Annotated in this window: 48 protein-coding genes, 4 tRNA genes and 1 riboswitch (2 of these 53 only partly in view); of the genes, 22 read left to right on the forward strand and 30 right to left on the reverse strand. The window is 38.2% G+C overall.

All coding sequences use genetic code 11. The features are described 5' to 3' along the window. Together feoB and HQN83_RS11040 are read left to right on the forward strand one after the other, a co-directional pair. A protein-coding gene (gene feoB / locus HQN83_RS11035) for a ferrous iron transport protein B (RefSeq protein ID WP_173090396.1) crosses the window boundary here: on the forward strand, positions 1–545 show its end. The gene continues 1570 nt to the left of window position 1, outside the view; 545 of the gene's 2115 nt are visible here — the last part of the coding sequence; its start codon lies beyond the left edge, outside the window; it ends in the stop codon at positions 543–545. Between the two features lie 49 nt (positions 546–594). Further along, a complete protein-coding gene (locus HQN83_RS11040) occupies positions 595–1179 on the forward strand; it encodes a SprT-like domain-containing protein (protein WP_173090549.1) in 585 nt (194 codons plus the stop codon). On the opposite strand, the gene HQN83_RS11045 is transcribed toward HQN83_RS11040, so the two are convergent. The 13 genes from HQN83_RS11045 to pdxA form a co-directional block, all read right to left on the reverse strand. After that, complete coding sequence (locus HQN83_RS11045) at positions 1128–1934, reverse strand: hypothetical protein (RefSeq protein WP_173090397.1); 807 nt, start codon at positions 1932–1934, stop codon at positions 1128–1130. The two genes, HQN83_RS11040 and HQN83_RS11045, sit on opposite strands and share 52 nt — an antisense overlap. A 53-nt stretch (positions 1935–1987) precedes the next feature. Then, the gene (locus tag HQN83_RS11050) at positions 1988–3970 is read right to left on the reverse strand and encodes an alpha-ketoacid dehydrogenase subunit alpha/beta (protein WP_173090398.1); all 1983 of its coding nucleotides are present in this window, start codon (positions 3968–3970) and stop codon (positions 1988–1990) included. 8 nt (positions 3971–3978) lie between these two features. After that, complete coding sequence (locus tag HQN83_RS11055; protein ID WP_173090399.1) at positions 3979–5367, reverse strand: LutB/LldF family L-lactate oxidation iron-sulfur protein; 1389 nt, start codon at positions 5365–5367, stop codon at positions 3979–3981. Between the two features lie 146 nt (positions 5368–5513). Further along, positions 5514–7112 (reverse strand): M28 family peptidase, encoded by a 1599-nt coding sequence (locus HQN83_RS11060; protein WP_173090400.1) that lies wholly within the window; start codon positions 7110–7112, stop codon positions 5514–5516. A 44-nt stretch (positions 7113–7156) separates the two neighbouring features. Then, positions 7157–7597 carry a ribose 5-phosphate isomerase B gene (gene rpiB, locus HQN83_RS11065; RefSeq protein WP_173090401.1) on the reverse strand — a complete coding sequence of 147 codons (441 nt, stop codon included), beginning with the start codon at positions 7595–7597 and terminating at the stop codon, positions 7157–7159. A gap of 40 nt (positions 7598–7637) precedes the next feature. Further along, positions 7638–8522: a twin-arginine translocase subunit TatC gene (tatC, locus tag HQN83_RS11070; protein WP_173090402.1), complete on the reverse strand. Its 885-nt coding sequence runs from the start codon at positions 8520–8522 to the stop codon at positions 7638–7640. Positions 8523–8603: 81 nt separating this feature from the next. Then, positions 8604–9944, reverse strand: a complete 1341-nt coding sequence (gene accC, locus HQN83_RS11075) for an acetyl-CoA carboxylase biotin carboxylase subunit (RefSeq protein WP_173090403.1) — start codon at positions 9942–9944, stop codon at positions 8604–8606. A gap of 121 nt (positions 9945–10065) precedes the next feature. Then, positions 10066–10539 (reverse strand): acetyl-CoA carboxylase biotin carboxyl carrier protein, encoded by a 474-nt coding sequence (gene accB / locus HQN83_RS11080; RefSeq protein WP_173090404.1) that lies wholly within the window; start codon positions 10537–10539, stop codon positions 10066–10068. A 152-nt stretch (positions 10540–10691) separates the two neighbouring features. After that, on the reverse strand, positions 10692–11681 hold the full coding sequence (locus HQN83_RS11085) for a beta-ketoacyl-ACP synthase III (RefSeq protein WP_173090405.1): 990 nt from the start codon (positions 11679–11681) through the stop codon (positions 10692–10694). Positions 11682–11690: 9 nt separating this feature from the next. Beyond that, positions 11691–12632 (reverse strand): phosphate acyltransferase PlsX, encoded by a 942-nt coding sequence (gene plsX, locus HQN83_RS11090; RefSeq protein ID WP_173090406.1) that lies wholly within the window; start codon positions 12630–12632, stop codon positions 11691–11693. Between the two features lie 98 nt (positions 12633–12730). Next, on the reverse strand, positions 12731–12922 hold the full coding sequence (gene rpmF / locus HQN83_RS11095) for a 50S ribosomal protein L32 (RefSeq protein ID WP_048903635.1): 192 nt from the start codon (positions 12920–12922) through the stop codon (positions 12731–12733). Positions 12923–12940: 18 nt separating this feature from the next. Then, positions 12941–13477, reverse strand: a complete 537-nt coding sequence (locus tag HQN83_RS11100) for a YceD family protein (RefSeq protein WP_173090407.1) — start codon at positions 13475–13477, stop codon at positions 12941–12943. Positions 13478–13553: 76 nt separating this feature from the next. After that, the gene (gene pdxA, locus HQN83_RS11105; protein ID WP_173090408.1) at positions 13554–14633 is read right to left on the reverse strand and encodes a 4-hydroxythreonine-4-phosphate dehydrogenase PdxA; all 1080 of its coding nucleotides are present in this window, start codon (positions 14631–14633) and stop codon (positions 13554–13556) included. Between the two features lie 101 nt (positions 14634–14734). On the opposite strand from pdxA, the gene rsmA reads away from it, so the two are divergent. Beyond that, on the forward strand, positions 14735–15517 hold the full coding sequence (gene rsmA / locus HQN83_RS11110; RefSeq protein WP_108206248.1) for a 16S rRNA (adenine(1518)-N(6)/adenine(1519)-N(6))-dimethyltransferase RsmA: 783 nt from the start codon (positions 14735–14737) through the stop codon (positions 15515–15517). A gap of 29 nt (positions 15518–15546) precedes the next feature. Continuing rightward, positions 15547–16473, forward strand: coding sequence for a 2-hydroxyacid dehydrogenase (locus HQN83_RS11115; RefSeq protein WP_173090409.1), 927 nt, complete (start codon positions 15547–15549; stop codon positions 16471–16473). Here the strand turns inward: HQN83_RS11115 and HQN83_RS11120 are convergent. Then, complete coding sequence (locus HQN83_RS11120; RefSeq protein WP_173090410.1) at positions 16468–18345, reverse strand: M1 family metallopeptidase; 1878 nt, start codon at positions 18343–18345, stop codon at positions 16468–16470. The two genes, HQN83_RS11115 and HQN83_RS11120, sit on opposite strands and share 6 nt — an antisense overlap. A gap of 190 nt (positions 18346–18535) precedes the next feature. Here HQN83_RS11120 and greA point away from each other — a divergent pair, with 190 nt between their 5' ends. Both greA and HQN83_RS11130 read left to right on the forward strand, forming a co-directional pair. Further along, positions 18536–19009, forward strand: a complete 474-nt coding sequence (greA, locus tag HQN83_RS11125; protein WP_173090411.1) for a transcription elongation factor GreA — start codon at positions 18536–18538, stop codon at positions 19007–19009. An 11-nt stretch (positions 19010–19020) separates the two neighbouring features. Next, positions 19021–19422, forward strand: coding sequence for an HIT family protein (locus tag HQN83_RS11130; RefSeq protein ID WP_173090412.1), 402 nt, complete (start codon positions 19021–19023; stop codon positions 19420–19422). Positions 19423–19638: 216 nt separating this feature from the next. On the opposite strand, the gene HQN83_RS11135 is transcribed toward HQN83_RS11130, so the two are convergent. The 3 genes from HQN83_RS11135 to rsgA all read right to left on the reverse strand — a co-directional run bounded on the left by HQN83_RS11135 (position 19639) and on the right by rsgA (position 21656). Next, positions 19639–19965, reverse strand: coding sequence for a nucleotide pyrophosphohydrolase (locus HQN83_RS11135; RefSeq protein ID WP_173090413.1), 327 nt, complete (start codon positions 19963–19965; stop codon positions 19639–19641). 312 nt (positions 19966–20277) lie between these two features. Beyond that, a complete protein-coding gene (gene dtd / locus HQN83_RS11140) occupies positions 20278–20730 on the reverse strand; it encodes a D-aminoacyl-tRNA deacylase (protein WP_173090414.1) in 453 nt (150 codons plus the stop codon). 5 nt (positions 20731–20735) lie between these two features. Then, on the reverse strand, positions 20736–21656 hold the full coding sequence (gene rsgA, locus HQN83_RS11145) for a ribosome small subunit-dependent GTPase A (RefSeq protein WP_173090415.1): 921 nt from the start codon (positions 21654–21656) through the stop codon (positions 20736–20738). Positions 21657–21950: 294 nt separating this feature from the next. On the opposite strand from rsgA, the gene thrA reads away from it, so the two are divergent. The 3 genes from thrA to thrC all read left to right on the forward strand — a co-directional run bounded on the left by thrA (position 21951) and on the right by thrC (position 26745). Continuing rightward, the gene (thrA, locus tag HQN83_RS11150; protein ID WP_173090416.1) at positions 21951–24398 is read left to right on the forward strand and encodes a bifunctional aspartate kinase/homoserine dehydrogenase I; all 2448 of its coding nucleotides are present in this window, start codon (positions 21951–21953) and stop codon (positions 24396–24398) included. Next, the gene (locus HQN83_RS11155; protein ID WP_173090417.1) at positions 24395–25330 is read left to right on the forward strand and encodes a homoserine kinase; all 936 of its coding nucleotides are present in this window, start codon (positions 24395–24397) and stop codon (positions 25328–25330) included. The genes thrA and HQN83_RS11155 overlap by 4 nt, the downstream gene beginning before the upstream one ends. Before the next feature lie 107 nt (positions 25331–25437). After that, positions 25438–26745, forward strand: coding sequence for a threonine synthase (thrC, locus tag HQN83_RS11160; protein ID WP_173090418.1), 1308 nt, complete (start codon positions 25438–25440; stop codon positions 26743–26745). 25 nt (positions 26746–26770) lie between these two features. Here thrC and HQN83_RS11165 read toward each other — a convergent pair whose 3' ends face one another. The 6 genes from HQN83_RS11165 to murQ form a co-directional block, all read right to left on the reverse strand. Beyond that, entirely contained in the window at positions 26771–27205 is a 435-nt protein-coding gene (locus tag HQN83_RS11165; protein WP_173090419.1) for an META domain-containing protein, read from the reverse strand. A 179-nt stretch (positions 27206–27384) separates the two neighbouring features. Next, complete coding sequence (metF, locus tag HQN83_RS11170) at positions 27385–28338, reverse strand: methylenetetrahydrofolate reductase [NAD(P)H] (protein ID WP_173090420.1); 954 nt, start codon at positions 28336–28338, stop codon at positions 27385–27387. A gap of 35 nt (positions 28339–28373) precedes the next feature. Continuing rightward, a complete protein-coding gene (gene metH / locus HQN83_RS11175) occupies positions 28374–32033 on the reverse strand; it encodes a methionine synthase (RefSeq protein ID WP_173090421.1) in 3660 nt (1219 codons plus the stop codon). A gap of 117 nt (positions 32034–32150) precedes the next feature. Then, a riboswitch (SAM riboswitch) is annotated at positions 32151–32260 on the reverse strand. Between the two features lie 335 nt (positions 32261–32595). Further along, a complete protein-coding gene (locus HQN83_RS11180) occupies positions 32596–33348 on the reverse strand; it encodes a Bax inhibitor-1/YccA family protein (protein ID WP_173090422.1) in 753 nt (250 codons plus the stop codon). A 48-nt stretch (positions 33349–33396) separates the two neighbouring features. Further along, the gene (locus tag HQN83_RS11185) at positions 33397–33966 is read right to left on the reverse strand and encodes a hypothetical protein (protein ID WP_173090423.1); all 570 of its coding nucleotides are present in this window, start codon (positions 33964–33966) and stop codon (positions 33397–33399) included. Positions 33967–33972: 6 nt separating this feature from the next. Next, entirely contained in the window at positions 33973–34779 is an 807-nt protein-coding gene (gene murQ, locus HQN83_RS11190) for an N-acetylmuramic acid 6-phosphate etherase (protein ID WP_173090424.1), read from the reverse strand. Positions 34780–34939: 160 nt separating this feature from the next. Between murQ and HQN83_RS11195 the strand changes: the two genes are divergently transcribed. Continuing rightward, on the forward strand, positions 34940–36517 hold the full coding sequence (locus tag HQN83_RS11195) for a S41 family peptidase (protein WP_173090425.1): 1578 nt from the start codon (positions 34940–34942) through the stop codon (positions 36515–36517). A 2-nt stretch (positions 36518–36519) separates the two neighbouring features. On the opposite strand, the gene der is transcribed toward HQN83_RS11195, so the two are convergent. Together der and era are read right to left on the reverse strand one after the other, a co-directional pair. Next, the gene (gene der / locus HQN83_RS11200; protein WP_173090426.1) at positions 36520–37821 is read right to left on the reverse strand and encodes a ribosome biogenesis GTPase Der; all 1302 of its coding nucleotides are present in this window, start codon (positions 37819–37821) and stop codon (positions 36520–36522) included. A gap of 47 nt (positions 37822–37868) precedes the next feature. Further along, entirely contained in the window at positions 37869–38747 is an 879-nt protein-coding gene (era, locus tag HQN83_RS11205; protein ID WP_173090427.1) for a GTPase Era, read from the reverse strand. Positions 38748–38856: 109 nt separating this feature from the next. Here era and HQN83_RS11210 point away from each other — a divergent pair. From HQN83_RS11210 to HQN83_RS11230, 5 genes are all read left to right on the forward strand, one after another. Next, positions 38857–38932: transfer RNA gene (locus HQN83_RS11210), tRNA-Met, on the forward strand. 40 nt (positions 38933–38972) lie between these two features. Further along, a tRNA-Glu gene (locus HQN83_RS11215) sits at positions 38973–39044 on the forward strand. Between the two features lie 48 nt (positions 39045–39092). Beyond that, positions 39093–39168: transfer RNA gene (locus HQN83_RS11220), tRNA-Met, on the forward strand. A gap of 39 nt (positions 39169–39207) precedes the next feature. Continuing rightward, positions 39208–39279, forward strand: a tRNA-Glu gene (locus HQN83_RS11225). Positions 39280–39429: 150 nt separating this feature from the next. Continuing rightward, positions 39430–40323 carry a hypothetical protein gene (locus HQN83_RS11230; protein ID WP_173090428.1) on the forward strand — a complete coding sequence of 298 codons (894 nt, stop codon included), beginning with the start codon at positions 39430–39432 and terminating at the stop codon, positions 40321–40323. A 268-nt stretch (positions 40324–40591) separates the two neighbouring features. Here the strand turns inward: HQN83_RS11230 and HQN83_RS11235 are convergent, their stop codons facing one another. Further along, the gene (locus HQN83_RS11235; RefSeq protein ID WP_173090429.1) at positions 40592–41716 is read right to left on the reverse strand and encodes a Fic family protein; all 1125 of its coding nucleotides are present in this window, start codon (positions 41714–41716) and stop codon (positions 40592–40594) included. Positions 41717–42118: 402 nt separating this feature from the next. On the opposite strand from HQN83_RS11235, the gene HQN83_RS11240 reads away from it, so the two are divergent. Both HQN83_RS11240 and HQN83_RS11245 read left to right on the forward strand, forming a co-directional pair. Next, positions 42119–43324, forward strand: coding sequence for an ATP-binding protein (locus tag HQN83_RS11240; protein WP_173090430.1), 1206 nt, complete (start codon positions 42119–42121; stop codon positions 43322–43324). Positions 43325–43351: 27 nt separating this feature from the next. Beyond that, on the forward strand, positions 43352–45274 hold the full coding sequence (locus HQN83_RS11245; RefSeq protein WP_173090431.1) for a peptide-N-glycosidase F-related protein: 1923 nt from the start codon (positions 43352–43354) through the stop codon (positions 45272–45274). A gap of 94 nt (positions 45275–45368) precedes the next feature. Here HQN83_RS11245 and HQN83_RS11250 read toward each other — a convergent pair whose 3' ends face one another. After that, positions 45369–46067, reverse strand: coding sequence for an energy transducer TonB (locus HQN83_RS11250; protein WP_173090432.1), 699 nt, complete (start codon positions 46065–46067; stop codon positions 45369–45371). A 216-nt stretch (positions 46068–46283) separates the two neighbouring features. Here HQN83_RS11250 and HQN83_RS11255 point away from each other — a divergent pair, with 216 nt between their 5' ends. Further along, positions 46284–47510, forward strand: coding sequence for a GDSL-type esterase/lipase family protein (locus HQN83_RS11255; protein WP_217277376.1), 1227 nt, complete (start codon positions 46284–46286; stop codon positions 47508–47510). A 1-nt stretch (position 47511) separates the two neighbouring features. Next, complete coding sequence (locus HQN83_RS11260; protein ID WP_173090433.1) at positions 47512–50991, forward strand: PVC-type heme-binding CxxCH protein; 3480 nt, start codon at positions 47512–47514, stop codon at positions 50989–50991. A gap of 81 nt (positions 50992–51072) precedes the next feature. Here HQN83_RS11260 and HQN83_RS11265 read toward each other — a convergent pair whose 3' ends face one another. After that, positions 51073–51993, reverse strand: coding sequence for a hypothetical protein (locus HQN83_RS11265; RefSeq protein ID WP_173090434.1), 921 nt, complete (start codon positions 51991–51993; stop codon positions 51073–51075). 112 nt (positions 51994–52105) lie between these two features. Here HQN83_RS11265 and HQN83_RS11270 point away from each other — a divergent pair, with 112 nt between their 5' ends. Together HQN83_RS11270 and HQN83_RS11275 are read left to right on the forward strand one after the other, a co-directional pair. After that, entirely contained in the window at positions 52106–52270 is a 165-nt protein-coding gene (locus tag HQN83_RS11270; protein ID WP_173090435.1) for a hypothetical protein, read from the forward strand. A 40-nt stretch (positions 52271–52310) separates the two neighbouring features. After that, positions 52311–53669, forward strand: coding sequence for an FAD-dependent oxidoreductase (locus tag HQN83_RS11275; RefSeq protein ID WP_173090436.1), 1359 nt, complete (start codon positions 52311–52313; stop codon positions 53667–53669). Positions 53670–53676: 7 nt separating this feature from the next. Here the strand turns inward: HQN83_RS11275 and HQN83_RS11280 are convergent, their stop codons facing one another. Beyond that, entirely contained in the window at positions 53677–55968 is a 2292-nt protein-coding gene (locus HQN83_RS11280; RefSeq protein WP_173090437.1) for an alpha-L-rhamnosidase-related protein, read from the reverse strand. 117 nt (positions 55969–56085) lie between these two features. On the opposite strand from HQN83_RS11280, the gene HQN83_RS11285 reads away from it, so the two are divergent. Continuing rightward, positions 56086–56769 carry a GNAT family N-acetyltransferase gene (locus HQN83_RS11285; RefSeq protein WP_173090438.1) on the forward strand — a complete coding sequence of 228 codons (684 nt, stop codon included), beginning with the start codon at positions 56086–56088 and terminating at the stop codon, positions 56767–56769. Here the strand turns inward: HQN83_RS11285 and HQN83_RS11290 are convergent. Beyond that, a protein-coding gene (locus HQN83_RS11290) for a CotH kinase family protein (RefSeq protein ID WP_173090439.1) crosses the window boundary here: on the reverse strand, positions 56766–57671 show its 3' portion. Its footprint extends 642 nt past the window's final position; only the last 906 of its 1548 coding nucleotides appear in the window; its start codon lies beyond the right edge, outside the window; its stop codon occupies positions 56766–56768. The two genes, HQN83_RS11285 and HQN83_RS11290, sit on opposite strands and share 4 nt — an antisense overlap.

Raw genomic sequence — 57671 nt, forward strand, 5'->3', positions numbered from 1 at the left:
TCTCTATTATCCTTTGGGTACTTGCAACTTATGGGCCATCTGAAAGGTTCAAAGAAATTGATGATAAATACGCCGCTATAGAAGCGCAAAAAGATAGTGTGCAAATTAGTACATTGGAAAGAGATAGGGCCGCAGAGAAGCTTGAGAACTCTTATGCCGGTATTTTAGGGCATGTAATTGAACCCGCTATAAAACCTTTAGGTTTTGATTGGAAAATTGGCATTGCATTAATTACCTCTTTTGCAGCAAGGGAAGCCTTTGTAGGAACAATGGCTACTATCTACAGTGTTGATAATGATGGAGAAGTTGCCACCATCCGTAATAAAATGCGTGGTGCTAAAGATCCTGATACCGGCTTGCCTGTGTTTACATTTGCTACTGCATTCTCTTTGATGTTGTTCTATGCCTTTGCAATGCAGTGTATGAGTACTGTAGCAGTTGTATTCAGAGAAACTAAATCATGGAGGTGGCCGGTTATTCAAATCGTGTATATGACAGGAATGGCATATGTAGCTAGTTTGATCGCTTACCAACTTTTAAAGTAATTTAATTATCTTGGCCTTTGTGAAAAAGGAGAATATCTTAGCACAATATATGCCTGACGCTGCGGCTCCGATTATAGCCCGGTGGATAGATTATTTTCAGTGTGAATTTAAGATTTCAAAAAACAGGGCAACAAAATTAGGCGATTACAGACACCCTTTTAAAGGAGCAGGCCATAAGATTTCAGTTAACAATGATCTTAATGCTTATGCATTTCTTGTAACCACCGTTCATGAATTTGCTCATTTACTAACCTGGAATGACCATAAGAATAAGGTAAAGCCTCACGGTGATGAATGGAAACGCAATTTTAAGCGAATGATGGTGCCATTTATTGATCAGAATATTTTTCCGGAGGATGTACAGTCTGCCATTGTTAGCTATTTAAATAACCCATCAGCCGCAAGTTGTACCGACCTAAAGTTATCAAGAGCTTTAAAAAAATATGACTTGTTACTAAATGTTTCCCGTTTAGAAGAGCTGCCTATTAATACAGTGTTTAGTATAAAAGATGGCAGACAGTTTAAGAAAGGAGAGCGACTTAGAAAGAGATACCGTTGTGTTTGCCTAGATAATGGGAATACTTATCTTTTTAACCCATTAGCAGAAGTAACATTAACGGCTACGGGTACATAAATCGCTTCTTTGTCCTTTATCTCCCACTTTATATTCAGCTTTTTATCTCTAAAAACTGACGGGACTTTTAGTAGGCTATCTACTAGATTATCAGTATCTTTTATTAAAATACTTGCGCTGTAACCGCCTGCAATTTTACTTTTTAAAAGTATATAACGCTCGTCAGGAGCAGATATAATATTATCGAAGACTAAGTCAAACTCATTAGCTCCAATTATCGCGTCGTTTAGCAATTTAATATCCTGACTATATTCGTTTTGATCGGAAGTGCTTTTCTTTCTCATTTGGAAAGGTTCTTTTTTGAGTAAAGAGAAATCAGACGAAGTACGAGATTCTTCTTTAAATGGAATGTTATTTCTAAAGTAAGTACGGCCGTCTTCAAAAGTATTTACTCCTTGTTTGGCTAATTTTGTACCATCTTTCAACAAAATCAGGCTATCGTTTTTAAAATAGTATTTTCTTACTTGGTTACTTATCCCCTCATCATTTTTATATTGAGAATATAGTACCGGTTTGCCGTTCCAGCTATATTTTTCTATATACATAGTTGCTTGTCCAAGTTGATAAACCAGACTGGTATTCTTTTCATAAGTATTGAGGGTTGCGTCAATGGAATCTGCATAAAGTAGTATACTGGCCTCAGTCATAGGCGCGCCAATGCGTGCGTTAATGAGATCTGCCTGGGGATGCTTTGGGCCCTGATTACAACCAATCATAGCTATAGGGAGCAGGAAAAATAGATGTAATAACTTCATACCATTAACTTAGCTTGTGCCTAAGTAACAGACCATTATCATGCCAAGTTAATTTAGTAAGCTAACAAACGTTTAACAGTATCGGCCAATTGGCTTTTTGCAAGGAAGCTATCTTCCAGCGTTTTACTCATGGGGATAGCTGTATCGGCACTTGCACAACGCATAACCGGAGCATCAAGATGTCTAAAGCAATGTTCCGAGATCCATGCCGCTAACTCAGCTCCAAACCCACATGTTAGTGTGTCTTCATGTAAAATAAGTGCTCTGCCTGTTGTTTTAACAGTTGCAGCAACAGTTTCTTTATCCCAAGGTTGCAAAGTTCGTAAATCTACTAAAGTGGCTGAAATCTCAGGATTTTCGCTAAGAAAAGAAAGCGCCCAATGAACACCTAGTCCATAAGTTATTATGGCTATTTGTGTGCCATGATTTAGAATATTGGCTTTCCCAATCTCGATATTATAATACCCGGTTGGTACATTGCCATTCAAACTTCGATAAAGGTATTTATGCTCAAAATACATTACAGGATTTGGATCATCTATTGCAGCGAGCAACAGCCCCTTTGCATCATAAGGAAAGGCCGGGTAAACCACCTTTAATCCCGGAGTTTTAGTGAACCAAGCTTCATTACTTTGCGAGTGGAAAGGACCTGCGCCAGTTCCTGCCCCTGTAGGCATACGAACTACAACATCAGCTTTTTCTCCCCATCTGTAATGGGTTTTAGCCAAATTATTAACAATCTGATTAAAACCACAAGTAACAAAATCTGCAAATTGCATTTCTACAACAGCTTTGTAACCATTTATTGAAAGTCCTAATCCTGCGCCAACGATAACAGATTCGCAGATAGGGGTATTTCTAACTCTGGCTTTCCCAAACTCATTTACAAAACCATCGGTGATTTTAAAAGCACCTCCATATTCGGCAATATCCTGGCCCATTAAAACAAGGTTCTTGTGCTTTGCCATACCTATTCTTAAGCCATCGGTAATAGCATCCAGATAGCGCATTTCTCTAGGTGGTTCAGTAGGAGTAGGCGCTACAGCTTCAAAGCGATATGGAGAATACATATCTTCCAGCTCCGTTTGTAAATCGGCTACTGGTTCCGGATCATGAAATGCACGTTCGACCTCCAGATCAATATCGATTTTAAATGAGGTTTTAATTTCTTTAATGGAATCATCTGTAAGAACTGCTTGGTCAAGTAGATACCGTTCAAAGTTTTTAAGAGGGTCTTTGGCACCCCATTCATCAAATAGTTGTTGAGGGACATATTTGGTGCCTGAAGCCTCCTCATGGCCTCTCATTCTAAATGTTAGACACTCAATTAAGACTGGTCTTGGTTCTTTCCGAATTGAACTTGCAACTGAATTCAGAGTGTCATACACCTCAAGAATATTGTTCCCATCTATCTGGATGCCCTCAATTCCGTAGCCGATAGCTTTATCTACAAGATCTTTACATTTAAATTGTTCATTAATAGGGGTGGAGAGACCGTAACCATTATTTTCAATAAGAAAGATAACTGGCAAATTCCATACAGCAGCAACGTTTAGCGCTTCATGAAAATCACCCTCACTGGTAGCGCCTTCTCCGGTAAATACTAAAGTTGCATGTTCCTTGTTCTCTATTAAATCAGCAAGGGCAATTCCATCTGCAAGTGCCATTTGCGGGCCTAGATGAGATATCATACCTATGATTTTATAGTCTTGGGTTCCAAAATGAAAGGAACGATCCCTGCCCTTAGTGAATCCGGTAATTTTGCCCTGCCATTGCGCCATTAGCTTACGTAACGGTATATCCCGGGTAGTAAATACACCAAGATTTCTATGCATAGGCAAGATGTATTCCTGAGCTTCCATTGCCATAGTACTACCTACGGCAATTGCTTCCTGACCGATTCCTGAGAACCATTTGCCAATACGACCCTGACGAAGCAGTATGAGCATTTTTTCCTCGACCATTCTTGGATAAAGTAAACGCTTGTAGAAATCTAATAATGCGCTGTCACTTTTGTCTTTTCGGTCGAAGGTCATGCTTACAGTTATAAGTTTTTAGATTCCTTGTTTTTTTCGTCCCACTGTTTGGCAAAAGACTTTGGAGCTATTGTTGGCATAGAACGGTATTTGCCCCAGATCTTTCTAAATAAGTTTTTGAGGAAGAAGTTTTTGATCTTTCCGTTAAGAAAGTCCATCCTCGATCGTTTTAACATCCCGACATTCCAAATCTTCCAGCCAATTTCTTCAGCTTTACTATTGTCATGTTGAGTTGCTGCATCTCTTCTATTAAGCAACAGCATTTTATGGATGTCTATTTTAACCGGACATACCTCAGAGCATTTTCCGCAAAGGCTTGAGGCATAGCTTAAGTGTTTAAAGTCCTTCATGCCCTTCAAGTGAGGCGTAATGATAGAACCAATTGGGCCACTATATGTAGTATTGTAAGTATGACCACCTATGTTTTTATAAACCGGGCAAGCATTAAGACAAGCACCACAACGAATGCAGTATAAACCTTGGCGCTGTTCTTTTTGAGCCAATAAATTGGTGCGTCCGTTATCAAGTAAGATCACGTACATTTCTTCCGGGCCATCGGTTTCTTCTCCGCGTCTTGGTCCGCTCAAAATTGTATTGTAAACCGTTAGGTTTTGTCCGGTCCCGTGGCTAGCCAAAAGCGGCCAGAACAGATCCAGATCTGCCATCGAAGGGATAACCTTTTCTATACCTACAATTGCAATATGGATTTTAGGGAAAGTTGTACATAACCTTGCATTACCTTCATTTTCAGTTAATGCAATACTACCAGTGTCAGCTATTAAAAAGTTTCCGCCACTAATTCCTATATCAGCTTTTAAGTATTTATCTCTTAATAGCTCACGAGCTTTTTGCGTAAGTTGTTGAGGTGTATAATCAAGAGGGGTACCAAACTTTTCGTGAAATAATTTAGCAATGTCTTCTTTGCTTAAGTGCATTGCTGGTGTTACTATATGGTAGGGTGGCTGACCAAGTAATTGAACTATATATTCCCCAAGATCGCTTTCCAGTGATTCAATATCGTTCTTTTCCAGAAATTCATTTAAATGAATTTCTTCTGTGGTCATTGATTTTGATTTTATAACCGTTTTTCCACCGTTCTTTTTAATGATGTTCAGTATTTCTTTCTGAGCCTCATTTACGTCATTTGCCCAGATTACTTTACCACCTCTGCGTTGGAAGTTAGACTCAAACTCTGGTAAAAATTTATCCAGGTTCTCCATAACGCGCCATTTAATTACGTGTGCTTTTTTCTTTGAGTTTTCTAAATTCTCAAATTTGGATAAGCCACGTTCAACAGCAACATTATACTTGCCTATGTTATGATTGATAATTTTACGATGTCCTAAATCGAAGGCTTTCTCATCTGCCTTCTCCAAAAAATCCTCTGATATATCCATCGTCTTCACCTGTTTTTATTTACCAATTCAATTCTCAGAAGCAGCCTTTTAAAGGCTTGAAACTATTTTTCCCTGTTTTTGAATCATGTTTGTTTCAAACTTAGATAAAACTAAGCAAGTATTCATTAAAAAATGTAATTTGAATCTTACAACTTAGGCGTACCGTCTTCATTTTTATCTACAGTAGGGCGCTTTAAGCCATTTGCAAGTTCCCAGGCAGTAAAATAAACAAGTTTTGCTCTTTTTGCAAGCATAGGGAAATCGATCTTGCTAACCTCATCTCCTGGCATATGATAATCATCATGCACACCATTAAAATAAAATATTACCGGAATGCCATGCTTGGCAAAATTATAGTGATCTGAGCGGTAATAGAACTGATTAGGATCAGTGCGATTATTATATTTTTCATCCAGATTGATGTTGACATAAGTCTTGTTCGCCTTTTTACCAATTCTGTCAAGATCAGAACTTAACATATCTGAACCAATAATGTAAACGAAGTTATTATCACTTTCGTGGGCTTTGTCTCCACGACCAATCATGTCAATATTTAAATTGGTAATGGTGTTTTTCAGTGGGAATACCGGATTTTCAGAATACCATTCAGAGCCTAGCAAACCTTTTTCTTCACCGGTAACAGTCATGAACAGGATACTCCTCTTAGGGCCTTTTCCAGCTTTTTTAGCTTTAGCAAATGCCTCGGCAATTAATAAAACACCAGTAGTTCCTGAGCCATCATCATCAGCTCCATTGTTAATTTTATCATCACCTTTAGCATCAGGTGTAATGCCGATGTGGTCATAGTGACCAGTGATAACTAAAATCTCATGTTTTAATTTTGGGTCAGAACCTTCAAGAAAACCTAAAACATTATCTGACTTAACTTTTTTCTCTACTTTACTTGCGCTTGCACAAACACTGATCTTTATTTCTTGGGGAGATGGTTTTCCTCCGTCAGAAATCTTCTTTTTAAGTGCATCCAAATTGGTATTGGCACCAGCAAGAATTCTATTAGCGAGAGCAGTTCCTATTGTAATGACCGGCATCGCTTGCGGTACATCCATACGATCCATCGTTTCCTTATTTTTCAAAGCCATATCCTCTGATAAGAGATAGCTTTTCATATTTTCAGGCATATTGTCAACAATAGGATCAATAAGGATTACTGCCTGAGCTTTATGTTCTACCAGGTATTTCAGCTTGGCATTTACCGCGCTCGAATTCCTTAATGATGCAGTAGGGGCAGGAGAACCAGGCTCTCCAGATTTGAAAATCATTACGACTTTACCAGCAACAGCTTGGTTTGCATAATCATTGTAATCATCTTTGGTTAAGCCATAGCCTGCAAAGAGTACACTATTTGCATTAAAAGCAAAACCTTTAGCCGAAACACTTTTAGGCATAAGGAAAAAATCAGTCAAAGCCTCTGCCGGTTGACCATCTACTGTAAGTAGCTGCGACAGACCGTAAGATACAATATCAACTGGCTGAAAATAATCCCCTGCAACAGGAGCCTTTAAACCGATACTTTTAAAATGCTCTTTAATATAGTCGGCTGCCATCCAACCTCCTTTTTTTCCGGTTTCTCTGCCTTCATATTCGTCAGAAGCCAACACTGATAGGTGCTTATAAGCATTATCCTTGTTAATGGTTTGACTAAATTTTATAGCGTCCTTATTTTGTGCAACTGCACTGCAACCCATAAGTAATAAGAAACTCGAGTATAAAAGGTGTTTTTTCATGTCAGCTCGATTAGATTTTTAGATTTTGTTCTTTGAACAGATGCTTAGCAGGAAATTTTTCCAACCCTTCCTTCATGTCTACCGCCCTCAAAAGGAGTATTAATAAAGGTGGTTGTCATTTCTTTTGCAAGATCTTCAGATACAAATCTGGCAGGGATACACAAAACATTTGCATTGTTATGTTGTCTTGAAAGTGCAGCCAGTTCATTAAGCCAGCAAATTGCCGCCCTTACTTGTTGGTGTTTATTTGCAGTAATTGCAACACCATTAGCACTCCCACATACTAAAACACCAAAAGCGTATTCTCCACTTTCCACTGCAGAAGCTACTGGATGAGCAAAATCAGGATAGTCAACAGATTGACTTGAATGAGTTCCAAAATCTTTAACTTCAAAATCTGCTAAATATGATTTTAATAGCTCTTTATATTCAAAACCAGCGTGATCTGCGCCTATTGCAATTTTTATCTTTTTATCTGTTGACATTTTTAAACGATGTTATAATTATTATAATATTTTACTAAGCTTATTTTACTTTGGCTACCCCATAAATATCTTTGTTCCTTTTTTTCTCAATGCTAGCTGATATAAATATACTCAACTCATACAGTAAGAATAATGGAAGCGCTACAATAAGCATGGTATACGGATCAGCAGTAGGAGTAACTACAGCTGCTATTATTAAAATAAGTACTGTTGAATATCTTCTGCTTGCCCGCATAAATGCAGGAGTCATCACACCAAGTTTCGATAAGATGAAGATGATAACCGGTAACTGGAAAATTACTCCCGAACCAAGTGTTAACGTCATTACCGATGAAAGGTAAGAATCAATAGTAAAAGTGTTCTGAATCTCAGGACTTACAGTGAAATTAGTTAGGAAGTTGATAGATAATGGACAAATAATATAATATCCAAATAGTATACCTAAGAAAAATAGAAATGAAGCGAATGCTACAAAGCCACTTGCAGATTTTCTTTCGTTGTCATGCAACGCTGGTTTTATAAACAACCATATTTCAAATAGTAAGTAGGGGATACCTAGTATAATACCGACCATTACACACGAGTTTAGCTGAAGCGTAAACTGTCCGGCCATTTCAGTATTGATGATTTTTGCATCAATTTTTGTAATACAAAATTCTGGACCTATAGACGGAAACCTTTCAACCAGCTTACACATCATACGATATGTCCAGAAGCTGGGATTTTTTGGTCCCATAATGATCGTATTAAAAATGAAATCAGTATAGTAAAATGCTCCAATTGTTAGTACAAGAACAACAGCTAATGCGCGCAATAAGTGCTTTCTAAGTACGTCAATGTGGTCAAAGAAAGACATTTCCGCCTCTAATGTTTTCCCTTTTTCTTTTATAGCACCAATAAGGTCCCTTTTTTTATTCTCACTCATGTACGTTATTTGTAAAACAAAAATACCATTCTATTTTATTCAGAATGGTATTTACGTTTTAAATCTTATAAATAGTTTTTTCTATTCTGAAAATTCGAAGGTTTCCATAAACTTCGTGGTAAAATTACCAGCTCTAAAGTTAGGATCTTTCATCAATTTTAAGTGAAAAGGTATCGTAGTTTTTACACCTTCAATAACAAATTCACTTAAAGCACGCTCCATAGTACTAATTGCCTCTTCACGTGTTTGTGCAACACAGATTAATTTAGCAATCATAGAGTCGTAGTTAGAAGGAATTTGATAACCAGCATAAACGTGAGTATCAACCCTAACACCATGACCTCCAGGAGAGTGGAAATTAGTTATTTTACCAGGACAAGGTCTGAAGTTGTTAAAAGGATCTTCAGCATTAATCCTGCATTCAATAGCATGCATATCAGGCATATAGTTTTTACCTGAAATAGGAACTCCAGAAGCTACTTTAATTTGTTCTTTGATCAAATCGTAGTTAATTACTTCTTCTGTTACCGGATGCTCAACCTGAATACGGGTATTCATTTCCATGAAATAGAAATTGCGGTGTTTGTCTACCAAAAATTCTATAGTACCAGCACCTTCATATTGTACGGCAATCGCACCTTTGATAGCAGCTTCACCCATTTTCTCTCTTAACTCAGGAGTCATGAAAGGAGATGGAGCCTCTTCAACAAGTTTTTGGTGACGACGTTGGATTGAACAATCACGCTCAGATAAGTGACAAGCCTTACCATATTGATCACCAATAATCTGGATCTCGATATGACGTGGATCTTCAATGTATTTTTCTAAATATAATCCGTCGTTGCCAAAGGCAGCACCAGATTCTTGTCTTGCACTATCCCAAGCATTTTCGAACTCTTCATCTTTCCATACCACACGCATCCCGCGACCACCACCACCGGCAGTTGCTTTTAGGATAACAGGGTAGCCCATTTCGTTGGCAATTACTATACCTTCTTTAACGCTTTCAAGTAAACCTTCAGATCCGGGAATAGTAGGAACACCAGCTTTTTTCATTGTCTCTTTAGCCGACGCTTTGTCGCCCATTGAGTTGATTTGCTCAGGTGTTGCACCAATAAATTTAATCCCGTAATCACGGCAAACTGAAGAGAATTTAGCATTCTCCGATAGAAATCCATAACCTGGGTGAATTGCATCTGCGTTAGTTAATTCAGCAGCAGATATAATGTTAGGAATGCTCAGGTAAGAATCTTTACTTGGTGGCGGCCCAATACAAACAGCTTCATCAGCAAAGCGTACGTGTAAGCTTTCTCTGTCAGCAGTAGAGTAAACGGCTACCGTTTTAATGCCCATTTCTTTACAGGTACGAATAATTCGCAAAGCGATTTCGCCCCTGTTGGCAATTAATATTTTCTTAAACATATATTTTTCCTTTTCGTCATCCTGAATTTTCAGGAGTAGTATTTATTGATTTTTTGTCTTCAAGAATGCTACGCACTTTATCTCAATACCTTTAGCAGGTACTAAAACTCAGTATGACGGATTAAATTGGTTCTACTAAAAACAACGGTTGATCGTATTCTACTGGTGATGCATTATCAACAAGTACTTTTACGATTCTTCCAGAAACTTCACTTTCTATTTCATTGAATAATTTCATTGCTTCAATAATACAGATCACTTTACCAGTAGAAACCTCGTCACCAACGTTTACGAACAACGGTTTATCAGGACTTGATGAACGATAAAACGTTCCAATCATTGGAGATTTTATAGTGATGTATTTTGAAGTATCCTCAGCTGCAGGTGCAGATGCTGCCGGAGCTGCCGCCGCTTGTGGAGCTGCAGCTACAGGGATTGCAGACGTAACAACTGGAGCTGGAACAGTAGCATGAACAACTGTTGGGGTCTGATTTGTTTTAATAGTTATCTTGAAGTCTTCTTGCTCAATAGCGACTTCATTTACGCCCGAACGAGAAACAAATTTAATAAGTTCCTGAATTTGTTTGATATCCATTTTTTGGTGTTATTTTAAGAAAACAATGTGTTTTAGAATTAACTAAGTTATGATTAATTATTATAATAATCATTATGAGCCGCATTCAAAAAATCAATAAACGTGACTCATAACGACTTAACAATCTATAAGTTGTATTCTGGTTAAAAAAATTAATATGCCCATTTTAAATAAACTGAACCCCATGTAAAACCACCGCCAAAAGCAGCAAGTATAATGTTGTCCCCTTTTTTCAATTGGCTTTCCCATTCCCATAAACATAATGGGATGGTACCATTTGTAGTATTACCGTAGCGCTGAATATTAATCATCACCTTTTCAGAACCAACACCCATTCTCGAAGCCGTAGCATCAATAATGCGTTTATTAGCCTGATGAGGCACTAACCAGGTTACATCTTCTGATGTAAGGTTATTACGATCCATGATTTCAGCAGCAACATCTGCCATATTAGTTACAGCAAATTTAAATACTGCCTGACCTTCCTGATAAACAGAATGTTCATTGTTGTCAATTGTTTCGTGTGATGCTGGTCTTGCAGAACCACCAGCTTTCTGGTGTAAAAATTGTCTGCCGGAACCATCACTTCTAAGGATAGAGTCCATAACTCCGAAACCTTCTTCATTTGGTTCTAAAAGTACAGCGCCACAGCCGTCACCAAAAATAATACAAGTAGTGCGGTCCTGATAGTTAATGATGGAAGACATTTTATCGCCTCCTACTACCAATACTTTTTTGTGCTTACCAGATTCAATGAATTGAGCTCCGGTTGAAACACCATAAATGAAACCGGAGCAAGCAGCCTGAAGGTCGTAACCCCATGCATTTTTTGCTCCAATTTTGTCTGCCAAAATATTAGCAGAGGCAGGGAAAGGTAAATCCGGTGTAGTTGTACAGAAGATGATCAATTCAATCTCCTCAGCACTAATTCCACGTTTTTTAAGTAATCCATTAACGGCATGAACTGCCATATCTGAAGTACCTAAACCTTCACCTTTTAGTATTCTGCGCTCTTTTATGCCTGTTCTGGATGTAATCCATTCATCCGTAGTGTCTACAATCGATTCTAGCTCTTTGTTTGTAAGCACGTATTCGGGAACGTAGCCATTAACAGCCGTAATCGCAGCATGAATTTTACTCATTTTTTGATATTAATTATTAAATGCGGCCTGTATTTTGCCTACCAAGCCTGTAGTAATCATGTCTCTCGACTGTAATATCATATTTTTTACAGCCGTTGGACTAGAAATTCCGTGTCCTATAACAACCGGAGCATTTACTCCAAGAACCGGGCTTCCGCCGTAGTTCTCGTAATTAAAGCGGTCAAAGAATTCATCTTTTAAACCTCTTTTTAAAGTTAACACATAGAAAGATTCTGCAAGTTTAAGCATTACATTTCCAGTAAAGCCATCACAAACAACAACATCGGCCTTATCGTTAAATAAGTCGCGTCCTTCTACGTTACCTATGAAGTTAAACAAATTGGTATCTTTCATCAAAGGGAAAGTTGCTAAACTCAGCATATTTCCTTTTTCATCTTCTTCACCAATGTTCATCAAGGCTACTTTTGGGTTATTAATACCCATTACATTTTCTGCGTACAAGCTTCCAAGTACACCAAATTGTAATAAAGTATCCGGCTTGCAATCAGCGTTCGCACCTACATCCACCATTAAACCTACTCCACCGCTGAGCTTGGGTAAAAACGTAGAAAGACATGGTCTGATGATTCCGGGAATAGTTTTTACACTAAAAACGGCACCAACAAGCATGGCTCCCGAATTACCTGCACTAGCAAATGAATCAAGTTTACCTTCTTTAAGTAATTGAAAACCTATAGAAATACTGGAATTAGGCTTCTGAACGATAGCCTTAGTGGGATGTTCACCCATACCTATTACCTCCTCGGTATGAACGTATTCAAAGAGACTCGGATCAAATCCGTTTTCGGAGAGTAAAGGTTTTATCTGCTGCGTATCTCCAATAAGCACTATTTGCTCACCTGGAGATAACAATGGATGGGCAGCTATTGCTCCTAAAACATTTGCTTTAGGAGCATAGTCTCCGCCCATTATATCGAGACCTATTTTCATAGTAAAAAATCAGTTTGTGTATAAGGTAAAATCACCCTTGTTTCCAGTCCCTAAGTTAAACTTTCAAAGACTTAAAACACAAACTATTTTTCAGAAAATTAACCTATTGAGGTGTTTTCAATAACTAATTTACCGTTGTAGTACAAGTTACCATCAACGTTGTAAGCGCGGTGAGGTGTGTGGATTGCGCCAGTTGTTTGACAAGTAGCTAAAGAAGGAGCTTCTGCTTTATAGTGTGTTCTTCTTTTATCTCTTCTACTTTTAGAAATCTTGCGTTTTGGATGTGCCATTGCTGATTTATTTAATTATTATTTTAATTTTTTTAATGCTGCCCAACGTGGGTCATCATCTTGTTGTTCTTCTTCTTCGTTTTGTGTTCCGACAGAAAGACTTTCCAATCTTGCTATCATTTCCTGGTCGCATTTCTGGCCATCGCCGTTCTGCTCGCAGATTTTTATATAAGGGACAGATACAGTGATAAATTCATAAAGAACCTCAGATATATCTAATTCACTTTCTTTTTTATTCAGAACAATGATCTCCAGATCATCACTCTCTAACTCATCTTCAGCAAATTTTACAATCTGCCTTTCTTGTATATTTATTGGTGCTGCAAATTCGGCTAAACATTTGTCGCAGTCTAAAATTATAGTTCCCTCAATATGGATCTGTAAAATTAGCATTGTTTCCTGTTTGTCTAATTCAACACTAGCTTTTAAATCACCTTTTTTTACTAAAGAGTATTCAAAAGCATCAAAAAAGCTGTTATCAATCTCAAAGTCAAACTGATGTTTGCCAATTTTTAAGCCTGTAAAGGGGATCGAAAATTGTTTTAATGGTTTCAATTGTAACAAAATTTTAGCCCGCAAATGTAAGAATTAATTTGACATTTCTAAAATGTTATTGAAAAATAAAATCCTCTTAATTTGCGTCATCTTTCATATCTGCAGCAGTTTCTATAATTTTTCCACCACTGCGTAGTTGATTTTTTAATAATTCTTCCTGTTCTCTTCTGTTTTTTACAATATGAGTTGCGGCAAAAACAGCTTCGATAAATGAAGTCGGATCAGCAAGATTCTTTCCTGCAATATCATATCCTGTTCCATGGTCAGGGGAGGTGCGTACAATTTTTAAACCTGCACTATAATTAACCCCTGTACTGAAAGCAATTGTTTTAAACGGAATCAAGCCCTGGTCATGGTACATTGCCAATACAGCGTCAAACTGTTTGTAACCACCATTGCCAAAAAAACCGTCTGCAGGATATGGCCCAAAACAAATCACTCCTTTATCAAAAGCCTCCTGAATTGCAGGTGAAATAATATCTGCTTCTTCTTTTCCTAACAAACCATTGTCGCCTGCATGTGGATTAAGCCCAAGAACTGCAATTTTTGGTTTTTCTACCCAGAAATCCTTTTTCAGGCTCTCATTCATCATCACCAATTTCTTTACAATCTTGTCTTTGGTAATGCTGCTCGATACTTCAGTAATAGGAATATGTCCTGTTACAACACCAACACGAATGTCTTCGCTTATTAAAAACATCAGCACATCATCACTGCCGCTGCGTTCTTGCAGGTATTCTGTATGGCCCGGAAAATTAAAAGTATCCGATTGTATATTGTGTTTGTTTATTGGAGCAGTTACCAATGCATCAATGTTTCCATTAATCAGGTCATCAGTTGCTTTTTCTAAAGATAACAAGGCATATTTACCGCCTGTTTCATTAGAAACTCCTAAATCTATCTTTACATCTTCTTCCCAGCAATTAATCAGGTTAGCTTTTTTTGGATTAGCCGCATCAGCACTAGTGATCACGTTGAAAACAAAATCACTTAATCCTAATGCTTTGCGATGATAAGACGCAACTTTAGTATGGCCGTAAACAATAGGCGTACAATAATCAAGGATACGATTTTCGGACAAGGTTTTAAGAATAACCTCTAATCCTATCCCGTTTACATCACCTATACTTATACCGATTTTAATTTTGTTGCTCATATCCAAATAGAAAATTTAGCGCAAATTACAGAATTTCACCTTAATGTTAGTCCGATACTAGTAAAACTTTACTTATTTTGCAGCTTTTAATAGATCAGGATATGAGTTTGGTAAAGGCAAAAAAACATTTAGGGCAACATTTTTTAACAGATAAAAAGATTGCGGCAAAAATAGTAAATGGCCTTATTCATACAGATAAGTACAAGCAGGTACTTGAGGTGGGGCCGGGAATGGGAATCTTATCAGATATCTTATTAGAACGAACAGATTTGGAAACTTTCCTTATTGATATAGATGTAGAGTCGTATCATTTTCTGAAAGAAAAGTACCCTCAGCTAGGTGATAGGCTAATAAATGGAGATTTCCTGGCATTAAATCTTTCAGAGATTTTTCCTGCTAAGTATGCCATCATCGGGAATTTCCCTTACAACATTTCTTCTCAGATCTTGTTCAAGATTCTTGAAAACAGAGAACATGTAGTTGAAATGGTGGGGATGTTTCAAAAGGAGGTTGCGGAGCGTTGTGCTTCTAAAGAAGGTACTAAAGATTACGGTATTTTAAGTGTGTTGATTCAGGCTTATTACGATATTGAATACTTGTTTACTGTTAAACCGGGTACATTTAATCCACCTCCAAAAGTAAATTCAGGAGTAATCAGACTTAGCCGAAATAATGTAGAAACACTGCCGTGTGATGAAAAGCTTTTTTGGCGAACCGTAAAAGCAGGCTTTAATCAACGTAGAAAAACCTTGCGTAATGCACTTTCAGGTGTTGTGCCTAAAGATAAAATGGATGATCATCCGTTTTTTGATAAGCGTGCCGAGCAGTTGTCTGTTGCAAGTTTTATAGAGCTTACACAGCACTTGGCTTTTCTTACTAAATAAACTGACTCCGCATAAATAGAATTCTAATAATGACCAAAGGGAAAATATTAATAGTTGACGATTTGCATCCGGCATTTAAAGAAAGTGCCACCGCAATAGGATACGAAGTAAATGATCAGCCGTTAATTACAAGAGCTGAAACACTTGCTATAATTGCTGAATACGACGGAATAGCTGTTCGTACAAAGTTTTTAATTGATAAAGAACTTTTAAGTGCCGCAACTAAGCTAAAGTTTGTGGCAAGAGCAGGTGCAGGCTTAGATAATATAGACGAGGCTTTTGCAAAAGAAAGAAATATCCAACTGCTAAATGCTCCAGAAGGGAACATGGATGCCGTAGGAGAGCACGCTACCGGTCTGTTGCTATCGCTAATGAACAACTTCCGCAAAGCAGATGTTGAAGTGCGAAATGGCGTTTGGGATAGAGAGGGTGGTCGCGGATATGAATTAAAAGGTAAAACCGTAGGTATAATAGGCTATGGCTTTATGGGCAAAAGCTTTGCAAAGAAAATGGCAGGTTTTGATGTTAACGTAATTGCGTACGACAAATATAAAACAGGCTTTACGGATGCTTACGCCAAAGAAGTGAGTATGGAAGAGATTGTAAAGCAAAGCGATGTGCTAAGCTTGCACGTTCCGCTAACAAAAGAAACCAGACAAATGGTTGATGAAGAGTATTTGCTTCATTTCCGCAAACCTATATTTTTCATCAATACCGCCAGAGGTGAGGTGGTAAATACCAAAGCAGTTTTAAATGCTATTAAAGCAAATAAAATACTTGGAGCAGGATTGGATGTACTCGAAGTAGAGAAATTCCCTGCTTTAGGAACTCAGGACTGGTATCAGGAGCTAGTTAAATCCGACAAAGTGATACTAACCCCACACGTTGGCGGTTGGACTTTCGATTCTTACCGTAAAATATCCGAAGTGCTTGCCGAGAAGCTAAGCAGCTTATAATTTTTGTATCCAAACATTGTCAGCAGGGCTGGCATCCATAAAAATGCCTCCGTCTAATGAAATCGATTGAACGGGGGCATTTACATTTACCTCAAAAAAAGTCTCCTTACGGTTGTTTTTCCAAGCTATGGGAGTTTGGTGTAATCGCTGTTGCTTGCCATCTATAAAAGTTATTTTTATATCAAATGGCACAGCAAACCCTCCTGTGTTTTTTACAGAAACGGTATAGTTTTTACCTTTTACGGTAACCTTTGCAATAGAAAGATCTATGTAGTTATTGCTGAAAAACCAGCTGTTCCAAAACCAGTTTAAGTTTTGCTTTGTAGCATCATTAATGGAATAAAAGAAATCCCACGGAATAGGATGTTTGCCGTTCCAACGATCCATGTAGGTGCGTAATGCCTTTCCGAACATTTCATCACCAAGCATATCTTTAAGTGCTAAGTAGGCTAATGAGGGCTTGCCATAGGCATTATTCCCATAGCCGGCATCAGATACCTGTGTAGACATGGAAATAATCGGTTGATCTTCTTCTGTTGAAGGATCAGATATCCATTTTTTAACTCGAAACTTTTTATAATTCTCGGCGGCTTTTTCTTTACCCAACTGTTGTTGGCCTATTAAATATTCTAGCGTTGTGGCCCAACCTTCATCCATAAAAGCATAGCGCGTTTCATTGGTGCCCATGTAAAAGGGGAAATAAGTATGAGCAACTTCATGATTCAGTACAAATTGAGAAAACTCAAGATCAGGAGTGCTAGAGTCATTAATCATCATTGGATATTCCATGTCGGCAAACCCTTGAAAAGCCGTCATCTTTGAAAAAGGGTAGGGCACTCCCGGTAAATTGTTCGAAAACCAATCTAAAGCCAGTCGACCCCATTCAACAGCATGAGGAAAATCATTGGCAGCTTCATTATATGCAGCCTGAACGCTAGCCCTTCTATTCGTTTTTTTATCAACCACCACACTTGCCGCATCCCACACATAAGAACTGCTTAGCGAAAAAGTAACATCACTTATATTCTTGACTTCAAACTTCCAGATATTACCATCCTTTTGTTTGGTTACAGAGCCCTTTTTCATCTCTTCGGCAGTAGCAATGTGAATTACCTCGTCGGAAGTGTAAGATTTTTTAAGTCTTGATGCATATTCAGGTTCCAGTACTTCATCTGGGTTTAAAAAATCGCCGGTTGCCCAAACCACATAATTCTTAGGAGCTTTAACCGCCAATTTATAGTCGTTAAAGTCATTGTAAAACTCAGTTCTATCGGTATGAGGTATCATGTCCCAGCCATTGTAATCATCGTACACCGAAATCCTTGGGTAAGCGTAAGCAACAAAAAGAGAGGTGTTGTCTATTTGACCTTCGCGACCACTTAATTTTGATAAAGGATAGCTCCATTCTATTTCAAAGGATGCCGACTGGCCTGGGAGTAATGCATCTTTAAGTGCAACACTTGCAACAGTACCCCAGCCTGAGCTGTTCACTTCAAGAGTTTTGCCATTTATGGCAAATGATTTTATTTTTAATCCTGATGATAAATAATCGGCTACAACATAGCCTGCTCGCGGTGCCTCAGGTTTGTGAATGTTATTTACAAATCTTATTGCTGCCGATTTTAGCGTATCGGGACTATTATTGGTGTAAGTAATTGTTTCCTTTCCGGTAACTATCTTGTTTTTTTCGTCTACCGATACCTGAATGTCGTACTTTCCGTGGTTTTGCCAGTAATTTTTACCTGGATTGCCATCATATGAACGGGTTCCTTTGTCGTAAGCATTCTTTATATTTCGTGGTGTATATAATTCTTGCCCACTAACTGTAAATGAAGTGATTAAGAAAAGGAATAGTACTTTTAAAGTGTTCATTTTATACTAGTTAACTTATTGGAAATATAAAAATAGCCTTATTTTATTCATAACTGCATCATTTTAGGTCAATAATTTGTTTTTGTGGTATTACCCCATTATCTTCGTTTTAATTGAAGCAAGACTATGTAGGTTAGAACCCCATGTAGTCTTGTTTGTTTTTTAGAGTAATTAACAAAATAAACGAGCTATGACAGAGGTAACATATTATACCCAAGATGGTTTAGATAGACTAAAGGAAGAAGTACACTATTTAAAGACTACCGGAAGGCAGTTAATATCTAAAGCAATAGCTGAAGCAAGAGATAAAGGTGACCTTTCTGAGAACGCGGAATATGATGCAGCAAAAGAAGCACAAGGATTACATGAAGCCAAAATATCTAAGCTTCAGGCAACACTTGCAACAGCTAGACTAATTGATGAATCGAAACTAGATACTTCTAAAGTACTGGCATTATCAATCGTAAAGATCAAAAATCTTAAAAACGGAGCAACCATGAGTTATCAATTGGTGGCCGAGTCTGAAGCAGATTTAAAAACAGGAAAGATCTCTGTAAAATCTCCTATCGCACAAGGCTTGCTAGGTAAATCTGTTGGTGATAAAACTGAAATTCAGGTTCCTGCAGGTAAGATCGAATTCGAAATACTGGAAATCACAAGATAAAATCCAAAAACATGTCAAGCATATTTTCAAAAATCGTTAATGGTGATATTCCGGCGCATATAGTTGCAGAAACCAGCGAATTCCTTGCCTTTTTAGATGTAAGTCCATTAGTAATGGGGCATGTTCTGGTTATCCCTAAAAAGGAAATCGATTACATCTTTGATATGGATGACGAAAGTTATTTCGGATTAACTTTATTTGCCAAAATAGTAGCTAAAGGATTAAAAGAGGCCTTCCCTTGCAAAAAGGTAGGTGTCGCGGTAATCGGACTTGAAGTACCCCATGTACATATTCATTTAATCCCGATGAATGCCGTAAACGATATGAATTTTAGTAAGGAAAAGCTGAAACCTACAAACGAGGAGTTAGCAGAAGCCGCAGCTAAAATTAAAGCCGCACTAACCCGCGACTAAAAACATTATTTTATAATACCTGAAAGGCAGCGTCTAGAAACGCTGCCTTTTTTTGTTGATGTAGTTGTTGATGTTTTTGGTAGTGTATTTGGCGGATATCGTCATCCCTAATTTGTCGTCATCGCGAAGTTCATCATCCTGACGGGGGGAGCGTAATCAAATAGGGAATACAATATCACCTGATCTATCCTAAACCATTTATTTCAACGTCTCGTTTTACCTCAACTTCTCATTGTTTTTATGTCTTTCTGAATCGCGGATGTTCTTTTTAACCAAATTCTTCTCTAATGCCTCTGTTAAATCAATGCCCGTCTGATTGGCCAGACAAATCAATACAAAAAGCACATCGGCCATTTCATCACCCAGATCAACCGCTTCGTCGCTTTTCTTAAACGACTGCTCGCCGTATTTTCTCGACATGATTCTGGCTACTTCGCCAACTTCTTCCATTAAAATGGCAGTATTTGTTAATTCATTAAAATATCTGATGCCTGTAGTGTTTATCCATTGGTCTACAGTTTTCTGTGCTTCTTCTATTGTCATTATCGTTTTGTCTTTTTATGCCCTACTCTTAGGTGAATTAATATCAAATCAGGGATTTTTAAGAGTTGATTTTAGTTACCAATTCAAATATAGGTTTTTTCATTTTTCGGTGGGGGCCATCGTCATTAATACTGTTAATGTGAAAAAGATTAATAGCAGTCTAGAATTGATTTGGATGCCGGCTTAAGTTAGTCTACAGTGACTAAAGATTCAATCCACGGTGAGCCCACCTTTTTTCTAGCAAAACGTGGACTCACCGTGGACTGACTCTAGCCAAAACCCAAGTAAATTTAAGATGTGTTACAGGAAAAGTTACTCCTTGTTTTTGGTGTCGATGGTAATGGTGACCGGGCCGTCGTTTACCAGACTTATTTTCATGTCCGCACCGAATATTCCAGTTTGAATTTCCTTATTTAGTAAGGAAGATAACTGTTTAATCATTGTTTCATATAGAGGGATTGCCTTATCAGGTCTTGCAGCTCTTGTAAAGCCAGGTCTGTTGCCTTTTTTGGTAGATGCAAATAGCGTAAATTGGCTAATCAGCAAAATATTTCCGTCAATATCAGCAAGTGCTTTATTCATCAGTCCGTCGGCATCTCCAAAAACACGCATATTGACTATTTTTTGCGCCAACCATTCTAAATCTTCTTGTGTGTCAGCATCTTCAATGCCTAACAAAACCAGGAAACCATCGTTAATAGTGCCTGTTGTTTTGCCGTCTACCTTACAGTTTGCTTCGGTAACTCTTTGGATAACAGCTCTCATAAAAACTAAGCTCTTGTTTCGTTTCCGTTGTAAATACTAAGGTAACTTTCGTACCTGCTGATCTCTATTTCACCGCTTTCGACTGCTTTTATAACTGCGCATCCAGGCTCATTTACATGTCGGCAATTATTGAATTTACATTCATGCATCAAATCTCTCATCTCTCTGAAATAATGACCAAGCTCTTCTGGCCTGATGTCAAATATGCCCAGTTCTCTGATGCCGGGGGTATCGATAAGGTAGCCTCCGAAAGGTAAAGTATGCATTTCAGCAAAAGTGGTTGTATGCTGACCTTTATCACTGGCTTCAGATATTTCGCCGGTTTTGATACTTCTGCCGGGTAGTAAGGCATTAATTAAACTTGATTTTCCTACGCCGGAGTGTCCCGAAAATAAGGTTGTTTTATCTTTAAGCAAGCTTTCTATTTGAGGGATATTGGTGCCTTCTATAGCAGATACGGTATAGCATGGGTAGCCAATGTTTTCGTAAATAGCAGCGTACTCTGCCAAAATAGCTAAGCCATCCTCATTAAAGAGATCCAGTTTATTGAAAATTAATACTGCGGGAATAGAATACGCTTCGGCAGTTGCCAAAAAACGATCAATAAAACCCAAAGAGGTACGGGGAGAGGCAAGTGTAACCACTAGGAAAGCCTGATCCATATTTGCCGCAATAATTTGCGCCTGTTTGGATAAATTGATCGACTTACGGATAATGTAATTTTTTCTGTCGTGCAGTTTATAGATGACCCCGTTATCCGAATTTGGTTCAAGCTCAAAGTCTACCTGATCTCCAACCGCAATGGGATTTGTGGTCTGAATACCTTGAATTCTGAACTTACCTTTAATACGGCAATCGTAATCGGTGCCATTTTCTGCATGTACCTGATACCAGCTTCCTGTTGATTTAATTACTAATCCTTGCATATAAAGGTGTAAAGGTAAGGAATTGTATTTAGTACTTACTATGTACTTCTTTCAATAGATAACCCAAAATATTTTTCTAATCATTTGCTAATTAGAAAAATATAACTTTACTTTACACCATAGCACAGTAAGTGTAAAAAATACAATGTATATGAACTCAACAATTACAACCACTACCACAACCACCGGAATTTCTCGGAGGAAGGTAAGCTAATGGTGTAACTGAAAAAAATAAAAACCACGAAAAGCGCCTTCCTCTAAACCGGGAAGGCGCTTTTTTTATAACCAACAACTATGAATATTTTAAAATTTGGAGGCACATCAGTCGGTTCTGTCGAAAGCATAAGCGCTTTGATAGAGATACTTAAGCCACTACAGGGAGATGAGAACCCTATAGTAGTTTTATCAGCAATGGGCGGTGTTACCAACGCATTACTTGACATGGCGGAAAATGCCCGGAACTTAAGAGACTACGGCGATGCATTGAAACTTGTTGAGGAGAAACACTTTAAGGTAATTAGAACTTTATTACCTGCAGGAGCACAAAATCCGGTGCTTACTAAGCTTAAAATTTATTTCAATGAGCTTGAAGATATTTTACAATCGGTATATAATCTTCGTGAGCTTAGTGCTCAAACCAGAGATTTGATTCTTAGCTACGGAGAGCGCTGTTCTACGGTAATGATTAGTCATATTGCTAAGCGACAATTTCCTGATGCACTTTATGTGGACGGAGCTGAGTTGATCAAAACGGACAGTAATTTTGGCCAGGCTAAGGTAAATACTTACATGACCGAGATGCTCATCAATGATTTTTACGAAGCCAACAACAACAAAATGTTGTTTGTTACAGGTTTCATCTCGAGTAATGATGAGGGACGCGTTACTACGCTTGGTCGTGGTGGTAGCGATTATACAGCCGCAATATGGGGTGCAGCCTTAAATGCGTCTGAAATACAGATATGGACTGATGTTGATGGTATGCTAACTGCTGATCCACGTATCGTTAAAAAAGCTTTTTCATTACCTGAATTAAGCTATACAGAGGCAATGGAGCTATCTTACTTTGGTGCAAAGGTAATTTATCCTCCAACAATGATTCCTGCCTTTTTAAAGAAGATTCCGATTGTAATTAAAAATACATTCAATACTGCTTTTGCAGGAACATATATTAAACACGGTGTAAGCCCTTCGAACCTTCCGATAAAGGGAATCTCATCGATTGACGAGATCAGCGTTTTAAACTTGTCTGGAAGCGGCATGGTGGGCAAAGCAGGCTTTAGTGGTAGGCTGTTCTCTATGCTTTCTCGTGAGCAGGTTAACGTTGTGTTGATTACTCAATCGTCATCTGAGCACAGCATTACTTTTGCGGTGAAACCGGCTGATTCTTTAAAAGCATTGTCGTTAATTAATAAAGAGTTTGAATTGGAGCTTCAGGCCAGAAAACTGGAATATCCTGAGGTAGAAAACGGTTTGTCTGTTGTAGCAATAGTTGGTGAAAACATGAAACGTACACCGGGTATGTCGGGCAAGTTGTTTAGTGCGCTTGGTCGTAACGGTGTAAATGTTAGGGCTATTGCCCAGGGTTCTTCGGAGTACAACATTTCGGTAATTATCTCAAAAACCGATTTGTCTAAAGCCGTAAATGCGATACATGATGCATTTTATGCTGACCTTAAGAAAACGTTGCATATATTTTGTCTTGGAACCGGAAACATAGGGAAAACCTTGTTTAAACAGCTTCAGGATCAGATGCCTTTCCTTGCCGATAATAACGATCTGCAAGTTAAAGTTATGGGAGTAAGTAATACCCGCAAAATGTATCTCGATCCAAGGGGTATCGATCTTAATACCTGGGAAGAGGATTTAAATAGCCAGGAGACCAAAGCAAGTTTGCCTGATTTTATCAGACGAATGAAAGCGATGAATCTTCCAAACTGTGTGTTTGTTGACAATACTGCAAGTCATAATCCGGTTGAGTTTTATCTGGATATATTGCAATCGAGCATTTCTGTGGTTACTTGTAATAAACTGGGCAACTCGGCAGATTACGAACAATATGCAGCCTTTAAAAAAGCAGCAAGAACGTATGGCGTCGACTTTTTCTATGAAACGAATGTAGGTGCAGGTTTGCCAATCATCCGCACACTTAAAGATTTGATGTTAAGTGGTGACAAGGTAGGTAGCATTGAGGCTATTTTATCGGGTACTATTTCTTACATCTTTAATAACTATAAAGATGGTGTTCTGTTTCATGAGGTGGTAAAAGAAGCTCAGGAAAAGGGCTATACTGAGCCTGATCCAAGAGACGATCTCAACGGTAAAGACTTTATGCGTAAAATGCTTATTCTGGCCCGTGATGCCGGATATGCATTGGAAGAAAAAGATATTGAATTGGAAAATATGTTACCTCCCTCGTGTATGGCTGCAGAAAGCGTGGCCGATTTTTATAAAGAATTGAAAAATAACTCAGCATACTTTGAGGGTTTGAAAAATCAGGCGATTAAAGACAATAAAGTACTTAGGTATATTGGTAAGCTTGAAGGTGGAAAGGTATCTATCAACTTACAAATGGTTGATGAGGATCATCCTTTCTATACGCTTTCGGGTAGTGATAACATTATCTCGTTTACAACTAATCGTTATAAAGACAGGCCATTAGTAGTTAAAGGACCTGGCGCAGGTGCAGAAGTAACTGCTGCAGGTGTATTTGCTGACATCATAAACGTAGGTAAACGATGAGAAATTCTATAAAAGTTTTTGCCCCGGCTACTGTTGCAAATGTGGTTTGTGGATATGATGTTTTGGGTTTTGCGGTAAATCAGCCGGGTGATGAGGTGATTATGAGCCTTACTGAAGGTAAGGGTATCAATATTTCGAAAATTACAGGTGATGATGGTAAGTTGCCATTAAATCCTACAAAAAATACAGTAAGTGCCAGTGTACAACATTACTTGAATCACATAGGGAAACCTGATTTAGGTGTTGATATTGAGCTTCATAAAAAGATGCCAATAGGCAGTGGACTTGGGTCAAGTTCGGCTAGTACGGTGGCTGGTTTGTTCGCCATAAATTCGTTGTTGGGTAATTTGTTGACCAATAAAGAACTGGTTCCTTTTGCGATGAAAGGCGAGGAATTGGCTTGTGGTTATGGTCATGCAGATAATGTTGCACCTGCACTTATGGGTGGTTTTGTGTTGATCAGGAGTTATCAGCCTTTAGACATTATTAGTTTGCCTTTTCCTGAGGACATGCACGCGGCAATAGTTTATCCTGAGGTTGATGTGCCGACAAAAGATGCGCGTCAGATGATCCGCTCTAAAGTGTTGTTAAAGGACGCAGTTACCCAATGGGGAAATGTAGCCGGACTGGTTAGTGGTTTGTTTATGAAAGATTATGACTTGATAGGAAGAAGCATGACAGATATACTTGTCGAGCCTACTCGTTCTATCTTAATCCCTGATTTTTATAAGCTTCGTACCATTGCCATGAAAGCCGGAGCTGTAGGGTTTGGTATTTCGGGCTCTGGGCCTTCGGTATTTGCACTTACAAAAGACGCGGATACGGCAAATAAAATCACCGAAAAGTTAAAGCAGCATTTGCAGAGTATTTCTATAAACAGTTTGTCTTTTGTTTCGGAAGTAAATAAAAAGGGGCCAATTATATTGGATTAAGGGAGTATTTAATAATTAGACATGTCGTCATCCTGAAATAAATCCAGGACGAGCAAATTAAACGACGGCCGTCTTAGATGATTCAACTTAAAACATGACCAAACAAAATGAAATTATACAGTACAAATAACCATAGTTTAAGTGTTGACTTTGCAACTGCTGTTTTTAACAGTATGCCCTTGGATAAAGGGTTATATATGCCTGTCAGCATTCCAGAACTGGATAAAGAATTTATTGATAACATTGACCAGTTTTCACTTTCAGAAATTGCTTTTAAAGTAGCTTCGGCTTTACTTAAGGGAGCAATGCCTGAAGAAGATCTTCAAAGCATTATTGAAGATGCCATCAATTTTGAAGCTCCTGTAGTTGCCCTTGATGACAATACCGCAGTCCTTGAGTTGTTTCATGGCCCATCGCTTGCCTTTAAAGACTTTGGCGCCAGATTTATGAGCCGTATTATGGCTTATTTCTTAAAAAACAATGAGAAAACCCTTGATGTGCTTGTCGCCACTTCTGGAGACACTGGTGGAGCCGTAGCTTTAGGCTTTTTAGGCGTTCCCAATACGAGGGTAACCATCCTTTATCCTAAAGGGAAAGTGAGCGAAATACAGGAACTACAACTTTGTACGAATGGACAAAACATTCATGCATTAGAAGTAAATGGAACTTTTGATGATTGCCAGAGTTTGGTAAAACAAGCCTTTGCTGATGATGAACTGAACGCCAAATTAAGATTAACTTCTGCAAACTCCATTAATATATCGAGGTTAATCCCTCAAACATTTTACTACTTTAATGCTTATGCTCAGTTAAAAAGACAGGGCAAAGCTGAAGTAGTGTTTTCTGTACCAAGTGGGAATTTCGGAAATATTGCTGCGGGACTTTTAGCTTATAAAATGGGTTTACCCGTAAAGAAATTTATAGCGGCAACTAATGTGAATGATACTGTTCCGAGGTTTTTAGAAACAGGGGTCTACGAAACTAAACCATCTGTACAAACTTATTCTAATGCGATGGATGTTGGTGCGCCTAGCAATTGGGTAAGGATAATGGATTTGTTTAAAAACGACAAAGAAGCATTGCAACAGGTTGTGCAGAGCTATCGTTTTACTGACGAAGAGACCTTGAAAGGTATTAATGCGATATATGAGCAGTTCAATTATATTGCTTGTCCGCATACTGCAATAGCATGGCTTGCTTTGCAGCAGTATAAATTGGAAAATGCTGATATCAATTATACAGGTGTATTCCTTTCGACAGCACATGCTTGTAAATTCCCCGACGTTTTTCCGGACAGGATCAAAACAAAGATTGAGTTTCCCGATCAGGTGAAAGATCTGTTAGCTAAGCCAAAAAAGGCAGAAAACATGAATACTGATTATGAATCTTTTAAAGCGTATTTGAATAGGTACTAGTTTTCGGATATTTACTAGATAGTGTCTACTTTTTACTAAATCTCATAATAGCGATATCACCCATCATAAAGTTAAGGGTGGTGTCGCTAGTTACTGCATAAGTGCCAACTTTCTTAAGCATTTCCAGGAATGTTGATTCGCCTTCGCCAGGACAAGCCATTTTTGTCATTGCAAACGGGGAGGTGAAATTAATGTTTGTATCATCGGCAACGAGTGCTCCAGAGTAAGAGTTACAACTGGTGTTGCCACTGAATTTTTTCTCTGTTATTTCGAATTTGATAGTGGGCTTTTTACCCGGATATAAGCCGTTAAATGCTATTCTTGGACCAGAAATATAGTTAAGCTCCCATGTTCCACTTAATTGAGATAAGCCACCAGTTCCTATTGTTCCGGATTTCATGGTAGTACAGCCAGCAAGTGCACTTGTAATTACAAGTGTAAGTATCATCAGTTTTTTCATAGCATCAGAATTAATGTTGTCACCTTAAAGGTACAAAGACTAATTTAAAAACAGGAATGTTAAGGTTTAATCGGGGGGGGGAGATGGGGGATCCGGTACTTTGGGAAAGCTCTTTTATTATTCCCCCGTCATCCTGAACTTATTTCAGGATGACGGGGGAATGGTATTGCCTTTTAAACTTAAAATATAGCTTGTGCTATTTTCTTAGTAGGTTCTGGATTGCTCATTGTATAGAAATGCAATACAGGTGCACCAACCTGAATCAGCTCTTTGCATTGCTGTATCATCCATTCTATCCCTACTTCTTTTACTTGCTTTTCGTCTTTACATGCCTGGACCGCTTCAGTTAATTCCTCAGGAAGATCGATATGAAATACCTTTGGTAAACTGATTAATTGCTTAGATGAGGTGATCGGTTTTAAACCCGGAATGATCGGTACATTGATGCCGTTCTCTCTGCATTGCTGCACAAAATTTACGTATTTGCTATTGTCAAAAAACATCTGGGTTACAATAAACTCTGCGCCCATATCTACTTTTTGCTTCAGATATTTAAAGTCAGCTTTCAAATTAGGAGCTTCAAAATGTTTCTCTGGATAACCGGCAACACCTATACAGAAGTCTGTTTTAAATGCAGAATGATCTTCGTGAAGATACTTACCTACGTTCATGTCTGTTACCTGTTGAAGTAAATCTGTGGCAAAGGCATGGCCGCCTGGTGTTGGGATAAAAGAAGAATCCGCATGGCGGGCATCTCCCCTTAATACCAATACATTGTCGATGCCTAGAAATTGAAGATCTATTAATGCATTTTCAGTTTCTTCTTTGGTAAAACCACCACAAATCAGGTGAGGTACTGCATCTACTTTGTATCTATTCATGATAGCAGCACAAATAGCTACTGTACCAGGTCTTTTACGATAAGAAACTTTTTCTAATAGGCCGTTGCTGTGTTGCTTGTAGATGTAGTCTTCTCTGTGATAAGTTACATCGATAAATGGAGGGTTAAACTCCATCAACGGATCTATTGCTTTATAAATTTCTTCTATGCTTTTGCCTTTTACAGGCGGTAATAGTTCAAATGAGAATAACGTTTTACCGTTAGCGTTTTTTATATGATCTATAATTTTCATTGTAATGGTCTCGTATTGTGTTGGTTCGGTTTAAATTAATAGGCTAAATTAGGGCTTAACCATCTCTCTACTTCTTCTACAGGCATGTCTTTTCTCACTGCATAATCATCAATCTGGTCTTTGGTGATTTTACCAAGGCCAAAGTATCTTGATTGTGGGTGAGCAAAGTAAAAGCCGCTTACTGCTGCGGTAGGGTGCATTGCATAGCTTTCGGTTAAACGTAGGCCGATTCTGTTTTCTGCATCAAGCAATTCAAATAAGGTGCCTTTCTCTGTATGCTCTGGACAAGCTGGGTAACCCGGTGCCGGACGAATACCTGCGTATTCTTCTTTAATCAGCGCCTCATTGTCCAGACTTTCATCCTTAGCATAACCCCAGTAATCTTTACGCACAAGCTCATGCATTTTCTCAGCAAAAGCTTCAGCAAGCCTGTCGGCTAATGCTTTTGCCATAATGCTGTTGTAGTCGTCGTAGTTAGCTTCAAACTCAGCTACCATTTCATCACAACCAATTCCTGTAGTAAGGGCGAAACCACCAAAATAATCAGGAACACCGGTTTCCTTTGGAGCAATAAAATCTGATAATGCATAGTAAGGTTGACCGGCAACCTTTTCAGCCTGTTGGCGTAATGTATGAATTACAACCTCTTTACCCTCTACATCAAGCACAATATCATCGCCTTTTGCATGTGCAGGCCAGAAACCTATTACAGCTTTTGCTGTAAGTAGTTTCTCGTCAACAATCTTTTTCAATAATGCTTTTGCATCATTAAAAAGCTTTTTAGCCTCATCACCAACAACTTTATCTTCAAGGATACGAGGATAACTGCCACGTAACTCCCAGGTTTGGAAAAAAGGAGTCCAGTCGATGTAAGACACAAGTTCTTCAAGAGGATAGTTCTCAAATACTCTTGTTCCTGTAAATGACGGGGTAGGAGCAACTAATGCAGTATCTATCTTAAAGTTGTCTTGTCTGGCTTGTTCAATTGTTTTAAAGCGCTTATCTGAGCGTTTGTTTAAATGAGCCTCACGAGCCTTATCATATTCTTCGCGAATACCGTTGATGTAATCTTCGCGGGTATCTTTGTTCATTAAAGTACTGCATACCGTTACACTTCTTGAAGCATCAAGCACATGTATAGCTGGGCCAGAATAGTTAGGCGCAACTTTAACAGCGGCATGGATCCTTGAAGTGGTAGCACCACCAATAATCAAAGGAATGGTGAACCCTTCACGCTCCATTTCTTTGGCAAAGTGTACCATTTCATCAAGAGAAGGGGTGATTAAGCCACTTAATCCAATAATATCAGCGTTTATCTCTTTGGCTTTTTTAATGATCTCCTGTGCAGGAACCATTACGCCCATGTCAACGATTTCGAAGTTATTACAAGCCAAAACTACACCTACAATATTCTTTCCGATATCGTGTACGTCACCTTTTACAGTTGCCATTAATACTCTGCCTGCAGATGAATTCTGATCCTGATCCGGGTTATCAAGCTTTTCCTGCTCAATAAATGGCAATAGGTAAGCAACAGCCTTTTTCATTACGCGGGCAGATTTTACAACCTGAGGTAAGAACATTTTACCAGCTCCAAATAGATCGCCTACAATGTTCATTCCATCCATTAACGGGCCTTCAATTACCTGAATTGGCCTAGGATATTTCTGACGTGCTTCTTCAACATCGGCATCAAGGTACTCTATAATTCCTTTAACTAATGAATGAGACAGCCTTTCTTCGACAGTGGTTTTGCGCCATTCTTCGTCCCTAATGATCTCTTTCCCTTTAGATTTGATGGTGTCTGCAAACTCTACCAATCGCTCGGTAGCGTCATCCCTGCGGTTTAACAATACATCCTCTACAAGAACCAATAGTTCTGGTGGGATTTCCTGATAAACCTCAAGCATACCTGCATTTACAATTCCCATATCTAAACCAGCTTTGATGGCATGGTATAAGAATGCAGAGTGCATAGCCTCTCTAACGGTATTATTTCCTCTAAAGGAGAAGGAAATGTTTGAAACACCACCGCTTACTTTTGCATGAGGAAGGTTTTCTTTAATCCAGCGGGTAGCGTTTATGAAATCTACCGCATAGTTGTTATGCTCTTCTAATCCGGTTGCAACGGTAAGGATGTTTGGATCGAAGATGATGTCTTGGGCTGGAAAGCCAATTTCATCAACTAAAATATCGTATGATCTTTTGCAGATCTCTTTTCTTCTTTCAAAATTGTCGGCCTGTCCTTGCTCATCAAAAGCCATTACCACTACGGCAGCGCCGTAAGTCATGATTTTGCGTGCACTTTCGCGGAATTTGTCTTCTCCTTCTTTAAGTGAGATGGAGTTTACAATCCCTTTTCCTTGCAAACATTTTAATCCGGCTTCTATAACCGTCCATTTGGACGAATCGACCATGATTGGTAATTTGGAAATGTCGGGCTCAGAAGCAATCAGGTTAAGGAATTTGGTCATTGAGGCTTCTGAATCAATCATGCCCTCATCCATATTCACGTCGATAACCTGTGCACCACCTTCAACCTGTTGACGGGCAACGGCAAGAGCAGCTTCAAAATCTCCTCCTAAAATTAACTTTGAGAATTTTGGAGAACCTGTAATGTTTGTACGCTCACCTATGTTTACAAAAATACTCTCTGGAGTTATGGTAACTGGTTCCAGACCACTTAAACGCAGGTGTGGTTCTATTTGAGGTATTTTACGAGGTGCTACATTTTTTGCTTTTGCAGCTATACAGCCGATGTGATCAGGAGTAGTTCCACAGCAACCGCCAACTATGTTTACAAAGCCATGCTGAATGAAATCTTCTACTAAATGAGCTGTTTCATGAGGCATTTCATCATAAGCGCCAAATTCATTCGGTAAACCGGCGTTAGGATAGGCAGAAACATAGCATCCTGCTTTAGCAGAAAGTTCTTCTATGTGCGGTCTCATATCTTTTGCACCTAAGGCACAATTGAAACCTATACTTAATGGATTGGCGTGGATTACAGAGTTTAAGAAAGCTTCGGCAGTTTGACCTGATAAAGTTCTTCCAGAAGCATCTGTAATGGTTCCAGAGATCATAATCTCTATTTTACGACCAATTACATCCTCATATTTTTTAATGGCAAATATGGCAGCCTTTGCGTTTAGGGTGTCAAAAATGGTTTCGATTAACAGCAGGTCTGAACCGCCATCAACTAATCCGCGTATTTGTTCGTAATAAGCATCAACTAATTCATCGAAAGTAAGTGCCCTATATCCAGGGTCGTTTACATCTGGGGAAATTGATAATGTTCTGTTGGTAGGGCCAACTGCACCTGCAACAAAGCATTTTCTGTCGGGGTTAGCCGCCATGAATTCATTAACAGCCTCTTTGGCTATTTTAGCGCCTTCAAAGCTCATCTCATAATCAAGCTCTTCCATCTGGTAATCGGCCAGTGAAATACGTTGGGTACTAAAGGTATTGGTCTCAATGATATCTGTGCCGGCCTTTAAATATTCGGTGTGAATGGCCTTAATGATATCCGGACGGGTAATGTTTAGTAAATCGTTATTACCTTTTACATCACACGGATGATCTTTGAATCGTTCGCCCCTGAAATCTTCTTCAGAAAGGACGTAACGTTGTATCATAGTGCCCATCGCACCATCAATGATCAAGATACGTTTTTCTAACTCTGCTCTAATGTCCATTTTTAATAGTAATATGAGTAGGTAATAAGCTAAAGTTGATAGAGGCTACGCCTAAACAAGTGCCGAACTCATTACATACAAAGCTTATTCGAAAAGTCCGGTTTAGGTGTCGACTTTAACTTATCTTTCGGGAATCAATGGTTTGGTTCCAGTAGAATGTAGCACCTTGTAAGCACAGGTTGCTAAGACATCGCAGGGTCTAATCCCTCCGTCTTTCTCTATAAGCATTACAAAGGTGCAACAAAGAAAAATGATTTCCAAAAATTCGGGAGGTAAAGCATATAAAATTTCACGGAAGATGCAATTATTCAGTGTCTTCGGAATATTGTTTTGGGGATAAAACAAAAAAGGGCGTGTAGTAAAGGTTGTTCGTCATTCAGTGGGGCATCATTCAGTGGGTCGTTATCCTGAGTTCATCTCAGGCCCCCTCAAGAGAAGGAAAGCCTTGTTAGTGCGAGGTCCTGAGATGAACTCAGGATGACGAACGATTAAATAAAGGCGGAATAAAAAAAGAGGCTAATGATGATTAGCCTCTTTTAATTATTGTTTAAGAAACAGGTTGTTATTTTCTGCTTCCGAAAATTCTTAATAAATATAAGAAGATGTTTATAAAGTCTAGGTATAGAGATAATGCTCCCATTATTGCTAATTTCTTAGCGTCGGTTGCAACCATTTGATCTCCATTTTCTTCAATACCAGCACCAATGCGTTTCAATTTCTGAACATCATATGCTGTTAAGGCAGTAAAAATTGCAACACCGAAGAAGCTCATGATGTAACTAAAGCGATCACTTCCAATGAACATGTTGATAATACCTGCAATAAACAAACCTGCAACACCTACCATTAAAATAGGGCCGAATTTACTTAAATCTACATCTGTGGTGTAGCCTAAAACAGCCATTATTCCAAATATACCGGCCGCTGCAGCGAAACATGCTACAATTGAACCAGCAGTATAAATTAGTAATATAAAGCTTAAGCTTACTCCAAGTAACACTGAGAATAAAACGAATACACCTAATAAAGCACCATAAGAAAGACGGTTAAAACCTGCTCCCATTATCAGGACCAAACCAAGAGGTGCAAACATCGCAATGTAGCCTAATATGGTTCTTTGGCCTGTTTCAAAATTGATTAATTGACTTAAGGCTGCAGGAGAGGTTGAAATAAGTAGTGCGGCTAGTGTTGATAAACCAAGCGCTACAAACATCCATAAGAATACATTTGCAAAGAATTTCTTTGCAACCATTCCTGTCTCTTGTTGCACGAAAACAGATTTCTGTGCCCAATCATAATTATTATTGTTATCCATGTGTTTTAAATTTATTTAAAGATACTAATTGTTTCATTCTAACAAAAGCTATGCCCCGAGCCTTTTTGTCAGGATTTCTTCAACTTTTTTGAAGAATTGCAATGGTTTGAGTGTTCTCCATGCCATATCGTCTAGTTCACCACCGAAGTTAATGTAGTAATCGATATTACCGCTGCGGAATTCATTGATCACGTGCTCCTGGAAATTGATGCCTGTAATCCAGCCATCTTCAATATCCTGAAACCATTCTTCGTAATAACTGTCCTCAGAAGAATGAAAGTTCAATACGTTCTCGCCAACTAATATGAATTTGTTGATACCCTCATCAATCATTAGTTCTATTATTTCGCGTTTTAATAGCATAATGTCGTTTCCAATTGCATCATTCCATTCTCCAATAAGTTCTATAATTACATAATTTCTGTCGTAATCAGCATAAAGTACCTTGAGGTACATAGTGCTTGATCCGAAATCATCCCATTGCGGGTGTATCAGGAAATTATATAACTGCTTGTCGAAGTAAAACTCCGAGTATTCAGTATTATAGAATGGAGAACGCTCATCTTCGGCCGCGATGTAATCATCTCTCCAAAGATAATAAGGCTCTATTTCGTGCATGGTTGGTTATTTATTAAAGGATTCTACAGCTTTGCGGACACTGCCATTACGGATAAGTAGCTCTTCGGCTTGGCTATAATCTATTTTCAATTCGTCCATTACCATTAGTACTCCTCTGTCTACCAGTTTATGATTGGTTAACTGCATGTCGACCATTTTATTGCCTTTAACTCGGCCTAATTTTATCATTACAGTAGTGCTAAGCATATTTAGCACTAGTTTTTGTGCTGTTCCTGATTTCATTCTGGTAGATCCTGTTAAGAATTCAGGGCCTACAACAACTTCAACAGGAAAATCACTTTCTTTAGCTATTGGGCTACCTTCATTACATACAATGCAACCGGTTAAAATTCCGTTTTTATGGGCAGTGCTTAACCCGCCAATTACATATGGGGTAGTTCCTGAAGCTGCAAGACCAATTAAACAGTCGTTAGCGCCAATGTTAAATTCCTGCAGATCAATCCATGCTTGCTTATCATCGTCTTCTGCATTTTCAACTGCTCTTCTTATCGCATTATCTCCGCCGGCGATAATGCCGACAACCCAATCAAATGGAACACCGAAGGTAGGAGGGCATTCAGAAGCATCAACAACGCCAAGTCGACCGCTAGTGCCGGCGCCGATATAAAATAATCTTCCACCATTCCTCATTCGCTCAGCAACTGCAGTAGCAAGTTTTTCTATTTGTGGGATTACTTTTTCAACAGTCTCTGGAACTGTTTTATCTTCATTATTTATACCCTTCAGAATTTCAAGTACAGACATTTTATCAATATCATTGTAGGCTGATTCTTGCTCGGTTACTCTTATCATTGTTCTATTTTTTGTTAAAATTGGCGATTTTCTTGTTAAACTAGAAATAATAGGGGAAATCAATTGTAAATAGCGAAAATCGCACATATTTACTGATAAACTCTCCCGAATTTTGCTATATATCCCCGTGTAATTTTATACCTTTACAGTGCCTTTACTAATGAAAAAGAATACCCAATATAATCTCCTAATTGCATTAACTTATTCTGTAACTTTAATAGGTGGTATGTTTTTGGGCTATAAGTTCTTGAAAGACCAGGGCTATAGCTTTCAGAAAACTACTTATGTGGCAGATAATAATGCACAGAAAGTAGATGAGATTCTTCACATCATTAATAGGAATTATGTTGATGAGGTTAACCCAGATAGCTTAAATAATCTTCCTATTGATAGTTTATTGCATAAGCTAGATCCTCACAGTGTATATCTTCCTCCTGCTAAGGCAAGTGAATTTGCTGAAACACTAAGCGGAAATTTTGAAGGCATCGGTATCGAATATTATATTTTGAATGATTCTTTGTTGGTTACTAATGTAATTAAAGATGGACCTGCATTTTTAGCGGGAATAAGACAAGGTGATAGAATTCTTAAAGTGGATACAATTTTTGTTAGTGGTAAAGCTTTGCCCAGAGATCAGATGATTGGTAAGATCAAAGGACGAAAGGGGACTGCCGTGAAACTAACTATTGTGCATCCGGGTAATGCGCAGGCCGCTGTTTTTACCGTAAAACGTGATAGGGTGAGGGTGAGTAGTATCGATGCTTCGTATATGCTGAATAATGATGTTGGCTATTTGAGAATCAGTAAGTTTGGTTCGGATACGGATAGTGACTTTGTGGAATCAATAAGGGGGCTTAAAGCGGTAGGGATGAAAAAACTAGTGCTTGACCTTCGTGATAATGGCGGTGGGTATTTAACTGCAGCCACAGGTTTGGCTAATCAAATCCTTGAAGAAAATAAACTGATAGTTTATACAGAAGGCAAGCATGAACCGCGTACGGATTATGTGGCAACAGGTGGTGGAGAGTTTGAGGACGGTAAGCTTGTAGTTCTTATCAATGAGAATACAGCCTCAGCCAGCGAAATCCTTGCCGGTGCGGTACAGGATCTTAATAGGGGGCTTATAATTGGTCGCCGCTCTTTTGGTAAAGGGTTGGTTCAGGAACAGTTTCCTTTTGTTGATGGGTCAGCATTAAACCTAACAATTGCTCGTTATTATACTCCATCAGGAAGAAGTATACAAAAATCATATAAAGACGGGTATAAAGCTTATCAGGATGAGATAGAAAATCGTTTCAATGATGGAGAGCTTACTTCAAAAAGATTGGTTAAAAAAGACAGTGTGAAAGGCAGGGCCTATGTTGGCGGAGGTATTCAGCCTGATATTTATGTGAAAATGGATACTGTTGGTTATAATAAATGTTATAGCATTCTGGCCTCAAAAAGAGTATTGCTTGATTTTGTTTACGATATTTTGGCTAGTAGATATTCCGCTTCATTTATTGAACAGAATTTGGCAACCTTTAATGTAAGTGAAGTAGATTACCGCGATCTGGTAAAATATATCCAGAACCGTAATATAATTGTTGACCAGAGACAGCTTGCTTCGGCAAAGCCGCTTATCTTGAATGATATGAAGGTGCTTTTATGTAAGTATCACTTAGGTGATGCGGGTTATTATAAAGCGCTTAACCTAAGTGATGCTATGGTAAAACAGGCATTAACAAGCTTGCAATAAGCTTATTTCTGTCTGAAATAAATCTGGATTGGTACCCCGCTAAAATCAAAATGTTCACGAAGCTTATTCTCAATAAACCTTTTGTAAGGTTCTTTGATGTATTGAGGTAAGTTACAGAAGAAAGCAAACATTGGAGATGTTCCGTTGATCTGTGTGATGTATTTTATTTTGATGTATTTACCTTTTAATGCTGGTGGCGGATAGTTTTCAATGATCGGCAACATTACATCATTTAATTTAGAGGTAGGTATTTTCTTGCCTCTGTTTTTATGTACTTCTAAAGCGGTTTCGATAGCTTGGAAAATACGTTGTTTAGTTACTACTGAGGTGAAAACAATTGGCACATCCGTAAATGGTTGCAATTTCTGACGAATCTGATCTTCAAATGCTTTTACAGTTTTGCTATCTTTCTCAATTAAGTCCCACTTGTTTACAAGAATTACGATACCTTTCTTGTTTTTCTCTGCAAGGTGGAAAATGTTTACGTCCTGAGATTCTAAACCTTCAGTTGCATCTACCATCAAGATAACTACATCGGCTTCTTCTAATGCTTTAATTGTACGCATTACAGAATAAAACTCAATGTTCTCTTTTACTTTGGTTTTTTTACGTAAACCGGCAGTATCAATAAACATGAATTCATGCCCGAATTGGTTGTAATGAATATGTATTGAGTCTCTGGTTGTACCAGCAATTGGGGTAACAATGTTTCTGTCTTTACCGATCAATGCGTTGATTAATGATGATTTACCAACGTTTGGTCTACCTACTATAGTGATTTTAGGAAGCGTGTTTTCTTCTTCAGGAAGATCCTCGAAGTTTTTTACAACATCATCAAGAAGATCACCTGTTCCTGATCCAGTCATAGACGAGATAGGGTAGATTTCTCCAAGACCGAATCCGTAAAATACAGAAGCTTCGTTTTGTAACTGGGTATTGTCAACCTTATTTACTACTGTAAATACTGGCTTTTTACTTCTTCTAAGTAATTGTGCTATTTCGTCGTCTAGATCTGTAATGCCTGTTGTAACATCAACCATAAATAGTAATACACTTGCTTCTTCGATAGCAATAATTACTTGTTCACGGATTGCTGTTTCAAAAACATCTTCAGAGTTTGCTACGTAACCCCCTGTGTCAATTACAGTGAATTGTCTGTCTGTCCATTCAGCCGAGCCGTAGTGACGATCACGGGTTACGCCGCTAAAATCATCAACAATAGCTTTACGACTTTCTGTTAAGCGGTTAAAAAGGGTAGATTTGCCTACGTTTGGTCTTCCGACGATTGCGATAATATTGCTCATATTGTGTTGTGAATTGTATTAATTATTAAGGGGTTGCAAAGGTAAGCTTAATTTTCGTACCCGAAACTTTTTAAGTAGTTCTTTTTACTTCTCCAGTCTGGAATTACTTTTACAAAGGTTTCAAGAAAGACTTTTTGATCTAAAAATTTCTCAATATCCTTACGTGCTTCAGTCCCAACTTTCTTCAGGCTTGCGCCTCCTTTACCTATTAGTATGTTTTTTTGAGAATCACGCTCTACAATGATTTCAGCGCTGATTCTTGTGATATTTTCTTCTTCTTTAAAGGAAGTAACTACGACCTCTGTACTGTAAGGTATTTCTTTCTGATAGTTGTTGAAAATCTTTTCTCTGATGATCTCAGAAACAAAGAATCTTTGGTTACGATCTGTAAGGTCATCTTTATCATAAAAAGGTGCATGTTCTGGCAAATGGTCTAAAATCATGGTAAGAATGCCTTCAAGATTGTATTGGTGAAGCGCAGAAATAGCATATATATGCTTTGGGTTTAATTTTTCCTGCCAGTATGCCGACTTTTCCTCTACCTGCTCTTGAGTCGCATTATCAATCTTGTTGATCAGCACAATCATCGGGATAGTAGTGTTGATGATTTTTTCTAATACATCATTCTCGTCGTGTTGTTCATTAATGTCGGTAACAAAGAGTATAAGATCGGCATCAGTTAATGCTCCCTTTACTGAACTCATCATAGAATCTTGCAAACCATATCTTGGTTTTATGATGCCCGGGGTGTCAGAAAAAACTATTTGATAATCTTCTTCATTAACAATTCCTAAAATACGGTGGCGGGTTGTTTGGGCTTTCGGAGTAATGATCGAAAGTTTTTCGCCCACCAGGGCATTCATTAAGGTTGATTTGCCCACGTTGGGCTTACCTATGATACTTACAAAACCTGCTTTATGCGACATAAAAATATTTTTTAAAATAAATTTGCACCGCAAAGAAACGAATTATATCTTTGCATTCCAATTCGGAAGAAGAGTTAAGGATTTAATAAAGACTCCAAATTGTATATAGTGCGGGGTGGAGCAGTTGGTAGCTCGTCGGGCTCATAACCCGAAGGTCATCAGTTCGAGTCTGGTCCCCGCTACCAAAAGGTTCGCAGCTTTAGTAAAGCTGAGGCAACCAAAAATGGCCCGTTCGTCTAGGGGTGAGGACGCCAGATTTTCATTCTGGAAACAGGGGTTCGATTCCCCTACGGGCTACATAATCGCTTTAAGGTAAATAAGCGATTTTTTTTTGAAAAGATATAGTGCGGGGTGGAGCAGTTGGTAGCTCGTCGGGCTCATAACCCGAAGGTCATCAGTTCGAGTCTGGTCCCCGCTACCAAAAGGTTCGCAGCTTTAATACAGCTGAGGCAACCAAAATGGCCCGTTCGTCTAGGGGTGAGGACGCCAGATTTTCATTCTGGAAACAGGGGTTCGATTCCCCTACGGGCTACAAAACAAAAAGCCGTTTTTCGATAAGAAGAACGGCTTTTTTGTTTCAAAGGAATTGCTAGAAGATGAAGTAGTTTTTTAATTCCTAGGATTTTTTGTTTGCATATATTTAGTTATATTCCAATTATAAAACTATCAACCTGATTTTTATATGCAACGTTCTATTAAGGTTAAAGTGAGTATCGTACTAGTTATTCTTATACATTCGTCTTTAAATATTTTTGCTAGTCCACAACTACCAGATTATATTATTTATAAAAATGATACTATCGCAACTTATAATCTACTTATTGAGCAATATCTGCAAAAACATGAGCAGGGGCCTCGCGAGCAATTATTTGGGTTGAGTTTTCGTGACGGAGGTTCTTTTAATTGTTGGAGAGGCTACCAAGCTATTTATAAAATAGAGAATGATAGTCTTTTTCTTGCGGATATTATCGATTGTGGCAGCCTTCGGAAAACATTAATAGATAAAAGAACCTCACTAAAGAAGATGCATTTAATTTTCGGAGATAGACTTATAAATGGCAAAGTGTTTATTAATTGGTTTTCTGGCGACCTGAATTTTCCGTTGACAAGTAAAATAGTAAGATGGGATGGCGTTTTCAGTACTATTTATGAAGAGGAGAAAATATTAAATATTTCTAATGGCAATGTGTCAAATATTGAGAATGTAAATAATTATGTTGACGATCCAAAAGCCATCAATAGAGAGTATAAAGTTAAAATCTCTGATATTTTGTTTAAAAAGCTCAAAGGGATTAAATGGAAGACCTCAGATGACTGTGATTGCTCTGAAAAGTATTTGATAACAATCGACGAGTATGGCAAGGTTTCGGAAATTAATATGCACAGGTATGAGTCAGGGGAAAAAATCGACCCACAGGAAAGAAAAGAAAACGATTATTGTACCGGTACCATGCTCAAAGCATTAAAAAGCCTCAGATTTGATATTATTAAAAACAATGGGAAACCTATATCGGAGGATATTTATTTAGAAATTTGGGTGGATGATAACGGAAAAATTGAAAATTGGACAAATTGACCTTTTGACAGGTTTCCGTATGTTCTCGTTTTTACTGTTAGCTTATAGACGTCTAATGAGTTTTGTGTATCTCACACTTCTATTGTCGGATCATTTCCAAGGTGCGATAAAAGCATTAAATCGTCGCTAAAAGAGTTCGATATTTGTAGCCTACGGGCTACTTCTCCCACCTTAGGAACAACATGGGATTTTATTTCATGAAAATTATTAAGAGAGCCTTCAGAAACCTGAAGGTTTTTTTATCTAAGGTAATGGAGCCGATTATTATCTATTTTTTGAATAAGTCAAGATAATCTTTAAAAACATAAAGCTTGTTTCTTTGAGCACCGGATATCTCGCTCAAAATCTCTAGTTGTTCTAAATCATTAATCAGTTTATAAGCTGTTACATAAGATTTTTGGATGATGGCTTCAACATTGCTGACATTAATCACAGGCTGGGTATATAAATAATCAATTACCTTCTGCGCATTTATATTTCGGTTACCTAATGTTTTCAGTTTTATTTCTAAGCTTTTTTGCAACTGAAGAATTGCATCGAATGTAGTGACGCCTTTCTTGGCGGTTTCTATAATCCCTGTTAAGAAAAACTTCAGCCATTGGGATATGTTGTTTTGAGTTCTTGCCAACATGAGGTTATCATAATATAATTGCCTGTTATTTTCGAAAAAGTCTGAGAGATATAAGATAGGTTGTTTAAGAATTCCTTTACTTACCAAGTAAATCGTGATAAGAAGCCTACCAACACGGCCGTTTCCGTCTAAAAATGGGTGAATAGTTTCAAACTGATAATGAATAATAGCAATTTTTATTAGATCGGGTAATGGGTTTAAATCATCATTTGCAAACTTCTCTAGATCAGACATAAGTTCATCGATTGATGTATGTACTGGCGGAATAAAAATTGCATCATTCAGAGTTGCCCCACCAATCCAGTTCTGACTACTTCGATATTCCCCTGGGAGCTTGTGCTCTCCTCTAACTCCTTGTAATAATATATTATGAATTTGCTTAATCAGACGAGACGAAAAAGGTAGGCGGTGTAGTAATTTTACGGCCTCGTTCATGGCACTTATGTAATTCTGAACTTCTTCCCAGTCATCTCTTTTCTCAGCAATTATTTCGTCTTTACTTAAAAAGGCTTCTTCCATATTTGTTTGAGTACCTTCAATTTTCGAAGATTGGGTGGCTTCTTTTGCAATATGCATTCGTATGAATAATTCTATGTTCACATATTCGGAATACATATCTAGTCGTCCTACATGTCTATCAGCTCTACTCAACAATTGTATTACTTCCATATTATCAAGATGCCATTCTCTGTTTATCAGATTCGGTTGGAAACTTTTGTAATATCCCTGGTTTATTTGCTTTCCTGAATTGTATCTGTTCATTTTCAATAAATCTTAAATAAAGATATGTTTATTTAAGTAAACAGCGGAAAAACTTAAATAATGGAGCGGTTATTTAAGTTTAGGAGGTGTTTGGTTAAATGCGAGGGTAACACTTGGTCTCAACGTCACTGCCACCTAATTTAGCTAAAAGCATTAAATCGTCATTAAAAGAGTTCGAAAAATGTAACGCTTGGGCTATAAAACCCGCTTTACGATAAGTAGAGTGGGTTTTTAGTTTTAAAGAGATCCTATTCATTTCCCCAGAAATTTCCATTCATATAATCAGGAATCGCATCTACGATATAAATGAAACTCTTTCCTCTTTCTTGTTTTTTATACGGTATACATGAAACTTTGTTTATATTTATATTGTATATACGATATACATGAAACTATTGTGAGATGAAATTGATAGAACGTCCTATTTATACAAACCGTATTATCCCATTTATTGATAGGCAGGTGATTAAAGTACTTACTGGTCAAAGACGTGTAGGGAAAAGCTATGTAATGATGCAACTGATGGACCACATTAGGAATACGGTTGTTGATGCAAACATTATATACATCAATATGGAGATGGAAGATTTTATTCCAATCATAAGTAATATTGAGCTAAATGAGTATTTAAAGGATAAATGGATTGAAGGTAAACCTAATTATCTATTCATTGATGAGGTGCAGGAAATTGCCTCTTTTGAACGTTCGTTGCGTAGTTTGTTGGCAAAGAATACTTATGATATTTATTGTACAGGAAGTAATGCTAATATGTTGTCAGGTGAGTTAGCTACATATCTTTCAGGAAGGTATGTGGCTTTTCATATCCATAGCTTGAATTATCAAGAATTTCTTCAGTTTCATGGACTCGAAAATTCATTCGAAAGTTTGTTGAAATATTTGAAATATGGAGGGATGCCATTTTTAGCAAACCTCGACTTGGAAGATGATACGCCTTTTGAGTATTTGCGTAACGTATATTCAACCATTCTTTTAAAGGATGTAGTGGCACGTGAGAATATACGAAATGTCTCTTTTTTGGAAAATTTAGTAGCCTATCTGGCTGATAATATGGGCTCACTCTTTTCGGCAAGCAATATTAGTAAGTATTTGAAATCTCAGAAAACAGATATTTCCCCTCAATTGACCATCAATTATCTCAGAGCATTAGTGAATGCCTATTTTGTTCATAAAGTAGTTCGCTCGGAAATTGGTGGCTTGAAAATCTTTGAAATAGGGGAAAAGTATTATTTTGAAGATATAGGTTTACGGAATTCTATTCTTGGTTTTAATCAACGGGCTGATCTTCATAAGCTATTGGAAAATGTAGTATATATTCATCTCCTCCATCAAGGTTATACGGTATATGTAGGGAAATTAGGCAATAAGGAGATTGATTTTACCGGAGATAGAAATGGAACTAAAATCTATGTGCAGGTTTGTTTGACGCTTTATCATGAGGAAACGATAGAACGTGAATTTGGAAATCTTAGAGAGATTCAAGACAATTATCCTAAATATGTGGTTACTTTCAATGATGCTATACTAGGTGAAAATCACGGGGGGATACTGCAGAAAAACCTGATTGATTTTTTAATGATGACTATATAGTTTCTTAACTATTAATTTTTCAGACTAATGAACTTAAAATCGATACTTACCTTATTTTGCCTCATCATCTGTCTTAGAGCTGGGGCTCAAAAGTCAGAGATAAGTCATGTTGTTACGCATAGCCGTGCTACTATTATTTGCGATCCTGGTGGTAAGGGAGAAAATCCCTACCCTGCATGGAGCGTATTCCCTAAAGCTGATTACCCCATAAGGAAAGTGACCATGCATGTTACGCTAGGAAGTCCAGATGGCCTGCTTACTGCACATTGGGATTACTTGGATCATATTGTACTGCGACGAAAAGGTGGAGCACATGGTCAGGTGCTTAACTACGAATTGGGCAGGATGCTTACACCGTATGGCAGTATTTACAATAAAGGGTGGAGCTGGAAATGGCAGGTTGATGTTACCGATTTCGCTCCTTTCCTTCGTGATAGTGTAGAAATTGTTTATGTACATTCCGGTTATGAGGATAAAACTGTAGGCTGGGCACTTACCATAGACTTTGAAATCCTATCCGGTCCTCCTGTTGTTACACCACTTGGCATAACAACCTTGTGGAATAAAGCGTATAAATATGGAGATCCGAAAGAGAAGATTGAAGAGAATTTGCTGCCGATAAGTTATGAGTTGATAAGTGGTGCGGCGTTAAGTCGGATACGTATGCAGCATACCGGGCATGGTATGGACAAACCACGTGGTTGCAGTGAGTTTTGTAGTCGCTGGCGTGAACTCGTGCTGGATGGAAAAGTAGTTGATAGGAGGGATATGTGGAAAAAGTGTGGCAACAATCCGCTGTATCCCCAAGGGGGCACCTGGATATTCGACCGGGCGTATTGGTGTCCGGGTGATTTACAACAGCCTGATGTGATCGATGTATTTACAAAGCCGGGAAGCCATAAGGTTTCGTTGCAGATGGAACCCTACACAGCTACTGAGAACATACAGGCGGTTGAAAATATTTCAGCCTATTTGTTTCATTATTCAGCACCTACACAAAAAATAGATGTGGCGGTTGAATCCATTATGGTTCCCAGCGATGAACAACGTTTTTCCCGGTTAAACCCGGCCAGTTCCGGCCCTCATATATCCTTTAGGAATCTTGGTGCCGATCCGATTCGTTCGCTCACAATTGTGTATGGAACTGATGGGTTCCCCTCCAAAACATTCCATTGGAAAGGAAACCTTCCTTTTAATAAAGTAGCCGAGGTTGTATTACCGGGAGAAATTCAGGAAAAAGATGGCGAAAATGTATTTAATGTAATGCTTATCCAACCTAACGGGAAAAAAGATGCATGGTCAGCGGATAATGAAATGAAAGCTGTCTTCACTGCACCAGAGAAATTCCCTTCAGAATTTGTCCTGCAATTTCTTACGAATAAACAACCTAAAGACAACAGTATTTTTCTTGTAAATGCCCAACAAGATACTGTTTTTCAAAAAACAGCATCACAGTTAGCTGCTGTAACACTTTATACTGATACCATACGCCTTTCGGCGGGTACCCATTCCCTTCACCTGATCGACACAGCCGGTAATGGATTACAATTCTGGGCACAGCCTAAAAATGGAGATGGTTATCTTCGCCTATTTGATATGAAGGGAAATCTTATCCATGCTTTCGAGAGTGATTGCGGGAACGGTGAAATGTTTAGTTTTAAGGTAGTTCCGGGCTTTGAAGTAGATAGCACAATAGCTCGTTATGCGTTTTCCATGTTTCCAAGATCAGTAGTTGACCAAACGCAATTGAGCGTGGTTTCCAACAAGCTAAGTGACATGACGGTGCAGATCACGGTAGATGGTATTGTATGGCAAAAACATGAATACAAATCTGTTAAGAATGCTGTATTCAGTTATGATCTTAAGCATCTTCCTACAGGAAGAATAATTGTGGAAGCTTTTATGGACGGTATCAGTAAGTTTAAAGGACGGATCAATAAAGGACGGTAAAGATCAAAGTATGTAAATGTAGCTCTATAAGCAACAATCTATGAGAATCACAGTAAGAGGCACAACAATGAATAACCTTTAAGTATCTGAAATTCTAATTAAAATTAATCGGTAGTGAAAGTGTAATTGGAACCAATTTTCCGCCTTGCCTACCTGGTTCCCATGTAGGCATTTTCTTTATCAAATTAATGGCTTCCCGATCATAATCTGGAGTTAAACTGATGACGATCGTGGGGTTTATGGCTTCGCCTTCTATATTTACTTTGAACTGAACAACAACCTGACCCTTGATGTTAGAACCTTTTTTAGGATATTTGATATTCTTTGCGATAAATTCATTAAGAGCCTCTGTGCCTCCAGGAAATTTTGGCGAACGTTGAAGTAGCCGAAATTCTGTTACAGTTTCTCCATTTACTACTTTAATTACAGGAATCCGTTCCCATTCTTTGGTAATTTCTCCTTCTTCATTGTATTCGCAAACTTGGATCGCTTGGTTGGCTTCATATGTGATTTCCATTTGTTTTTTTCCACTTTTAAACCAATACTTAAAATCGCCATTCTTTATGTCGGGGTCTAGAGATGAAAAAAAACCCTCCATTTGTTGGGATCCGGTTTCAAAATAATCCTTGACTTTGTATTTGTCTGTATCTAATTTTTCGATTACTCTAAAAAAATGTCTTTCGCTTACTTGCTGCGTTTTTTTCCATTTATTGTTATACCATATGGTATCTAGTTTTTGTGCAAATGTATTTTGTGCAAGAAAGAGTGTTAAAATAGTGATGAGCATCTTCATGTTTACAAATCTAATATAAAGAGCTGACTAATTTAACCAATACCTTGAAATGGTATTAATGCAACATCAATTTTTGAAATTCTAATCTATTAAGATTGATACAATTGGTAACCTAGAGAACAGGATGATAATTTGAAAAGTTTTTTGTACAATTATGCGACCTATATAAATCGCATTTTTAACAATAATTTCTGAGGAAATTACCTAAAACTATACATGAGAAAGATCGCTTTGTCGACCACGTTTGGTTATGTCTTATTATTGTTCTTTGCTATGCCGTCTATTGTTATGGCGCAAAATCAAGCAGGAAAGACGGTGGAATTTGAATTGAAGGATGGTGACCGCGTCGTTTTCCTGGGCAATTCGTTGTTTGAAAGCGATAAAAATGGCTATTTAGAATTGGCATTAACCACACGTTGGCCAGATAAAAAAGTGACTTTCCGCAACCTTGGCTGGGAGGGCGATAATGTATTTGGGCAAGCACGCAGTCATTTTACTAATCCTCCAACGGCCTACGAAACTTTAATGCAGCAAATTACCGCGGCTAAACCTACAATAATATTTATAGCTTATGGTGGTGTAGAGGCGCAAGATGGTGCTGCCGGACTGGATAAATTTAAGGATGGTTTAAATAAATTATTGGATAAAACCGACGAACTAGGCGCTAAAGCTATTTTACTTTCTCCCATTCCGGTACTTTCTGGAATACCAGCTGATATTTTGGAATCCAGAAATAAAGATTTACAACTTTATGCTAAAGCTATTGCTGATATTGCGAAGGCTCGGGATAAGCAGTTTATCGATCTGTATAACCCCGTGACCGATTTTCAAAAGCAAACTAAAGTTTCCGAGGATGGTATCCATTTAAATGAAGCAGGATACTATCTGTTGGCTACTGCTTTAGAACATGGGTTAGGTTTAGTTTCACAACCTCAGGTGATAAATCTTCAGGTGCTAAAATCGGGTCTCGAGGCTGCAGCGCCGGTAAAAATATTCCCCTCAGAAGCTCAACAGATGAAATTTACGATAGCAGAGTCTTACTTGCCATTGCCACTATTGGCTGCTGAATTGTCCAAAATTGAACAGAAGAGGACTATCAAAATAGGCGGCTTAAAAAAGGGATTTTATACCTTAACGGCAGATAATGTACCCCTGATCACTGCTTCGGCAAAAAGCTGGGAGACTGGTATTGAAATTAAGCAGGGTGGTGTTTTTGATCAGACAAAGCAGATTCAACATTTAATTAACAAAAAGAATGATTTGTTTTTTCAACAGTATCGTCCTTGGAATGAAACCTATATCACTGGTTTTAGAGCCTATGAGCAAGGCAGACATAAGGAGGGGTTAGCTGATTTAGAATATATTATGGTTTGGCTGGAAAATCAAATTTATTTAAATAGCGCGCCAAAATCTATCGTATATCAAATTGTAACAGTAAAGTAAGATGAAAATTAAACGTTCAATCAAGGTGTTTTGTGGGGTGATGATGATTCCAGTGGCTATTTTAGCTACGGCAGCTGTTTACCAATTTGATAAAGAAAAACCAGATCCGGACCCTAAGAAAGAGCAGGAGTCTTTTAAAGTGGCCGATGGTTTTGAAGTTACCTTATTTGCCTCTGAGCCGATGGTGGCAAAGCCTATTCAAATGAATTGGGACGAAGATGGACGTTTATGGGTAGTGAGCAGTACTGCTTATCCGCATTTAAAAACTGGGGAGCAAGCGAATGATAAGATTTTTATTTTAGAAGATACGGATGGTGATGGTAAAGCTGATAAGTCTACCATATTTGCAGAAGGTTTAATGACACCAACGGGTATTTTACCTGGTGATGGCGGTGTTTATGTAGCCAATTCAACAGAAATTCTACATTTAAAGGACACAGATGGCGATGGAAAGGCAGACACCAGACGACAAGTTCTAACGGGCTTTGGAACCGGTGATACTCATCACTTGATTCATACTTTCCGTTGGGGGCCAGAAGGCCGACTTTATTTTAACCAATCTATTTACATCTATAGCCACGTGGAAACTCCTTTTGGCACAAAAAGACTGGAAGGAGGAGGCGTTTGGAAATTGCAACCTCAAACTTTAGAACTGGATGTGTATGCCAGAGGTTTGGTTAATCCCTGGGGGTTACAGTTTGATAAATGGGGACAGTCTTTCTTAACAGATGGCGCTGGTGGCGAAGGTATAAATTATTCCTTCCCGGGTGCAACTTTTGTGACTGCTTTGGGTGCCGAAAGGACTATTCGTGGTTTAAATCCGGGCCAACCTAAACACAGTGGATTGGATGTGATTTCAGGCCGTCATTTACCTGAATCATTGCAGGGTAGTGTTATTACGAATGATTTTAGGGCCAATCGCATCAATCGTTTTAAGCTGGAAGAACAGGGAAGTGGTTATGCCTCGAAACAGGTGGAGGATTTGATGTGGACAGATAATGTAGCATTTAGGCCTGTCGATATTACAGTAGGGCCGGATGGTGCAATTTATGTGGCAGACTGGTATAATCCTATCATTCAGCATGGTGAGGTCGATTTCTATGATCCTCGTCGTGATCAGCAGCATGGGCGTATCTGGCGTATTGTTGCTAAAAATAGGCCGCTAGTTAAAGTTCCTAAATTGAGTAAGGCAAGCATTGATGAGCTCTTGGATGCTTTGAAGTTGCCTGAAGATTGGACACGTTCACAAGCTAAGCAGGTGTTGAAAAATCGTGGAGCTAACAATGTTATTCCGGCTTTGGAAAAATGGGTGGATAATTTGGATAAAAAGGATGCAAACTATGAGCATCAGCAATTGGAAGCACTTTGGGTATATCAATCCTTAGATGTGGTTAACCAAAAATTACTGAATAGTTTGCTGAATGCTGAATCTCATAATGCAAGAGCGGCTGCTTTGAGAGCGCTTCAACTTTGGTATAACAAGGTTCCGGATGTGCAGGCGATATTATCAAAAGCAATAACGGATAAGCATGCTCAAGTGCGTTTGGAAGCTGTGATCGCCCTGCGCAAATTAAATACACCCGAGGCAGAACGTATTGCATTGAAAGCTTTAGAGCAACCAATGGATGAGTTTCTTGACTTTGCATTATGGCAAACTACCCGAGAATTGGAGTCAGTATGGTTAAAAAAGGTTAAAGCTGATCCTTTCTTTTTAGGAGATGCTAAGAAAACGGTGTATGCTTTAAAATCAGTAAGTGATGTGGATGCGGTAGGGCAATTGGTTCAACTTTATCAACAAGGGAAGGTGCCGGATGAGTATGAGAAAGATGTTTTAAGCTCGATTGCCAAATATGGTAAGGTTGCTGATTTGAATATACTTTTCAATATAGCGTTGGAGGGAAATCATAAACATGATAAAAGTATAACAGCGCAGTTGGCTACATTGGAAGATGTTATTCGTCAGCGGAATTTAAAGCCTGATCAGAATTTAAATCATATCGCTTCATTTTTGGATAATGAAGATGAGTCTGAAGCGATTGGTGCAATTCGTTTAGCAGGCCTGTGGAAGTTGGAAAGCTTAATCCCAAGGTTGGCTAGCCTTGCTAAAAAAGAGAACAAAAATATTAAGAAAGCTGCTCTTAACTCTCTGGCGACAATAAGTTCAACTCAATCGAAAAAATCATTATTGGAATTGACCACTGCAAAAAATCCTACGGATTTAAGAATATTGGCTACGGCGCAAATGGTTAGTGTTGATGCTACTGAAGCCAGTAATATGGCCGTTGCTTTATTAAAAAGCCTACCTGCCCAAACAGATGCTACAGAGTTGTTCCAGCCATTATTGGCTAGTAAGGAAAGCGTGAATGCTTTTTCTGCTGCGGTTAGTGCTAAAAAGATCCCTGTAAGTTTCGCAAAAGCAGCCCGTCAAGCTATGCAAAGTCAATTGGCCGCGAGTAGAAATAATGATGAAGATGTTAAAAGTCTGAAAAAGGCGTTGGAAGCTTCGGGTGGGATTTTGCCTCCTGAGCGTACTCCACAGCAACCCAATGATCAGGAAATTGCCAAATTGGCTAGCGAAGTAAAAGGTTTGGGTAATCCCGAACTAGGCGAAGCTGTATACCGAAAAACGGCAATTAGTTGCCAAACCTGTCATGCAACTGGTGGTGCAGGTGGTCGTATTGGGCCGGATTTGAGCAGTTTAGGAACAAGTTCCCCTGTAGAAACTATTATCCGTTCTATATTATACCCTAACCAGTCTATTAAAGAGGGTTTTGAACTGAAGAAGGTTGTTAAAAATGATGGGTCTGAAGTTTTAGGGTATTTGATAAGTGATGGTAATACAAACGTGGTTATACGAGATATGAGTGGGAAGGAAATAGCCATTGTTAAAACGCAGATCAAAGTAATTGAAAAGGTGCCCGGTTCATTAATGCCGCCAGGATTGACGACTAATTTGGATAAGCAAGAGTTTATTAATTTGGTTGCTTTCTTGTCTAAAATTGGTGAAACCGGTAAATTTCGTGTTCCAAATGAGCGTTATGTGCGTAGATGGAGAATAGTAACAGCAAGTAAAGAGTTAGGAACCAAACTTAGTGCGGGCGGTTTAGATCTAATTACCAAAGCAAATACTAAAGCACCATTGGTGCCTTTGTATAGTAAGGTTTCAGGAGAATTACCAGTTGTTGATTTACCTGTTATAGAGGTGAATAATAAGCGTTATAGCTTCTTAAAGTTCGATTTAGAAGTATTAAATAATGGGAATGTTAAGTTGGCATTAAACACTACATCGGGTGTAACTGCCTGGGCAGGTCAAGCTGTTTTGAAGTTTACTGATAATGGTGTGGTTACCAATCTTCCTCAGGGTATCCAACAAATAATCTTAGCTATTGATCGCTCAGTGGTAAAGGATGGTGTATTAAGTGTTCAATTACAAGATGCTGTTAATGATGCGGCTCAAACCAGATTGGTGATGGGGCAATAATAGATACAAACCCGCTCTACTATTGTAAAGCGGGTTTGTCTTTTCAAAATACTGCGTTAATTTATTAGAACATAGGTAGAGTTAGTTCCTTAATTGAAGGAGTTCTTTTACTTTGTCATAATTCCTAATGTCTGTATTGCCTAAAACAGAAACGCCACCAGGAATAATAACATACCTGAACTGGTGGATGTTGTTAATTGCAGTATAGAAGTTTTTATCATTAACGAAAGAGATTCTTATGTTACCAACACTCGTAATAAAGCTCCAGGTGTCAGTGTATACTGTACCACCAACAGTATAGGTTAGCTGATAAGGAAGTTGTACCGGTTTATCCACCAGGCCAAGAGAAGAAGTGTAACCATTTAATTTGGCATATACCAATATAACACCTTTGTTGAGGATGTCAGCAGTTATTTTAGGCTCTGCCTTGTCATATGCTAATGTATTTATATCAAAAATGACCGTGTTCGTATATGTTGTAGGGGTAAACCAGTCAGAATAAATCACGTTTGCTGTACCAGGATCTCCTTTTGGACCTTTCATATTTATTGGAGCAGGCCATGTCCCACTGGTTTTAGGGCCATAAAACAAATAGGAGGTTGTATTTAGATAATAGTCGCCATTAACCCCCAGGTTTACCGCGGGAGTAGTGTTTCCACTGTAAATTTTAGAGCCAGCTGCCCCTGTAGCTCCGTTTGTCCCATTCGTTCCGTTCGCTCCTTTGAGATTAGTAGCAGTTCCCCAGTTAGCTGTTTTAGGGCCGTAAAAATTGCCATTGTTAAGGTTTAAATAAAAATCTCCTGTTTTACCAATACTAGGATCGGGGATTGTAATTCCTGAATATATTTTGGTCCCGTCAGCTCCAGTGGCGCCTATTGCACCAGTATCTCCTTTGTCTCCTTTATCTCCAACAGCTCCAGCATCACCTTTTTTGCACGAAGTTAACAGAGTCAGAGCTATTATACATAGTGTAAGCGCTCTTTTAAGTAGAATTTTGTTCATAGTAATTTGCATATAGTTTAACTAGCGTAAAGTTATTGCGCTTAAAAATGAAGAAATAGTAAAAAAGCGACAAAGAAATTCTATTATAGGGTTTTATTTAAATGGAAAGTATATGAACAAAAAAGTAGCTTTAAATGTTGCGGTATTTTTATTAGTCGTTTTAGGAGTTGCCATAATTTATATTGGAGTATCAGGGCCAAAGGTAATTTTGCCCCCAGTTATTACCGGATTGGGCTTCTTTGTAATAGGATGGGCTATTCATTTATTAAATAAATAGTTTGTTGTTTTTCATTAAATTAGTATAAAACATACTAGTTATGAAAGCCATTAAGCAGCATTATCAGAATTTAATTATAGGTTTTGGAAAGGGGGGGAAAACACTGGCTGGTTATCTGGCAAAACATGGACAAGAGGTAGCGCTCATTGAAAAATCAGAAAAAATGTATGGTGGAAGCTGTATTAATATCGCATGCATTCCAACAAAGGCACTAATTGTAAGTGCTGAAAAGAAGGTTCCTTATAATATTGCGTACCAGACAAAAAATGATCTTACCGCTTTTTTAAGAGCTAAAAACTTCCAAAATATAGATGGCTTGGAATTAGCGACTGTAATTACCGGAGAAGCTTCTTTTATCTCTTCCAATGAGGTTGTTGTAAAACAAGAAGGTGTAGCTGAGGGTATGCTTATTCATGCTGATCGAATTTTCATCAATACGGGTACACTACCATATATTCCACCAATTCCGGGTGTTCATTCTTCGAAAAGAGTATTCACAAGTACTTCCTTAATGGAACAATCTGGCTTGCCAGACAAACTTGTGGTTATAGGTGGAGGTTTTATAGGATTGGAATTTGCAGATATGTATGCAAAGTTTGGTGCCAAGGTTACTTTGCTAAATATCAGTAAAGAATTCTTGCCGAGGGAGGATAAAGATATTTCTGATGAGATTCTGAAGGTGTTGACAGCAAAGGGAATCAATATTATTAATGGAGTAAAGGTTGAAAGTATAGAAGACTTGAACGATGATTTAGTTAAGGTTGACTATAAAAGTGAAGATAGTGAGCTTATCGAACTGCAGGCAAATGCAGTACTTATGGCAACAGGAAGAAGACCTAATGTTGATAGTCTAAAGGTTGCTAATGCCGAAATAGAACAGGATAGAAGGGGATATATAGTAGTAGATGAATTTTTAAAAACGAATCAACCTAATATTTGGGCTCTGGGAGATGTAAATGGAGGACCTCAGTTTACTTATATTTCTTTAGACGATTTTCGAATTATTAAAGACCAACTATTTGGTGGAAGTTATACTTCCATTTCTAATAGGAAGCAGGTTGCATTTTCAGTTTTTATTAGCCCATCATTAGCTCATATTGGTTTAAGAGAAAAAGAAGCGATTGAAAAAGGGTACCAAATTAAGGTGGCAAAGCTTCCTGCTTCTGCTGTGCCAAGAGCTAGGATTTTAAATGAAACCAATGGTGTGTTAAAAGCCATAGTAGATGCAAATACTAATAAAGTATTAGGCTGCACCCTTTTCTGCGTAGACTCAAACGAGATGATCAACACTATTCAAATTGCAATAAATGCAGGTTTAGATTTTCAAACGCTTAGAGAGGCAATATATACTCATCCATCGATGACGGAAGCATTTAATGATTTGTTTAGTTTAATTTAATTGTGTTCTACTGATATCTTACTTGCCATGTATGCGTGCCAGATTTAACATCTCTGATTACCCAAAATTTGCCATCTTGTGTTGTTGTTAATGGTTTTTCGTTCATGAGTATGCGGTCACTTTCAGTTTGCCTTGGTAAGTATACGAGCCCTTTTGTATTGGGAGGAATGCTGACTTTTAGCTGAAACTGCTTTGGAGTTTTATTAAATGCTATCTTTATTTTTCCATGTAAGGTGGATAATTGAAGCTCGGCTGAGTTAAGTGTGCCCGGTTGTGGTTTTATTTGTATAACTCCAAAAGCGGGAGATAAAGGTTCAACCCCCATAAGTTTCCTAACAATGATGTTAGCTGGGGCAGCTCCCCAGGCATGGTTCCAGTCTTGATTATTTTTGTAATCAGTATCCCATGCTTCAGTTGTCATGGTTGAGCCAGAACGTAGCATATTGTACCAGCTGCGCTTATCTGTTGATGTTAAAAGCTGTAATCCATATTCTGCTTCATTTGCATCATACAGTGCATCTAAGAGGAACTGCGCTCCATAAACACTACATGCCATTCCCCTTGTGCGAATATGAGCTATTACACTTGCTTTGTTCACATTAGGAACCAGGTTAAAAGCAAGTGCGAGCATGTTGGCATGTAATGAGCTGTGCATGGTATCTTCGCCGTCTTTTACTGTTCCCGTGGTTGGATTTATAAAGCTATGTTGGAAAGCCTGTTTTACTTTTTTAGCCAGCTGGGTATAAAAAATAGCATCTTCTTTTTCACCCAATGCCTCAGCTAGATCCTTCATGCAAATTAAGGCCTGATAGTGAAAGGCATTAACGACTGCATTATAATTTGTAAACACAAAGCCATCCGTTTCGCCTGGATAGGATGGAGGCAGTCCAAAACCTCCTTTCTGCGGCCAATCTACAATGTCTTTTAGTACAGTTTCTCCATTAAAAGTAGAAAAGTGAATGGACTTTGTAAAGCTACTGTCTTGTTTACCGGTTTTGGTACTTATTAGACCATCTGGTCTGGCAAGGGCAAGCAATAGTTTGGGTTTTAATTGAGGATAAAGTAGTTGAACAGTCCTGATATCGCCAGAGTAGAGGTAATCATTCCAGGCTACTAGTAGGTTTTGCAATGACCATTCGGTTGGCCAGGTAGCATGATAAATCAGATAGTCTAAAGATCTTTTAGCCATGTTAAATTCAGCATCAGAGGCATAGTGTGATAACTGATTAATTAATGCATCTGCTTCGTATGGAATCCGCTCGCGGTCACCATCAACATACAAGCCTGTAAAAGAAGTGGCTTTAATAGTATGCTTAGATAAATCCCAGATTTTGTTTAAAAGGGTGTCGGAGCTTTTAAATGACGAGGCCTGGTCGTTAAATGGATAGTTTACAACATAACGCTGTACCTCAATTACAACCTTGTCATTTTTTTCTAGTTCGACATATCGGAAGGGAAGTACCTCTCCTATGTAATCTGGCATGAGTATGGCTTTCGATCCGGTGTTGCGTTCATCAGCTAAAAACTTAAGATCGTAGCTGTGTTCTCCCTTTAGCAAAGGCAATTTTATTAAACGATAGCGAATGGTACCCCTTGGCTTTCTGTCAACACGTCGAAGGGAGTCTATTGCTTCCCCTATGTGGACTAACATAGTATCTCCATCAGATAATGAGCTGATACGCATTTTCAATAGACCAAAGGCATCTTTTCCAAAATCATATAAAGTACTAAGGCTATTTAATTGTTTACTGAAAACGGGTTTTTGTAATGATTTTACAAGTGGTTGATGAGCAGCTTGGTAGGGCTTTAAGGTGCTTTCGGTAATAAATGAGCTAGCTTGTGAAAAATCACTAGCAGTTTGTTTATTGTTCCAGGTTCTTACCTTCCAATAGTAAACAGTATTAGGATTAAGCTTGCGCCCATTATAAATGATTCCTGTCTGTTGGCTTTTAATTACTTTTCCTGAATCCCAAAAATCGCCTTTATTCGCTTTGAGGTTTTCTGCGGAAGATGCAACAAGAATCCTATATGCAGTTTGGAAACTGCCTTCCAAATGATCATTAATTACCCATGAAAAATACGGGGTTTGGTTAGGTATACGAGCCATCTGGTATGATATAGTGGATTGCTTTGCCTGCTGTAATGATACTGCAACAGGCAGGCCGTTTTTCCATACTTTATCAGTATTTAAAAGTAAATCAACCCGCAAATCGGATGGAGGGTTAAGTGATTGTGCATTTGCATTTAGAGAGAGGGTTAATAAGAGTATAGCGAGGATAAAATTGTTAAAAGGTTGCATAGGGTATATTTGGTCGGTTTTAACAATATTAAATAATTAATATGTGTTCTATGGTAAAACTTATGTTAGAATTATCTGCTTTAACTTTTTGATATCTTTACAGTCTTGACATTTTAGATGATGGAACATATTTTAGATAATCCTATTTACAATGCTTTAATTTCAGCTCATAGCATTTTTTCGAGAGGAACTGATGATGTGAAATACTACTTAGAAGATGTGGCTTCTTTCGCCGGACTGAAGGATAATTCGAAGTCTGATTTTGACACTCTTTATGAAAACAGTCCCGAGGAAAGCTTGTTTATTGTTTTTACGACTGATCCAATAAATATTCCTGATCAATGGCGCATTGTTACTCACATCGATATGTTTCAGATGATTTATGAATCTAAAAAAGTTCCGGAAGGAATACATATAGATTTCAAGGATTTAGATAAGTCACATGTTCCGGAAATGACTGCACTTGTTGAGTTAACTAAACCGGGGCCATTTAATTCAAGAACAATTGAACTAGGTAATTATACGGGTGTATTTAATGGTAAGGATTTGATTGCAATGGCAGGGCATAGGTTTAACCCAACACCTTTTACTGAAATTAGCGCTGTATGTACGCATCCTGATTACTTTGGTAAAGGCTACGCTTATGAATTAATTCGTGAGCAAATCAGAAGGATATTGGCTAAGTCAGAAACGCCTTTTTTGCATGTAAGAAATGATAATCATGGTGCCGTTAAGTTATACAAAAAGCTTGGCTTTGATATAAGAACTGAGATGATTGCTTATGTTATAAAGAAAAGTTAAAGATTATTCATCTCTTTATCCAGCCATGCTATTCTTTCTGTTAGCCATGCTTTAAGCTGAGCAACTTCTTTAGGGTAGGTTCCTAATACAAACTGATTTGGCCAAACATACTGATCTAAAATAAGCCATCTATTAAAGTTCTTTTTTTGTGACAAGTCAATATAGGCCACTGTTTTATCTATTGTTGAAGTAATTTCATTAATCTCTTTACCACGAATCTGGTTCCAACGTAATTTAACCTTTTGTCTGAATGCCGGGTCTTTGAATAAATGACTAAACCAAGGTCCATCTTTTACCCACCAACCGGTAGGGTAGCGCGAATTAGAGTAGTCGTTATTGCCACAGGAGAGATCGAAATCCCATAATGGACCTAAGCCTAATTTGCCATTTCTCTCTTTGTAATAAAAATTACTGCTAAACTCTTTTGCATCTTCATTTTTCAGTAGCTCCTGAACTAAAAACCAGTTAATAAAAGACTCTACTTTAATGTACTTTGCATACCCTTTTTCTGGATCTGCAAAATCAGCAGAATAGATGGCATCTTCGGTTTGTTGAATGTAGTTATGAATGTAGGTTAACTGATCTTCTGTTATCTCATCAGGAGATTTAATCGTAAAAGGTATATCTGCTGTTGTTTTAAACCAGAATTTTTCATCGAGCCTTTTATCTTGTTCAAGCAAATAACCTCCTGTTATTTCATCTGCCGATGTGTTTCCCTTTTTTAACTCCGTGATGTTAACCCTGGTTTCATTTACTTCAACCTGACTTGTTAAAAAATAATTACCTACATGGTAGTTATTCATGACCAGTTCAACAAAACGTCCTTTCGGTGTGAAATCGGCTCCTATTTTAGCACCTAGATCAAATGCAATACTTGTTCTGATCAATGTTTTGTCGGAATA

Origin of the sequence: Pedobacter foliorum, from assembly GCF_013266735.1 — a bacterium.
Taxonomy (GTDB): domain Bacteria; phylum Bacteroidota; class Bacteroidia; order Sphingobacteriales; family Sphingobacteriaceae; genus Pedobacter; species Pedobacter foliorum.

Coding starts and splice junctions, on each gene's coding strand:
- HQN83_RS11040 (WP_173090549.1), top strand. CDS start 595: ATGCCTGACGCTGCGGCTCCGATTATAGCCCGGTGGATAGATTATTTT.
- HQN83_RS11045 (WP_173090397.1), bottom strand. CDS start 1,934: ATGAAGTTATTACATCTATTTTTCCTGCTCCCTATAGCTATGATTGGT.
- HQN83_RS11050 (WP_173090398.1), bottom strand. CDS start 3,970: ATGACCTTCGACCGAAAAGACAAAAGTGACAGCGCATTATTAGATTTC.
- HQN83_RS11055 (WP_173090399.1), bottom strand. CDS start 5,367: ATGGATATATCAGAGGATTTTTTGGAGAAGGCAGATGAGAAAGCCTTC.
- HQN83_RS11060 (WP_173090400.1), bottom strand. CDS start 7,112: ATGAAAAAACACCTTTTATACTCGAGTTTCTTATTACTTATGGGTTGC.
- rpiB (WP_173090401.1), bottom strand. CDS start 7,597: ATGTCAACAGATAAAAAGATAAAAATTGCAATAGGCGCAGATCACGCT.
- tatC (WP_173090402.1), bottom strand. CDS start 8,522: ATGAGTGAGAATAAAAAAAGGGACCTTATTGGTGCTATAAAAGAAAAA.
- accC (WP_173090403.1), bottom strand. CDS start 9,944: ATGTTTAAGAAAATATTAATTGCCAACAGGGGCGAAATCGCTTTGCGA.
- accB (WP_173090404.1), bottom strand. CDS start 10,539: ATGGATATCAAACAAATTCAGGAACTTATTAAATTTGTTTCTCGTTCG.
- HQN83_RS11085 (WP_173090405.1), bottom strand. CDS start 11,681: ATGAGTAAAATTCATGCTGCGATTACGGCTGTTAATGGCTACGTTCCC.
- plsX (WP_173090406.1), bottom strand. CDS start 12,632: ATGAAAATAGGTCTCGATATAATGGGCGGAGACTATGCTCCTAAAGCA.
- rpmF (WP_048903635.1), bottom strand. CDS start 12,922: ATGGCACATCCAAAACGCAAGATTTCTAAAAGTAGAAGAGATAAAAGA.
- pdxA (WP_173090408.1), bottom strand. CDS start 14,633: ATGAGCAACAAAATTAAAATCGGTATAAGTATAGGTGATGTAAACGGG.
- rsmA (WP_108206248.1), top strand. CDS start 14,735: ATGAGTTTGGTAAAGGCAAAAAAACATTTAGGGCAACATTTTTTAACA.
- HQN83_RS11115 (WP_173090409.1), top strand. CDS start 15,547: ATGACCAAAGGGAAAATATTAATAGTTGACGATTTGCATCCGGCATTT.
- HQN83_RS11120 (WP_173090410.1), bottom strand. CDS start 18,345: ATGAACACTTTAAAAGTACTATTCCTTTTCTTAATCACTTCATTTACA.
- greA (WP_173090411.1), top strand. CDS start 18,536: ATGACAGAGGTAACATATTATACCCAAGATGGTTTAGATAGACTAAAG.
- HQN83_RS11130 (WP_173090412.1), top strand. CDS start 19,021: ATGTCAAGCATATTTTCAAAAATCGTTAATGGTGATATTCCGGCGCAT.
- HQN83_RS11135 (WP_173090413.1), bottom strand. CDS start 19,965: ATGACAATAGAAGAAGCACAGAAAACTGTAGACCAATGGATAAACACT.
- dtd (WP_173090414.1), bottom strand. CDS start 20,730: ATGAGAGCTGTTATCCAAAGAGTTACCGAAGCAAACTGTAAGGTAGAC.
- rsgA (WP_173090415.1), bottom strand. CDS start 21,656: ATGCAAGGATTAGTAATTAAATCAACAGGAAGCTGGTATCAGGTACAT.
- thrA (WP_173090416.1), top strand. CDS start 21,951: ATGAATATTTTAAAATTTGGAGGCACATCAGTCGGTTCTGTCGAAAGC.
- HQN83_RS11155 (WP_173090417.1), top strand. CDS start 24,395: ATGAGAAATTCTATAAAAGTTTTTGCCCCGGCTACTGTTGCAAATGTG.
- thrC (WP_173090418.1), top strand. CDS start 25,438: ATGAAATTATACAGTACAAATAACCATAGTTTAAGTGTTGACTTTGCA.
- HQN83_RS11165 (WP_173090419.1), bottom strand. CDS start 27,205: ATGAAAAAACTGATGATACTTACACTTGTAATTACAAGTGCACTTGCT.
- metF (WP_173090420.1), bottom strand. CDS start 28,338: ATGAAAATTATAGATCATATAAAAAACGCTAACGGTAAAACGTTATTC.
- metH (WP_173090421.1), bottom strand. CDS start 32,033: ATGGACATTAGAGCAGAGTTAGAAAAACGTATCTTGATCATTGATGGT.
- HQN83_RS11180 (WP_173090422.1), bottom strand. CDS start 33,348: ATGGATAACAATAATAATTATGATTGGGCACAGAAATCTGTTTTCGTG.
- HQN83_RS11185 (WP_173090423.1), bottom strand. CDS start 33,966: ATGCACGAAATAGAGCCTTATTATCTTTGGAGAGATGATTACATCGCG.
- murQ (WP_173090424.1), bottom strand. CDS start 34,779: ATGATAAGAGTAACCGAGCAAGAATCAGCCTACAATGATATTGATAAA.
- HQN83_RS11195 (WP_173090425.1), top strand. CDS start 34,940: ATGAAAAAGAATACCCAATATAATCTCCTAATTGCATTAACTTATTCT.
- der (WP_173090426.1), bottom strand. CDS start 37,821: ATGAGCAATATTATCGCAATCGTCGGAAGACCAAACGTAGGCAAATCT.
- era (WP_173090427.1), bottom strand. CDS start 38,747: ATGTCGCATAAAGCAGGTTTTGTAAGTATCATAGGTAAGCCCAACGTG.
- HQN83_RS11230 (WP_173090428.1), top strand. CDS start 39,430: ATGCAACGTTCTATTAAGGTTAAAGTGAGTATCGTACTAGTTATTCTT.
- HQN83_RS11235 (WP_173090429.1), bottom strand. CDS start 41,716: ATGAACAGATACAATTCAGGAAAGCAAATAAACCAGGGATATTACAAA.
- HQN83_RS11240 (WP_173090430.1), top strand. CDS start 42,119: ATGAAATTGATAGAACGTCCTATTTATACAAACCGTATTATCCCATTT.
- HQN83_RS11245 (WP_173090431.1), top strand. CDS start 43,352: ATGAACTTAAAATCGATACTTACCTTATTTTGCCTCATCATCTGTCTT.
- HQN83_RS11250 (WP_173090432.1), bottom strand. CDS start 46,067: ATGAAGATGCTCATCACTATTTTAACACTCTTTCTTGCACAAAATACA.
- HQN83_RS11255 (WP_217277376.1), top strand. CDS start 46,284: ATGAGAAAGATCGCTTTGTCGACCACGTTTGGTTATGTCTTATTATTG.
- HQN83_RS11260 (WP_173090433.1), top strand. CDS start 47,512: ATGAAAATTAAACGTTCAATCAAGGTGTTTTGTGGGGTGATGATGATT.
- HQN83_RS11265 (WP_173090434.1), bottom strand. CDS start 51,993: ATGAACAAAATTCTACTTAAAAGAGCGCTTACACTATGTATAATAGCT.
- HQN83_RS11270 (WP_173090435.1), top strand. CDS start 52,106: ATGAACAAAAAAGTAGCTTTAAATGTTGCGGTATTTTTATTAGTCGTT.
- HQN83_RS11275 (WP_173090436.1), top strand. CDS start 52,311: ATGAAAGCCATTAAGCAGCATTATCAGAATTTAATTATAGGTTTTGGA.
- HQN83_RS11280 (WP_173090437.1), bottom strand. CDS start 55,968: ATGCAACCTTTTAACAATTTTATCCTCGCTATACTCTTATTAACCCTC.
- HQN83_RS11285 (WP_173090438.1), top strand. CDS start 56,086: ATGATGGAACATATTTTAGATAATCCTATTTACAATGCTTTAATTTCA.